General features: G+C 72.0%; 40 protein-coding genes (1 of these 40 cut by a window edge). 18 read left to right on the plus strand and 22 right to left on the minus strand.

The window, feature by feature from the left end; translation table 11 throughout:
* Positions 1–120: the end of a lysylphosphatidylglycerol synthase transmembrane domain-containing protein gene (locus ACZ6TI_RS16105; RefSeq protein WP_465345811.1), read on the plus strand. Its footprint begins 948 nt before the window's first position; the window shows 120 of its 1068 coding nt (coding positions 949–1068); its start codon lies beyond the left edge, outside the window; the stop codon is at positions 118–120.
* Position 121: 1 nt separating this feature from the next.
* Here ACZ6TI_RS16105 and ACZ6TI_RS16110 read toward each other — a convergent pair whose 3' ends face one another.
* Positions 122–811, minus strand: coding sequence for a RibD family protein (locus ACZ6TI_RS16110; RefSeq protein ID WP_465345812.1), 690 nt, complete (start codon positions 809–811; stop codon positions 122–124).
* A gap of 176 nt (positions 812–987) precedes the next feature.
* Here ACZ6TI_RS16110 and ACZ6TI_RS16115 point away from each other — a divergent pair, with 176 nt between their 5' ends.
* From ACZ6TI_RS16115 to recQ, 4 genes are read left to right on the plus strand one after another with little or no spacing between them, the layout of a single operon-like run.
* Complete coding sequence (locus ACZ6TI_RS16115) at positions 988–1638, plus strand: GTP cyclohydrolase II (protein WP_465345813.1); 651 nt, start codon at positions 988–990, stop codon at positions 1636–1638.
* Positions 1639–1671: 33 nt separating this feature from the next.
* Positions 1672–3585 (plus strand): SpoIIE family protein phosphatase, encoded by a 1914-nt coding sequence (locus tag ACZ6TI_RS16120; RefSeq protein WP_465345814.1) that lies wholly within the window; start codon positions 1672–1674, stop codon positions 3583–3585.
* A 24-nt stretch (positions 3586–3609) separates the two neighbouring features.
* A complete protein-coding gene (gene pip / locus ACZ6TI_RS16125; RefSeq protein WP_465345815.1) occupies positions 3610–4596 on the plus strand; it encodes a prolyl aminopeptidase in 987 nt (328 codons plus the stop codon).
* Positions 4593–6413, plus strand: a complete 1821-nt coding sequence (gene recQ / locus ACZ6TI_RS16130; RefSeq protein WP_465345816.1) for a DNA helicase RecQ — start codon at positions 4593–4595, stop codon at positions 6411–6413. Before pip ends, recQ begins: the two co-directional genes overlap by 4 nt.
* Here the strand turns inward: recQ and ACZ6TI_RS16135 are convergent.
* The gene (locus ACZ6TI_RS16135) at positions 6403–7128 is read right to left on the minus strand and encodes a phytanoyl-CoA dioxygenase family protein (protein WP_465345817.1); all 726 of its coding nucleotides are present in this window, start codon (positions 7126–7128) and stop codon (positions 6403–6405) included. The genes recQ and ACZ6TI_RS16135 overlap by 11 nt on opposite strands.
* 270 nt (positions 7129–7398) lie before the next feature.
* Complete coding sequence (locus tag ACZ6TI_RS16140) at positions 7399–8250, minus strand: hypothetical protein (protein ID WP_465345818.1); 852 nt, start codon at positions 8248–8250, stop codon at positions 7399–7401.
* 101 nt (positions 8251–8351) lie between these two features.
* Here ACZ6TI_RS16140 and ACZ6TI_RS16145 point away from each other — a divergent pair, with 101 nt between their 5' ends.
* Positions 8352–8597 carry a hypothetical protein gene (locus ACZ6TI_RS16145; RefSeq protein ID WP_465345819.1) on the plus strand — a complete coding sequence of 82 codons (246 nt, stop codon included), beginning with the start codon at positions 8352–8354 and terminating at the stop codon, positions 8595–8597.
* On the opposite strand, the gene ACZ6TI_RS16150 is transcribed toward ACZ6TI_RS16145, so the two are convergent.
* On the minus strand, positions 8560–8853 hold the full coding sequence (locus ACZ6TI_RS16150) for a winged helix-turn-helix transcriptional regulator (protein ID WP_465345820.1): 294 nt from the start codon (positions 8851–8853) through the stop codon (positions 8560–8562). The genes ACZ6TI_RS16145 and ACZ6TI_RS16150 overlap by 38 nt on opposite strands.
* Before the next feature lie 48 nt (positions 8854–8901).
* Here ACZ6TI_RS16150 and ACZ6TI_RS16155 point away from each other — a divergent pair, with 48 nt between their 5' ends.
* Positions 8902–9468, plus strand: a complete 567-nt coding sequence (locus ACZ6TI_RS16155) for a carboxymuconolactone decarboxylase family protein (RefSeq protein WP_465345821.1) — start codon at positions 8902–8904, stop codon at positions 9466–9468.
* Between the two features lie 46 nt (positions 9469–9514).
* Here ACZ6TI_RS16155 and ACZ6TI_RS16160 read toward each other — a convergent pair whose 3' ends face one another.
* The 3 genes from ACZ6TI_RS16160 to ACZ6TI_RS16170 are packed head-to-tail and all read right to left on the minus strand — an operon-like array spanning position 9515 to position 11440.
* Positions 9515–9934, minus strand: coding sequence for a VOC family protein (locus tag ACZ6TI_RS16160; RefSeq protein ID WP_465345822.1), 420 nt, complete (start codon positions 9932–9934; stop codon positions 9515–9517).
* Between the two features lie 28 nt (positions 9935–9962).
* Entirely contained in the window at positions 9963–10055 is a 93-nt protein-coding gene (locus tag ACZ6TI_RS16165; protein WP_465345823.1) for an MFS transporter small subunit, read from the minus strand.
* Entirely contained in the window at positions 10052–11440 is a 1389-nt protein-coding gene (locus tag ACZ6TI_RS16170; RefSeq protein ID WP_465345916.1) for an OFA family MFS transporter, read from the minus strand. Before ACZ6TI_RS16170 ends, ACZ6TI_RS16165 begins: the two co-directional genes overlap by 4 nt.
* Positions 11441–11589: 149 nt before the next feature.
* Between ACZ6TI_RS16170 and ACZ6TI_RS16175 the strand changes: the two genes are divergently transcribed.
* Both ACZ6TI_RS16175 and ACZ6TI_RS16180 read left to right on the plus strand, forming a co-directional pair.
* Complete coding sequence (locus ACZ6TI_RS16175) at positions 11590–13194, plus strand: diguanylate cyclase domain-containing protein (protein WP_465345824.1); 1605 nt, start codon at positions 11590–11592, stop codon at positions 13192–13194.
* 70 nt (positions 13195–13264) lie between these two features.
* Positions 13265–14137, plus strand: coding sequence for a hypothetical protein (locus ACZ6TI_RS16180; RefSeq protein ID WP_465345825.1), 873 nt, complete (start codon positions 13265–13267; stop codon positions 14135–14137).
* A gap of 84 nt (positions 14138–14221) precedes the next feature.
* Here ACZ6TI_RS16180 and ppdK read toward each other — a convergent pair whose 3' ends face one another.
* Positions 14222–16921 (minus strand): pyruvate, phosphate dikinase, encoded by a 2700-nt coding sequence (ppdK, locus tag ACZ6TI_RS16185; RefSeq protein ID WP_465345826.1) that lies wholly within the window; start codon positions 16919–16921, stop codon positions 14222–14224.
* Positions 16922–17110: 189 nt separating this feature from the next.
* Here ppdK and ACZ6TI_RS16190 point away from each other — a divergent pair, with 189 nt between their 5' ends.
* Positions 17111–18319: a cytochrome P450 gene (locus tag ACZ6TI_RS16190; RefSeq protein WP_465345827.1), complete on the plus strand. Its 1209-nt coding sequence runs from the start codon at positions 17111–17113 to the stop codon at positions 18317–18319.
* A 127-nt stretch (positions 18320–18446) separates the two neighbouring features.
* On the opposite strand, the gene ACZ6TI_RS16195 is transcribed toward ACZ6TI_RS16190, so the two are convergent.
* Positions 18447–19142, minus strand: coding sequence for a sensor domain-containing protein (locus ACZ6TI_RS16195; RefSeq protein ID WP_465345828.1), 696 nt, complete (start codon positions 19140–19142; stop codon positions 18447–18449).
* 8 nt (positions 19143–19150) lie between these two features.
* Complete coding sequence (pdxR, locus tag ACZ6TI_RS16200; RefSeq protein ID WP_465345829.1) at positions 19151–20530, minus strand: MocR-like pyridoxine biosynthesis transcription factor PdxR; 1380 nt, start codon at positions 20528–20530, stop codon at positions 19151–19153.
* A gap of 66 nt (positions 20531–20596) precedes the next feature.
* On the opposite strand from pdxR, the gene ACZ6TI_RS16205 reads away from it, so the two are divergent.
* Together ACZ6TI_RS16205 and ACZ6TI_RS16210 are read left to right on the plus strand one after the other, a co-directional pair.
* On the plus strand, positions 20597–21724 hold the full coding sequence (locus ACZ6TI_RS16205) for an MFS transporter (RefSeq protein WP_465345830.1): 1128 nt from the start codon (positions 20597–20599) through the stop codon (positions 21722–21724).
* Between the two features lie 14 nt (positions 21725–21738).
* On the plus strand, positions 21739–22473 hold the full coding sequence (locus ACZ6TI_RS16210; RefSeq protein ID WP_465345831.1) for an alpha/beta fold hydrolase: 735 nt from the start codon (positions 21739–21741) through the stop codon (positions 22471–22473).
* Here ACZ6TI_RS16210 and ACZ6TI_RS16215 read toward each other — a convergent pair.
* Genes ACZ6TI_RS16215 through ACZ6TI_RS16225 form a run of 3 tightly spaced genes read right to left on the minus strand, consistent with a single transcriptional unit; the run spans position 22439 to position 25469 of the window.
* The gene (locus tag ACZ6TI_RS16215; protein ID WP_465345832.1) at positions 22439–23362 is read right to left on the minus strand and encodes a sulfotransferase family protein; all 924 of its coding nucleotides are present in this window, start codon (positions 23360–23362) and stop codon (positions 22439–22441) included. The two genes, ACZ6TI_RS16210 and ACZ6TI_RS16215, sit on opposite strands and share 35 nt — an antisense overlap.
* Positions 23359–24249 (minus strand): sulfotransferase, encoded by an 891-nt coding sequence (locus ACZ6TI_RS16220; protein WP_465345833.1) that lies wholly within the window; start codon positions 24247–24249, stop codon positions 23359–23361. Before ACZ6TI_RS16220 ends, ACZ6TI_RS16215 begins: the two co-directional genes overlap by 4 nt.
* Entirely contained in the window at positions 24246–25469 is a 1224-nt protein-coding gene (locus ACZ6TI_RS16225) for a glycosyltransferase family 4 protein (protein ID WP_465345834.1), read from the minus strand. Before ACZ6TI_RS16225 ends, ACZ6TI_RS16220 begins: the two co-directional genes overlap by 4 nt.
* Before the next feature lie 99 nt (positions 25470–25568).
* On the opposite strand from ACZ6TI_RS16225, the gene ACZ6TI_RS16230 reads away from it, so the two are divergent.
* From ACZ6TI_RS16230 to ACZ6TI_RS16250, 5 genes are all read left to right on the plus strand, one after another.
* Positions 25569–26543, plus strand: a complete 975-nt coding sequence (locus ACZ6TI_RS16230) for a sulfotransferase family protein (protein ID WP_465345835.1) — start codon at positions 25569–25571, stop codon at positions 26541–26543.
* A complete protein-coding gene (locus ACZ6TI_RS16235) occupies positions 26536–27303 on the plus strand; it encodes a sulfotransferase family protein (RefSeq protein WP_465345836.1) in 768 nt (255 codons plus the stop codon). Before ACZ6TI_RS16230 ends, ACZ6TI_RS16235 begins: the two co-directional genes overlap by 8 nt.
* Positions 27300–28715 carry a hypothetical protein gene (locus ACZ6TI_RS16240; RefSeq protein WP_465345837.1) on the plus strand — a complete coding sequence of 472 codons (1416 nt, stop codon included), beginning with the start codon at positions 27300–27302 and terminating at the stop codon, positions 28713–28715. Before ACZ6TI_RS16235 ends, ACZ6TI_RS16240 begins: the two co-directional genes overlap by 4 nt.
* Positions 28716–28766: 51 nt before the next feature.
* Positions 28767–30632 carry a CocE/NonD family hydrolase gene (locus tag ACZ6TI_RS16245; RefSeq protein WP_465345838.1) on the plus strand — a complete coding sequence of 622 codons (1866 nt, stop codon included), beginning with the start codon at positions 28767–28769 and terminating at the stop codon, positions 30630–30632.
* Positions 30633–30696: 64 nt separating this feature from the next.
* The gene (locus ACZ6TI_RS16250; protein ID WP_465345839.1) at positions 30697–31503 is read left to right on the plus strand and encodes a hypothetical protein; all 807 of its coding nucleotides are present in this window, start codon (positions 30697–30699) and stop codon (positions 31501–31503) included.
* Between the two features lies 1 nt (position 31504).
* Here the strand turns inward: ACZ6TI_RS16250 and ACZ6TI_RS16255 are convergent, their stop codons facing one another.
* On the minus strand, positions 31505–33529 hold the full coding sequence (locus ACZ6TI_RS16255; RefSeq protein ID WP_465345840.1) for a M6 family metalloprotease domain-containing protein: 2025 nt from the start codon (positions 33527–33529) through the stop codon (positions 31505–31507).
* 143 nt (positions 33530–33672) lie between these two features.
* Here ACZ6TI_RS16255 and ACZ6TI_RS16260 point away from each other — a divergent pair, with 143 nt between their 5' ends.
* Complete coding sequence (locus tag ACZ6TI_RS16260; protein WP_465345841.1) at positions 33673–34878, plus strand: PucR family transcriptional regulator; 1206 nt, start codon at positions 33673–33675, stop codon at positions 34876–34878.
* Here ACZ6TI_RS16260 and ACZ6TI_RS16265 read toward each other — a convergent pair.
* The 8 genes from ACZ6TI_RS16265 to ACZ6TI_RS16300 form a co-directional block, all read right to left on the minus strand.
* Positions 34875–35837: an ABC transporter substrate-binding protein gene (locus ACZ6TI_RS16265; protein WP_465345842.1), complete on the minus strand. Its 963-nt coding sequence runs from the start codon at positions 35835–35837 to the stop codon at positions 34875–34877. The genes ACZ6TI_RS16260 and ACZ6TI_RS16265 overlap by 4 nt on opposite strands.
* 104 nt (positions 35838–35941) lie before the next feature.
* Positions 35942–36712 carry a sulfotransferase family protein gene (locus tag ACZ6TI_RS16270; protein ID WP_465345843.1) on the minus strand — a complete coding sequence of 257 codons (771 nt, stop codon included), beginning with the start codon at positions 36710–36712 and terminating at the stop codon, positions 35942–35944.
* The gene (locus ACZ6TI_RS16275; protein ID WP_465345844.1) at positions 36709–38205 is read right to left on the minus strand and encodes an oligosaccharide flippase family protein; all 1497 of its coding nucleotides are present in this window, start codon (positions 38203–38205) and stop codon (positions 36709–36711) included. Before ACZ6TI_RS16275 ends, ACZ6TI_RS16270 begins: the two co-directional genes overlap by 4 nt.
* Positions 38202–39182, minus strand: a complete 981-nt coding sequence (locus ACZ6TI_RS16280; protein WP_465345845.1) for a Wzz/FepE/Etk N-terminal domain-containing protein — start codon at positions 39180–39182, stop codon at positions 38202–38204. Before ACZ6TI_RS16280 ends, ACZ6TI_RS16275 begins: the two co-directional genes overlap by 4 nt.
* 13 nt (positions 39183–39195) lie before the next feature.
* Positions 39196–40608 carry an O-antigen ligase family protein gene (locus ACZ6TI_RS16285; RefSeq protein WP_465345846.1) on the minus strand — a complete coding sequence of 471 codons (1413 nt, stop codon included), beginning with the start codon at positions 40606–40608 and terminating at the stop codon, positions 39196–39198.
* A complete protein-coding gene (locus ACZ6TI_RS16290; RefSeq protein WP_465345847.1) occupies positions 40605–41840 on the minus strand; it encodes a glycosyltransferase family 4 protein in 1236 nt (411 codons plus the stop codon). Before ACZ6TI_RS16290 ends, ACZ6TI_RS16285 begins: the two co-directional genes overlap by 4 nt.
* 25 nt (positions 41841–41865) lie before the next feature.
* Positions 41866–42933 (minus strand): polyprenyl synthetase family protein, encoded by a 1068-nt coding sequence (locus ACZ6TI_RS16295; RefSeq protein ID WP_465345848.1) that lies wholly within the window; start codon positions 42931–42933, stop codon positions 41866–41868.
* Positions 42930–44300, minus strand: coding sequence for a nucleotide pyrophosphatase/phosphodiesterase family protein (locus ACZ6TI_RS16300; RefSeq protein ID WP_465345849.1), 1371 nt, complete (start codon positions 44298–44300; stop codon positions 42930–42932). Before ACZ6TI_RS16300 ends, ACZ6TI_RS16295 begins: the two co-directional genes overlap by 4 nt.
* Between the last annotated feature and the right edge of the window lie 133 nt (positions 44301–44433).

Genomic DNA, 44433 nt, shown 5'->3' on the forward strand with positions numbered 1-44433 from the left:
CTGGCGCCGATCTCACCGGCCGTGCCCGCCCTGGTCCCCGCCTCCGAGCCGGTCGCCGGCCAGCCCGCACTCGTCTCGTCGCAGCGCTCGGTGCGGGTGCTGGCCCACAGCGGTGCCTGACCTAGGGGGCGAAGCGGTCCGAGAGCGCGTAGCGCAGCAGGACCACGTCGCCGATCTGCCGCACCTCGGCCAGCCGTGCCCGGCGGCCCGGGCCCCACGGGAAGTCGCCGTCGTGCACGAACCGGGGCGCCCGCGAGTCGCCGACGAAGAACGGCGCCACCACCAGCTGCAACTCGTCGGCCAGGCCGGCCGTGAGGAACTGGGTGTGCATGGTGCCGCCGCCTTCGACCATCAGCCGGCCGATGCCGCGTTCATGCAGGTCGACGACGATCCGGCGGACGTCGACCGGCTCGCCGCCGTCGATCACGGTGGCCGCGTCGCCGAGCAGCTTGCGGGCCGCGTCGCAGGTGCCGGTGGCGCAGTAGACCAGCTTGGTGGCGTCGCCCGTGGTGAAGAACTTCGCCTCCGGATCGAGGTCGCAGCTGGCCGTCACGGTGACCTTGACCGGCGTCGGCCGCTCGCCCCGCGCGGACCGGTCGGCCCGGCGCGCGTCCGAGCGAACCAGCAGGCGGGGGTTGTCCTGGCGCACGGTCGCGGCGCCGACCAGGATCGCGTCGCAGCCCGCGCGCACCGCGTCGACCCGGTCGAAATCCTCGTCATTGGACAGCAGCAGCCGCTCCTCGGCGGTGTCGTCGACGTAACCGTCGATGGACATGCCACAGCTGAGCAGCACGTACGGTCGCTCAATCACCGATGACCGTCTCTCCCTCGCCGAAACCTAGCGACGATCGTCACCATGTCCGACCGCGATGCGTCCAAGATAATCGGGAGTCGGATTACCGGCACGTTTACCAAGTGTTACGGCATGGTGGCGCTGATCTAGGGGCACACAGGCCCGCAGCGGGGAACGCAGTTCGAGGAGGGCCCATGACAGACGTACCAGAGGCCGGCGTACGCACGCAGGTGACCGTTCCGCTGCGTTTCGGCGACGGCTACACGACCAGCGCGCGGGTGTTCACCTTCGACGGGCTCGCGGACGGCAAGGAGCACCTGGCGCTGGGCCTGGGCGACTGGCGGCGGGCGATCGCCCGGTCCGCGGTCGGCGGGCGCGCCCCCCTGGTGCGGCCGCACAGCGAGTGCCTGACCGGCGACGTGTTCGGCAGTCAGCGCTGCGACTGCGGGCCGCAGTTGCGCGAGGCGGTGGAACGGATCACCGACACCGGCGGGCTGTTGCTCTACCTGCGGCAGGAGGGGCGCGGCATCGGGCTCTACGCGAAGCTGGACGCCTATGCGCTGCAGGACGCGGGGCTGGACACGTACGAGGCGAATCTGGCTCTCGGGCATGACGAGGACGAGCGGGACTACACCGCGGCCGCGCAGATGCTCGTGGCGCTGGGAGCCGAGCGGATCCGGTTGCTGAGCAACAATCCGGACAAGGCCGCCCAGCTCATCGCCCACGGCGTCAAGGTCGAGGAGCAGATCCCGACCGGGGTGCACGTCTCGGCGGCGAATGTCCGGTACCTGGCGACCAAGGCCACGCACACCGCCCATACGATCGACCTTCCACTCGCGGAGTGAGCCGGATCGGATCCGGTACGGCACCATGGGACGGTGACACCGGACTCGGCCATCGAGCAGCTGCCGTTCATCCTGGCCGTCTGCGAGGGGCCGGAGCTGCGCATCGTCGCGATGAGCGGCGCCCTGCGGGCCACCCTGGCGGGCCGTGACCTGCTCGGACGTCCGATCCGCGAGGTGATCGACGACCTCGGCGGGCAGCAGATCCGGGACGCCTATTACCAGGTCTACGACAGCGGCGTGCCGATCACCGGCCAGGAGTGGCGGGTGCACCTGGACATGCCGGACGGGTCCGTGCACGAGATGTGGGCGAACTTCACGATCGTGCCGTGGTGCCACGACGACGGCAGCCTGCGCGGGGTGATCGGCGCCGGCTTCGACGTGACCGAGAGCGTACGGGCACGGCTGGCCGCCGTCGCCCAGGCGGACGACCTGCGGGAGCGCTGGGAGCAGTCCCGCACGGTGATTCAGGAGCTGCAGCGCGAACTGCTGCCGGCCGGTCTGCCGGTGCTGCCCGGGGCACAGATCGCGGCGAGCTACCTGCTGGCGGACGCGGACACCGCGGCGGGCGGCGACTGGTTCGACGCGATCACCCGCACCGACGGCACGGTGGCGCTGGTGGTCGGCGACGTGGTCGGGCACGGGGTGACCGCGTCGGGCGTGATGGGCCAGCTCCGGGCGGTGCTGCGGGATCGGCTGGACACCGGCGCGGACGTGGCCGAGGCGCTGACCGCGGCGGATCGGTTCGCGCGGCGGCTACCCGCGGCGCACGCCACCACGGTGGGCCTCGTGGTGCTCGACCCGAAGGACGGCAGCCTCGCGTACTGCACGGCCGGGCACCCGCCGCCGCTGGTGGTCACGGCGGGCGGTGAGACCCGGTTTCTGGCCGGCACGGGCGGCATGCCGCTCGGCACCGGCGGGATGTTCCCGGTGCGCACCGACCGGCTCGAGCGCGGCGACCTGGTGCTGCTCTACACCGACGGCATCCTGGAGCGGCCCGGCCGCACCATCCCGGTCAGCACCGGCGAGCTCGCGCACGTGGCCGCCGACAGCGCGGCCGGCCGGGCACTGCGCGACCCGGACGCGACGCCGGCCGAACGAGTCTGCACGCAGACCGTCGAGCTGCTGGTGCGCACCACCGGGCACAGCGACGACATCACCCTGCTGGCCGCGCAGCGGACCGACCCGCCGCCGCCGCTCGACCTGGAGCTGCCCGGCTCGCCGCAGTCGCTGCGGCCGTCCCGCACCGCGCTGAGCGACTGGCTGACCCGGGTCGGCGCCACCGAGCGGGACACGTTCCTGCTGCAGCACGCGCTGGGCGAGCTGATGACGAACGCGATCGAGCACGCGTTCGACACCGTGGCGCAGCCGCCGGCGGACCCGGTGGTGCGGCTGCGCGCCGAGCTGAGCGCCGAGGGCTGCCTGGAGGCCACGGTCACCGACCAGGGCCGCTGGCGCGAGCCGGCCCGCCAGTCGCTGCGCGGGCGCGGGCTGGCGCTGACCTCGCAGCTGGTGGAGAGCATGCGCGTGGAGCCGACCGCGGCGGGCACGGTGGCGACCATCCGGCACCCGCTGACCCGGCCCGCGCGGATGCTGTCCGGCGAGCTGGCGGCGGTGCGACCGGCGCTGCCCGCGGCCGTGTTCGCCGTCTCGGACCTGCCGGGCGCCGAGGACGGCGGCGCGCGGGTGGCAGGGCCGGTGGACGCGGTCACCGCGGAGCGCCTGCAGCAGGGGTTGTTGCAGCGCAGCCGGGGCGGCACGCTGGACCTGACCGTCGACCTGACCGCGGTGACCCACCTGGCCAGCGCCGGGGTGTCCGCGCTGCACCAGGTGGCGGCCCGGCACATCCAGCAGGGCGGCAAGCTCACCGTGCTGGCGGCGCCCGGCAGCCCGGCGCGGGACGTTCTCGCCCTGGTCGCGCTGCCGGACGTCACCGTCGGCCCGGCCTGAACCATCACCAGGGAGCATGCTGAATTGACTGATCACCTGATCGACAGTGGACATCTCGACGTCGGCGACGGCCACTCCCTCTATTGGGAGGACTGGGGCAATCCGCAGGGCGTACCGGTCGTCTGCCTGCACGGTGGACCCGGCGCCGGATTCAACGACACGCACAAGGCGCTCTTCGACCCGGCGGTGCATCGCGTGCTCTTCCACGACCAGCGCGGATGTGGGCGCAGCACCCCGTTCGCCAGTGTCGAGCACAACGCCACCGCCGACCTGGTGGCCGACATCGACCGGCTGATGCGGCACCGCGGCTGGGAGACGGCGCACGTGGCCGGCGGTTCGTGGGGCTCGACGCTGAGCCTGTTCTTCGCGCTGGCGCATCCCGGCCGGGTGCGCAGCATCCTGCTCTGGTCGGTCTATCTGATGCGCCGGGCGGAGAACGACTGGGTGGCGCACGGCGGTCCGCGGCGGACGTTCCCGCTGGAGTGGGCGCGGTTCGTCGATCTGGTGCCGGCCGAGCGGCGCGGCAACGGTCTGGAGATCACCGAGTACTACGCGGAGATGATGCGCGATCCCGATCCCGCCACGGCACTGCGGCACGCCCGCGAGTGGACGCTGTGGGAGATGACGTTGTGCTCGCTGAACTACCAGCCCGGCTCGCTGGAGAAGCAGGTCTGGGACGACCCGAACACGCTGGCCGTGGGGATGGTCGAGGCACATTTTCTGCGGCATGGCGGGTGGGTGCCGGAGAATCACATCCTGGACAGCATCGCGACGATCCGGCACCTGCCGTGCACGGTGCTGCAGGGGCGGTTCGACATGTGCACGCCTCCGGTGACGGCGTTCGACCTGGCCGCGGCGTACGGGGAGAAGTTGAGCCTGACCGTCGTCAATGCCGGGCACCTGCGCACCGAGCCCGAGCTCGCGGCCGGTCTGAAGGCCGCCGCCCTGGCTCTGGAGTTATCCACAGGGCCCGCCGGGCCGGCCGGCGGCGTCACTACTATCGCGGAGTGACTTCCTCCCCCCACGGCACCGCCAAGGACGTGCTCAACCAGATCTTCGGCTACCCCGACTTCCGCGGACAGCAGCAGGAGATCATCGAGCACGTGGTGGAGGGCGGCGACGCCCTGGTGCTGATGCCGACCGGCGCCGGCAAGTCGTTGTGTTACCAGATCCCGGCGCTGGTCAGGGACGGCGTCGGAGTGGTGATCTCGCCGCTCATCGCGCTCATGCAGGACCAGGTCGACGCGCTGCGCACGCTGGGGGTGAAGGCCGGGTTCCTCAACTCGTCGCAGGACTTCTCGTCGCGGCAGCTGGTCGAGCAGGAGTTCCTGGCCGGCGAGCTCGACCTGCTCTATGTGGCGCCCGAGGGGCTGAGCGTGCCGTCCACCCAGCGGCTCCTCGATCGGGGGAAGATCGCCGTCTTCGCGATCGACGAGGCGCACTGCGTGTCGCAGTGGGGGCACGACTTCCGGCCGGACTATCTCGGCCTGTCGATGTTGCACGAGCGGTGGCCCGACGTGCCACGCATCGCGCTCACCGCCACCGCGACCACCGCCACCAAGGACGAGATCGCCCGGCGCCTGCAGCTGGAGACCGCCCGGCACTTCACCGCCAGCTTCGACCGGCCCAACATCCAATACCGCATCGTGCCCAAGAGCGAGCCGCGGCGGCAGCTGCTCGAGCTGCTGCGCACAGAGCACGCCGGGGACGCGGGCATCGTCTACTGCCTGTCGCGCGCCTCGGTGGACAAGACGGCCGAGTTCCTGAGCGCCAACGGGGTGCCCGCGCTGCCCTACCACGCCGGTCTCGGGTCGGCGGAGCGGGCCGCCAACCAGTCCCGGTTCCTCCGCGAGGAGGGGCTGGTCATGGTGGCGACGATCGCCTTCGGGATGGGCATCGACAAACCCGACGTCCGGTTCGTCGCGCATCTGGACCTGCCGAAGTCGGTGGAGGGTTACTACCAGGAGACCGGGCGCGCCGGGCGCGACGGTCTGCCGTCCACCGCCTGGCTGGCGTACGGGCTGGCGGACGTCGTGCAGCAGCGCAAGATGATCGAGTCGTCGGACGGTGACCTGACGTTCCGGCGAAACGCCTCGGCGCATCTGGACGCGATGCTGGCGCTGTGCGAGACGGTCACCTGCCGCCGGGCCCGGGTGCTGGCATATTTCGGGCAGGCGGCGGAGGCCGGCTGCGAGAACTGCGACACCTGCCTCAATCCGCCGGAGGCCTGGGACGGCACCGTGCCCGCGCAGAAATTCTTGTCCACGGTGCTGCGGCTGCAACGCGAGCGGGGGCAGAAGTTCGGGGCCGGGCAGTCGATCGACATCCTGCTGGGCAAGGAGACCGAAAAGATTCTGCAGCACCGACATCAGGAGTTGTCGGTGTTCGGGGTCGGCGCCGACCTGCGGGAAGCCGAGTGGCGCGGGGTCGTGCGGCAGCTGCTGGCGGCCGGGTTGCTGGCCGTGGAGGGTGACTACGGCACGCTGGTGCTGACCGACGAGAGCGCTTCGGTGCTGCGCGGTGAGCGGCAGGTGATGATGCGGCGCGAGCCCGAGCGGGTGCGGGCGCCGCGGGCGTCGAAGTCGGCGGCGCCGGCCGTCGAGCTCACCGCCGAGGAGGAGCCGGTGTTCGAGCGGCTGCGAGCCTGGCGCGCGACCGTGGCCAAGGAGCAGAAGCTGCCGGCCTATGTGATCTTCCACGACGCGACGCTGCGGGCGATCGCCGCGCGCCGGCCCACGACGCTGGACGAGTTGTCCACGATCAGCGGCGTGGGCCAGAGCAAGCTGGCGAAATTCGGCGAGCAGGTGCTGGGGGCGCTCAGCTCCTGAGCTCCAGCAGTGGATCCGTGACCACGTCGCGCCAGCGGTCGCGGTGGCCCTCGGCCCGCAGGCGGTAATAGAGGGTCTCGCGCCGCTCGGCGCCGTCGTGGTGGCCGATGTTGTGGGCGAGCAGATAGTGGGCGAAGAGCAGGCTGCCGGCCGTGCCGGTCACCTGGATCGGATCGCCGAGCTCGATCTTCGGATAGGGGCCGGGGTTCATCTCGCCGGTCCGCAGGATCGCCTCGGCGCCGCGGTCCGCCAGATAACGGCCGAAGCGCAGGTGGGTGCCGGGCCAGACCCACAGGTTGCCGCGGCCGGTCTCGGTGTGGTCGGTGAGCCAGACGCCGGCCAGCAGCGAGAACGTGCCGGGGCGGCCGTCCGGCTCGGGCGGGGTGAGGCCGTCCACATGCGGGCCGCCGGGCCGGTGCGGCCACGGCGGGATGGTGGTCGCCACCTGCGCGAAGTCCGGCTCGGCCGGCGGCGTCTCCGGTCGCAGCAGGCGCGCGGCGACCGCACCCACGCCGGTCTTCCGATAGAAGTCGAGCAGCGGGTGTCCCGCGGACCCGAACCGCGGCCACAGCGAATAGGGGCCGGCGTGGTCGTCCGGCGCGGGAGCCTCGGCCAGCAGCTCGGCGACGAGCTTGCGGCCCTCGGCGATCTGCGCGCCGGTGAGCACGTCCGGGATCACCACGAATCCCTGTTCCCGCAAGGCGTCGTTGTCCATCGGCCCAGTGGACACGCACCCTGCCGACGGCAGCAACGGCTTTGTTCCGCGCGGTGGTCTAGATGCGGGTGACGGGCCGAGCGGCCGAACTGGACCACGATCTACGTCGGCGATGTGGCGGCGCTCTATGCGCTGGTGGTGGTCCAGGGGTCCTGGTCCGGGCGGGTGGTCGCGGTCTCGGGCGACAATCCGTCGGTGCGGGAGATCGCGTCGGCCGGGGGCGCCGAGGTGGTGGCGGAGACCGTCGACGAGACGCGGGGGCGGCTTGGGTCACGTGTGGGGTGGCGTCGTGATGGCTGGGGCGGCCTCGCGGAGGGCGGACCAGGTCAGCAGGGCCGGCGGGGCCAGGATCGCGGCCATCAGGACCGCGGCCAGCAGGTCCGGGCCGTCCCTGGTGTAGAGCAGGGCCACCGCGGTCATGACGCCGTCGGGGTGTTCCGCGTCCCAGACCCGGAACCAGGCCTCGGTGGTGCCGGCGAAGGCGGCGGCCGCGATGGCGGACATGGTCAGGGCGGCGGCCGGCAGCCAGAACGAGCGGGCCGCACGCTGGACCGCCAGGAACAGCAGCGCCGCGCCGGCCAGGCCGGTCAGTAGGGCCGGGGAGGTCGCGCCGATCAGCGGGAGGATCTGCGCCGGGGTGGTCACCTCGCCGGCCGTCGCCGCGAGAGCCAGCAGGATGGGGATCGCGGCCACGATGGCCGCGGCGGGAGTCCGGCCGGGACGGCGCGGGAGAAACCATACGGCGACCGCGAAGGCCACCAGGGACGGGAGCAGCGACGCCGCATTGGCGCGGTCGGTCGCCAGCATCGTGCGCCAGGTCGCGGCCAGGTCGGCGTCGACCTCGGTGGCCCGGTCGAGCGGTGGGAAAGGCGGGACGGCGGGGTCCGGGGGCGGGGCCGCGTACCCGGTGGTGGTGAAGACCGTGGCGAATGCCAGCAGGACCAAGCCGATGGCCAGTGACCAGCGCAGACCTGGCCGGGATCGATCGGTGGCCACGGCGCAGCCGGCCAGGCCGAGGAAGGCGATGGCCGCGCACCAACCGGCGGCGGCCTCGGCGCCCGCGGCCGCGATGACCACGGCCAGGGCGGCCGCGCTCACGGCGATCAGCAACGGCACACGCATCGGTGACGACTCCATCGCCAGGCACCGTGCCAGAACTCCCGGCGGTTGCCAAGTCAGCACAGTGGACCGCGGTCGCGACCGGCGAGTGGAAGGATCGCGGGATGCAAGAGTGGCTCGAGCACGGTGGGCGGCGGTTTCATCTGATGGCCTACGACGACGCTATTCACGACGACGCCTGGGCGGTCGAGCTCGCCGAGTTCGTCGACTTCGAGCTCGGGCCCGCGCTGGTGACCCTTCTGCACTATCCCGATCGGGAGACCCAGGTGCTGGTCGGGGACGGTCTGCTGCCGCTCGCCGTGGTGACCGCCTTCATGGCCGAGGTGGCCCGGGATCAGGGGCGGCCGTGAGTTCGGCCCACTGCTCCGACCAGGCGTTCAGCGGGGCGAGGGCCGCCGCCAGGGAGGCGCCCTGGCGAGTCAGGGCGTAGTGGCCGTTTCTGGTCAGCAGGCCCGCTTCGGTCAGGTCGCGGAGGCGTTCGTAGAGGACGCTCGACGACAAGCCCTCGCAGCGCATCAGCAGATCGCGGGCGCCGGCCGGGCCGGATCGCAGCTCCCACAGGATGCGCAGGGCCCAGCGGCGGCCCAGCAGGTCCAGGGCCGCCATCAAGGGGCGGCCGGTGGTGGAGCCGCGGACCGAGCCCGGGAGGTCGTCGTGAGCCGGATCGAGCCGCTGGAACCGCCGTTCGCCCCGGAGGTCGCCGCGCAGCTCGCGGCGATGATGCCGCCGGGGGTGGCGCCGATCGCGCTGTTCCGGACGTTCGCGCGGCACCTGCCGATGGCTGCCGCGATGGAGCCCTGGGGCCGCCACCAGCTCGGCCGCGGCCTCGCGCTGAGCCGGCGCGAGCGGGAGATCGTGATCGACCGGACCTGTGCGCGGTGCGGCTGCGAGTACGAGTGGGGCGTGCACGTCCAGATGTTCGCCGGCAAGGCACAGCTCACCCGGGCACAGATCACCTCCCTGACCAGCGGTGGCCCGGACGACGACTGCTGGCCGGACCCGCGCGAGCGGCTGCTGATCCGGGCCGCCGACGAACTGCAGGAGCTCGGCGATCTCGGTGATCCGCTGTGGGCGGAGTTGCGCGCGGCGCTGGACGAGCCCGAGCTGCTCGACCAGCTGATGCTCTCCGGCTGGTATCGGGCGATCAGCGCCACCGCCCGCGCCGCGCGGGTGCCGCTCGAGGAGGGAGCGCCACGGTTCGCGGACTACACGCCGGGATGACCGGGATCCGCGCGGTCCCGCACCGGGGACCCCGCGGCCGATCCGATCAGGCGGCCTCGCTCGGCTGGGTGATGTTGACCATCCAGGGCACGCCGTACTTGTCGGTGAGCTGGCCGAACTCGTCGCCCCACACCTGCTTCTCCAGGGCGACCGTGACCGTGCCATCCTCGGCGAGCTTGTCCCAATATCCCCGTAGCCCGTCCGACGGTTCACCACTGAGGCTCACGGTGAATGTGGTGCCGGGAGTGAAGGGCATGCCGGGCATGCGGTCCGAGCCCATCAGCGTGTAGCCCGCGTCCGTCTCCAGCTGCGCGTGCATGACCTTGTCGGCCACGGCGGGATCCGGGTTGCCGAAGTCGCCGAACGAGTTCACCACCAGTTCGCCGCCGAAGACGCTCCGGTAGAACTCCATCGCCGCGCGGGCGTCACCGTCGAAACTCAGGTACGGGTTCAGTCGAGAAGTCATGCCCCGCACGCTAGACCTGCGACGACGCCTACTGGAACAACTTCGCCGCGGTGATGACCGTCTGGATGATGCCGTACCCCAGCAGTACCGCGACCAGCGCCCACGAGATCACCAGCCTCATGCCGCCACCTCCTTCTCAGCGGCCCGGGCGGGCTCGTGGAATCGCTCCGGCACCGGGCGGACCAGCAGGTTGGCCACGAACCCGACGGCCAGCACGCCGACCATCGTGAAGAGCGCCGGACGATATGCCTCGGCGGTGAGCGTCCCCGGCTTGCCCTGCGCGTCCAGGAAACCGTTGATGATCAGCGGACCGGCCACCCCGGCGGCGGACCAGGCGGTCAGCAGGCGGCCGTGGATGGCGCCGACCTGGAACGTGCCGAACAGGTCCCGCAGATAGGCCGGCACGGTCGCGAAGCCGCCGCCGTAGAACGACAGGATCACGCCGGCCAGCAGCACGAACAGCGCCGTCGCGGTGTGCCCGAAGGCGGCCAGCAGGGCGTACAGGATCATGCCGACGCCCAGATAGACCATGTAGATGGGCCGGCGGCCGATCAGGTCGGAGGTCGACGACCAGATGAACCGGCCGGCCATGTTGAACAGCGAGAGCAGGCCGACGAACCCGGCCGCCGCGGTCACCGCGACCGTGGAGGTGGTGCCCTCCCGGAAGAAGTCCTGGATCATCGGGCTGGCCTGCTCGAGGATGCCGATGCCGGCCGTCACGTTGCAGAACAGCACGATCCAGAGCAGCCAGAACGAGCGCGTCTTGATCGCGTTCGCCGCGGACACGCTGGCCGTGGTGACCAGGGGCTTCGCGGCGACGGTGGCCGGATCCCAGCCGGCCGGCTTCCAGCCCTCGGCGGGCACCCGGATGTTCGCGACGCCGAACATCATGATCACGAAGTAGCCGATGCCCAGGGTCAGGAAGAGCAGGACCAGGGCCCGGCCGCCGGCCACCGAGGTGGCCACCGCGGGGTCGTAGCCCGCGTCGTACAGGTTCATCAGCTGGCGGGACAGCGGGCCGGCCACCAGCGCGCCGCCGCCGAAGCCCATGATGGCCAGGCCGGTGGCCAGGCCCGGGCGGTCCGGGAACCACTTGATCAGGGTGCTGACCGGCGAGATGTAGCCGATGCCGAGCCCGATGCCGCCGAGGAAGCCATATCCCAGGTAGAGCAGCCAGAGCTGGGAGGTGGCGATGCCGAGCGCGCCGACCAGGAAGCCTGTGGCCCAGAACGAGGCGGACACGAACATCGCCTTGCGCGGGCCGTTCGCCTCCACCCAGGTGCCGCCGACCGCCGCGGACAGGCCGAGCATGACGATCGCGATGGAGAAGATGATGCCGATCTCGGTCTGGCTGGCGTCGAAGTGCGCGACGAGCGAGTTCTTGTAGACGCTGGTGGCATAGACCTGACCGATGCAGAGGTGCACCGAGAGGGCGGCGGGCGGGATCAGCCACCGGCTGAAACCGGGGGGCGCGACGGACCGCTCCCGATCGAACGCGGACAGCACTGACACGGTCGGCCCCCTCATCGGAGTTGCTCGATCCGAAGATCGTAAGACCGTTTACGCGCGCGCGCCACGCGTGCGCGATCACTGTCACTTTGTCCGAATCGGTGGTGTCTTCTCATGTCCGGATCGTGCGTGCCGATCAGGTAGCTGTGGGCCGGGCAACGCACGAGCGCGCCGGGCGGCGCCTGATCGGCTCCGCGCTGGTGCTGATCGTGCTGACCGCCGGTGGGGCCGCCACCACGCTCGCCACGATGGCCGTGAACCGTGGCCACAAGCAGCTCACCACGCAGGCCATGGACCGCGCGATCGAGGACTTCACCGAAGTCACCGTCGACGAGGTCAACCACTACGCCTTCGCGATGGACGACGTGGCCATCGCGCTGGGCACCGAGGAGGAGCTGACCGCGGCCAAGTTCGCCGCGCTCACCCAGGGGCTGAACGAGAGCCGGCTGCCGGGCATCGGCGGTGTCTCGTTCGTCGTGCCGGCCTACGACGAACAGGTGGCCGCGACGCAGGCCAGGTGGCGGGCCCGGGGCGCGCTCGGGCTCTCGCTCTATCGCACCGGCGCCGACATCGAGCACAAGTTCATCGTCTTCGGGCGCAGCTTCACCGGCTCGCCGCCCCCGCCCGGCCGCGACCTCAGCACCACGCCCGGCACCGAGGACGCCCTGCAGACGGCACGGGCGTCGCGGCGCTTCGCGATGAGCGCCGCGCACATCTCGATGCGCGACCGCCAGCTGCCGGTGGAGGAGCAGAAGATCTCGGTGTCCATGGCCCAGCCGGTGTACGCGCCGGGCGGCACCTTCCGCGGGTGGGTCACGATCAGCCTGCGCGGTGCGGACTTCCTGCTGCCGGCGCTCGAAGACCGGGCCCGCGGCACCGTCCGGCTGCAGCTCACCGACACGGGGCCGGACGCCGGGAAGACCATCGCCGGTCTGGGCGGCGGCACCCTGCTCGACGAGCCGGCCCTGCACCGCAGCGGGGACATCACCGTCGGCCAGCGCACCTGGCATCTGGCCCTGCAACCGACCACGAGAATCATCAGCGCCGCCGACCAGCGGCTGCTCTGGCTCACCCCGGCCACCGGCGTCGCTCTCACCCTGATGCTGGCCGCGCTGGTCGGCTCGCTGGCCGGCAGCCGGGCCCGGGCGGTGGCCCGGGTCGAGGCGAAGACCGCCGAGCTGGTCCAGGACATCGCCCGGCGGATGGAGGTCGAGGAGCAGCTCCGGCGCAGCCAGGACGAGCTGCACAAGCTGGCCTTCCAGGACCAGCTGACCGGGCTGGCCAACCGCAGTCTGTGCTACGAGCGGGTCGGGCACGCGTTGCGCACACACGCCCGCGATGGCCGGGCGTTCGCGGTGTTCTTCATCGACCTGGACGGCTTCAAGGAGGTGAACGACGCCTTCGGGCACGGCGCCGGGGACCTGGTGCTGCAGGAGACCGCCGTCCGGCTGAAGGCCTGCCTGCGCGAGAGCGACACGGTCGCGCGCTTCGGTGGCGACGAGTTCGCGGTGCTGGCCGAGCGGCTGGCCGACCCGGCGGACGTGCACATCACCGCCGACCGGATCGTGCAGGCGATGCGCCGGCCGATCCCGATCGGGCCGCGCTCGGTCACCGTCACGGCCAGCGTCGGCATCGCGATCAACCAGCCGGGCGACACCGCGGATGACATTTTGCGGGCGGCCGACCTCGCCATGTATGCGGCCAAAACCGGCGGCAAGTCGCAACATGTTCTGTCGGGATCCGGACCCTGACCAATCCGTTATCCACATCGACCGGAAATAGGACAGCGCGGCGGATCGGCGGTGCTCCATAATCTCCGCCGTGGGAACAGACGGGGTGGCCCGCAAGCCGGGCAAGAAGCTGTATATCGGTGCCGCCGTGGCGGGGCTGCTGTTGATCGTGGGATGTGGACTCGGCGGCAAGGATGACGACGGCGGCGGCGGCGACGTGCCCGCGGCCGACACCGCCAAGGTGCTGACCGAGGTGGACACCTCGCTCAAGGCGCCGATCGCGGCGATGGCCAAGGGTGACAAGGCGGCGTTCCCGCCGGCCGCCGACGCGCTGCGCGCGGGCGCCGACAAGCTCAAGGGCGACCAGGTCAGCGAGCTCGCGGTGGCGTTGCGCGACCTCGCCGACGAGACCACCGACGCCGGCACCGCCAAGCAGCCGTGCCCGGCCGCCTCGCCGGCCGCGACCGTGCTGCGGTCCGACGCCGCCGAGCGGGTGCGCAGCCAGGCGAAGTCGCTGGCCGCCGCCGACGCCTCGTTCAAGTTCGGCACGTTCCTGCCCGGCCCGCCCAAGGAGGAGAACCGGCGGCTGGCCAACGGCACGTTCATCCGCAAGGGCTCGAAGAGCGGCTCCGGCGAGCTGGTGATCGAGAACGGCGCGGACGACACCACGGTGAGCGCGGTGGCGGCCGGGTCCAAGAAGCCGGCCTTCGTGGTCTATGTGCGCGGCGGCAGCAAGCACACGGTGAAGAACATCAAGTCGGGGACCTACGACATCTTCACCGCGGGCGGCAAGGACTGGGACGCGGGCAAGAAGGGCTTCACCCGGGACTGCGGGTTCACCAAGTTCGACGACGACTTCAAGTTCGACTCGGCGGGCACCCGGTGGACCATCACGCTCGAGCCCGCGGTGGGCGGCAACGCCAGCACCAGCGACGTCGACCCGGGCACCTTCCCGACCACCTGAGCAAGGCAACCTGAGCAGCCCGAATAGTGCCGGCCCGGACGTCATTGTCCGGGCCGGCGTCTCGGGCTGATCCCGTCTGAGGGATCAGCGGTGGTCGGAGCCGGCCGACTCCACGGCGGCCCGCCCGGCCTCCAGGCGCGCGATCGGCACCCGGAAGGGCGAGCAGGACACGTAATCCAGGCCGACCTCGTGGAAGAAGTGCACCGACTCGGGGTCGCCGCCGTGCTCACCGCAGACGCCGAGCTTGAGGTCCGGGCGGGCGGCCCGGCCCTCCTCGGAGGCGATCCGCACCAGCCGGCCGACACCGTCGCGGTCGATCGACTCGAACGGCGAGATGCCGAAGATGCCCAGCTCGAGGTAACGCCAGAAGAACGCGCCCTCGACGTCGTCGCGGGAGAAGCCCCAGCCCATCTGGGTCAGGTCGTTGGTGCCGAAGGAGAAGAACTGCGCGGCCTCGGCGATCTGGCCGGCGGTGAGGGCGGCCCGGGGCACCTCGATCATCGTGCCGATCAGGATCTCCACCCCGGAGTCGCCGACCACCTCGGCGATGATCTTCTCGGCCTCGGCGCGGACCGTCTCCAGCTCCTGCACGGCGCCGACCAGCGGCACCATGATCTCGGGACGCGGCCGGCCACCCTCGCCGGCCAGCGCGACCGCGGCCTCGGCGATCGCCCGCACCTGCATCGCGAAGAGGCCGGGAACGACCAGGCCGAGCCGCACGCCGCGCATGCCGAGCATCGGGTTCGACTCGTGCATGCGACGCACCGCGGTGAGCATCTCCTGCTGCCGCCCGGCGTTCTCGCCACGCTCCTTGGCGACCGCGACGTGCACGGCCAGATCCTCCAGCGACGGCAGGAACTCGTGCAGCGGCGGGTCGATCAGCCGGACCGTGACCGGCAGGCCGTTCATCTCGCGGAACAGCTCGAGGAAGTCCGCCTTCTGCAACGGCTGCAGGGCATTGAGCGCCTCGGTGCGCTCGGTCGCGGTCTCCGCCAGGATCAGCCGCTCGACCAGCTCACGCCGGTCGCCGAGGAACATGTGCTCGGTGCGGCACAGGCCGACGCCCTGGGCGCCGAACCGGCGGGCCCGCGCCGCGTCCACGCCCGTGTCGGCGTTGGTGCGCACCGCGAGCCGGCGCCGCTCGTCGGCGTGCGTCATGATCCGGTGCACGGCGGACACCAGCGGCTCGTTCGCCAGCTGCGGGTCCAGGTCGCCCTCGAAGTAACGCACCACTTCGGACGGTTGCACCGGCACCTCGCCCAGATAGACCCGGCCGGTGGTGCCGTCGATCGAGATCGTGTCGCCCTCGTTGACCGTGGTGTCGCCCACCGTGAACGACGCCTTGGAGACGGTCAGCTCGTCGGCGCCGCAGACACAGGTCTTGCCCATGCCGCGGGCCACCACGGCGGCGTGACTGGTCTTGCCACCGCGGGACGTGAGGATGCCCTGGGCGGCGATCATGCCGGGCAGGTCGTCGGGGTTGGTCTCCCGGCGTACCAGAATGACGTTTTTGCCCTGCGCGGCCAGCTCGGCCGCGTGCTCTGAGGTGAAGACCACCTCGCCGACCGCCGCGCCCGGGGACGCGCCGACCGCCTTGGTCAGCACCTTCGGGTCGTCGGCGAGGTCGAAGCGCGGGAACATCAGCTGGCCGAGCTGGCTGCCGGTGACCCGGTGCATGGCCTCGTCGAGGTCGATGACCCCCTCGTCGACGAGCGTCGCGGCGATCGTGAAGGCGGCCGCCGCGGTGCGCTTGCCGACCCGGGTCTGCAGCATCCAGAGCTTGCCGCGCTCGATGGTGAACTCGATGTCGCAGAGGTCGTGGTAGTGACCCTCCAGAGTGGCCATGATGCCGAGCAGCTCGTCGTAGGACTTCTTGTCGATGCCCTCGAGATCCTGCAGCGGCACCGTGTTGCGGATGCCGGCGACCACGTCCTCGCCCTGCGCGTTCTGCAGGTAGTCGCCGTAGACGCCGCTCTCCCCCGTCGACGGATCGCGGGTGAAGGCCACGCCGGTGCCGGAGTCGGGGCCGAGGTTGCCGAAGACCATCGACACCACGCTGACCGCCGTGCCGAGGTCGCCCGGGATGCGCTCCTGACGGCGGTAGAGCACCGCGCGGTCCGCGTTCCACGAGCGGAAGACGGCGGCCACGGCCAGGTCCATCTGCTCGCGCGGGTCCTGCGGGAACTCGTGCCCGGTGTGCTTGACGAACACGTCCTTGTACGCGCCGACCAGCGCCTTGAGATCCTCCGCCTCGAGCTGCAGGTCGTCCGTGACGCCCTTGGCCGTCTTCGCGTCGTGCAGAGCGTCCTCGAACTCGCTGCCCGGCACGTCGCAGACGGTCTTGCCGAACATCTGGATGAGCCGGCGATAGGAATCCCAGGCGAAGCGGTCGTTGCCGCCGGCCTGGCGGCTGAGCCCGGCCACCGACTCGTCGTTGAGGCCGACGTTCAGGACGGTCTCCATCATGCCGGGCATGGAGAACTTGGCGCCGGAGCGGACCGAGACGAGCAGCGGGTCGGCCGGGTCGCCGAGCCGGCGGCCCATGGTCTGCTCGAGGGCGGCGAGGTGCTCGGAGATCTCCTCGTCGAGCCCGTCGACGTGCGCGCCGGAAGCGAGGTACAGCTTGCAGGCTTCGGTGGTGATGGTGAAGCCGGCGGGCACCGGCAGCCCCAGGTTCGTCATCTCCGCGAGGTTGGCGCCCTTGCCACCGAGCAGGTCCTTCAGATCCCTATTGCCCTCGGCGAAGTCGTAGACGAATTTGTCGACCGGTCCGTTGCCCTCCATGTTCAAGCACCTCCGGGTTACGAATACCCCGGCAAGGCCAGATCTACGCGGGGGTATTCGAAACCTAGGCGAGGCGACGGCCGACGAAAACATGTCGGTGCGGTATTCCACAGCTGTGAGATGTTCGGTGCTCGGAACGCGCTCTCTGCGCGCAACATCGAGCATGCGCGGGCACGTTATCGTCATCCGATGCCCGCCATTGTGGAGAATGCCGAGACCACCGCGCTGCTCGGGGAACTGACGACGATGGTCGGCCGGGAGGACCCGTACTCCCGGTACGACCGGCTCCGGGAGATCGCGCCGCTGATCCGGGCGGACGACGGCGCGCTGGTGGTGACCCGTTACGCGGACTGTGCCACGGTAGTGCGCGACGGGCGGCTGGCGCACATGTCGCCGGACATGCTGGCCTTCATCGGGCTGCCGGACTGGGCCGACCATCCCGCGCTGCATCTGCTGTTCACCAGTATTCTCAACCTGAACCCGCCGGATCACACCCGGTTGCGCCGGCTGGTCAGCTCGGCCTTCACCGCCCGCCGCGTGCAGGCGCTGCGGCCGGCCATCGAGCGGATGGTGGACGACCTGGTCGAGGAGATGCCGGGCGAGGCCGACTTCATCAGCACGTTCGCCTTCCCGCTGCCGGTGAACGTGATCGGCGAGCTGCTCGGCGTGCCGGCCCCGGACCGGGCGCAGTTCCAGTCGCTGATCCACGACTGGTCGCAGGTGCTGGACTCGATCGACCCGGCCGGGCTGGCGGCCGCCGACGCGGCGGCGGCGACCGTGCGGGCGTACCTGGCGGAGCTGGCCGGCGAACGGCGCCGGCGGCCCGCGGACGACCTGATCAGCGCGATGGTCGCGGCCGAGGCCGAGGGTGACCGGCTGTCCGCGGACGAGTTGCTGACGATGGCCGGGCTGTTGTTCGCGGCGGGCTTCGAGACGACCACCAACCTGCTGGCCAACGGCCTGATGGCGCTGTTGCGGCACCCGGAGCTGCCGCTGGGCGATCCGGCGCTCGCGGTGGAGGAACTGCTGCGCTACGACAGCCCGGTGCAGATCGTGTCCCGCCTCGCCTTCGAGGACGTGGAGCTGGGCGGCACGGTGGTGGAGGCGGGCGAGCGGGTGGTCGCCTATCTGGGCGCGGGGAACCGGGATCCGCGGCGTTTCGCCGAGCCCGGGACGCTGGATCTGGCGCGGGCCGACAACGCGCCGCTGTCCTTCGGCGGGGGCATCCATTACTGCCTCGGCGCACCTCTGGCGCGGCTGGAGGCGCAGATCGCCTTCCCCGCTCTGCGGGACCGTCTGGAGCAGGCCGGCGACCCGGTGCGACGGGACTCGCTGACGCTGCGGGGCTACACGAAAATGCCCGTCAGGACGAAAATGCCCGTCAGGCGCGTAGTTTGATCGGCCGCGAGGCCCGAAGCAGGCACAGTAACCGGAAGCAGGCACAGTAAGGCGCCGCTGCGAATTCCACGGGGGAAGAACTCGCAACGGCGTTGACGTCACGGTAGTGCACACCGGTTGAGCCTGTCTATCCCACTCGGTTGAGGACTGTGCCGACCAGTTTCTTCCAGTCGTTGTCGAACGTGGGCACGGCGCTGGCGTTGCCGATGCGATAGACCGCATAGGCGTCGAAGACCACCACGTTTGCCCTGGTCACCACTGCGATCGCGGTGTCCGCCGTGCCGGGGTGCTTCGGTTCGTAGGCCTTGTGCCGGGTGACCACGAAGCCGGTCCAGCCGCCCTCGTTCATGTCGACCGTCTTGGCCGTCTCGGTGTATGCCGGCTCCGACCGGTCGGCGGTCACCGTGACCGGCTGGTTCACCGTGGCCGGGCAGCCGTCGGCGACCGCCCGCAGGGACGCCAGCCCGGCCCGGGCGGCGGAGTCGTCGGGGTAGATCAGCGCCACCTGGGTGAGCGTCTGCGCGCCGCCGGTGCCCTCGTCCACCAGGGGCGTCGCGACCACTTCGGCGCCCGGCGGCAGCGGCGGCGCCGTGGCCGGGCCGCCGCACAGCGGGAGCAGCCTGTTCGGGTCGGTGGACTCGGCCGGCGCCCGCCAGGTCGGGCCGACCTCGGCGGGCTGCAGCAACGCGCCGCGCATGGTGGTGACGGTGAAGCCGCCGTCCGGCGGGTCGGGCGCCTCGTCGTCGCCGGAGCAGCCCGCCGCGAGCACCGTGGCGCACGCGGCGACCGCGAGCGTCCGGGCGATCTTGCCGTGGTCGAACATCGGGCAATCTAAGCACGCCCGGCCTGGCGCACCACGGCGGCCAGTTCCGCGATGCCCGCGCGGATCCTGGCCTCGGACATCTGCGAGTAGCCGAGGATCAGGGTCGCGCCTTCGTGGCTGGCCGAGCCGTATTCAGCGAGGGTGTTGAACCCGATGCCCACCCGGGCGGCCGCACGCGCGATCTTGCCTTCATCACCGGGGAGCTCTGCCGTGACGTGCAGACCGGCCGCGATCCCCCGCACCCGGGCTTCCGGCAACTCCGCCGACAATGCCGCGACCATCGCGTCCCGCCGTTCCCGATAACGCAGCCGCATCTTGCGCAGGTGCCGGTCGAGGTCGCCGCGGGTCAGGAAGCCGGCGAAGGCGAGCTGTTCGATGCGGGCCGCCGAGCCGAGGTCGCTGAGAATCCGCTCGTGCCGCAGCGGGCCGGTCAGCGCGGGCGGCACCACCATCCAGCCCAGCCGCAGCGCCGGAGCGAGCACCTTGCTGGTGGTGCCGCAATAGATGACGTGCTCCGGGTCGAGGCCCTGCAGCGCGCCGACCGGCGGCCGGTCGTAGCGGTATTCCGCGTCGTAGTCGTCCTCGATCGCCATCGCGTGCCGGGCGCGCAGCCAGGTGACCAGCTCGGATCGGCGGGACGGCGCGAGCACCACGCCGGTGGGGTGCTGATGCGCCGGGGTGAGCACCACCGCGTCCACGTCGGCGGCGGCCAGCAGGTCGACCCGCAGGCCGAGGTCGTCGACCGGGATCCGGACCGGCTCGAGCCCGGCCCGCGCGACGATGTGGTCCTCCTCCCGGCTGCTCGGATCCTCCAGGGCGATCCGGCGGGCGCCGCGGGCGGCCAGGGCCCGGGCGATCAGGCCCAGCCCCTGCAGATAGCCGCTGGTGATCACGATGGTTTCCGGGGTGGTCACCACCCCGCGCACCCGGCCCAGGTAGTCGGCGAGGGCCGCGCGCAGGGCGTCCACCCCGAACGGGTCGCCGTAGCCCAGGTCGGCGGTGCTGATCGCGGTGACCGCGTCGCGCAGGCAGCGGGCCCAGGCCTCGCGCGGGAACGACGACACGTCCGGCCGGGACGGGCGGAAGTCGTAGCGCAGCTCGGGTGGCGGCGGCTCGGGGCGGGCGCCGTCCGCGGTGTGGAACGGGCCGTCGGCGACGCGCGGGCGGGCGCCCTGCCGGATCGACAGGTAGCCCTCGGCGGCGAGCTGCGCATAGGCATCCACGGTGATCTTGCGGGACACGTCCAGCTGGCCGGCCAGGTCACGGGTGGACGGCAGCGGGGTGCCCGGCCGCAGGCTGCCGTCCCGGATCGCGGCGCGCAGGCGGCCCTCGATCTGGGCCCGCAGCGTCTCCGGGTGGTCCCTCGAGACGGTCAGCAACAGCTCCAACTGGTCCCCTCCACAGCGACGCCACTGGACCTGTCTTTCGTACCAGTCCGGCGGGACGGTGACTACATGCTCTTCACGACATCGGTCATCGCCCGCCTCCCGCTCGCCACCTTCAGCCTCGGCCTGCTCGTGCACGCCGAGCGGCTGACCGGCTCGTACGCCGTCGCCGGCCTGGTCGCCGGCACTCTCGCCGTGGCGCAGGGCGCGGGCGGCCCGCTGCTCGGCCGGCTGGTCGACCGGCGCGGGCAGACCGTGGTGCTGCTCGGCTCGGCGCTGCTCGCCGCGCTGGCCCTGTGCCTGGTCGCCACGCTGCCGGTCGGTGCGGCGCTGCCGTGGCTGCTGCTGCCGGCCGCGGCGATCGGGCTGTGCACGCCGCCGGTCGGGGCCTGCATGCGCACGCTGATCCCGCTGCGCACGCCGGGGGTCGAGCGGCAGCGCCGGGCGTACGCGGTGGACGCGGCGGCGACCGAGCTCACCTGGGTGGCCGGCCCGCCGCTCGCCCTGGGTCTCGGCGCGGTGGCCGGATCCGGCGCCGCCCTGACCGCCGCCGGGCTGGTCCTGATGCTCTCCACCACCGCGTTTGCGCTCTCCCCCGCCTCCCGCGGCTGGCGTCCGGCGCCGCCCGCCGAGAAGCGGCACGGCACCGCCCTCGCCTCGCCGGCGATGCGCACCCTGGTCGGCGTGCTCGCCGGGGTCGGCGTGGTGTTCGGCGCGACCGAGGTCGGGGTGACCGCCGCCGCGGGCCCGGCCGCCGGGCTGCTGCTCGGTCTCTGGGGTGTCGGCTCGCTGGCCGGCGGCGTGGTGGCCGCCCGGCTGGGCGGCGGCGCGAGCGCCGGGCGGGGCTTCACGCTGCTGCTCGCCGCGCTCGGGCTGGGCCACCTCGGTCTGGCCGCGATGACCGCGATGCCGCTGGTCATCGTCGTGGCGGGCGCGATGATCGCCCCGATCCTGGCAAGCTCCTACGCGATGGTGGACTCCGCGGCCCCGGCCGGCACGGTCACCGAGGCGTTCGCGTGGCTGGCCACCGCCACCGCGATCGGCACCTCGGTGGGCGCGGCCGCGGGTGGTGCGCTGATCGACGCGACCGGCCCGGCCGCCGCGTTCGTCCTGGCCGGCGCCGCCGGTCTGCTCGCCGCCGCGGTCGCCGCGACCCGGCTCGCTTCCCGTCCGTCCGCTGCCACCGCCCTCGCCTGAGAAAGAAGACGATCATGGCTCAGATCACCATCGGGAACGTCGACACCTGGTACGCCGAACAGGGCGAAGGCGATCCACTGCTCCTCTTCCACCCGGGCGGCGCCGACTCCCGCGCCTTCGAGATGAGCAACCTGGACGGGCTCGCCGCCCGCTACCACACCTATCGCTACGACCGCCGGGGGCACGGCCGCACCGCCGACGTCGACGGCCCGATCAGCTATCAGCAGATGGCCGACGACGGGATCGCGTTCCTGGAGACGGTGATCGGCGGCCCGGCGCACCTGCTCGGCCACAGCGACGGCGCGCCGGTCGCGCTGCTGGTCGCCCGCAAGCGCCCCGACCTGGTCCGCCGGCTGGTCTTCGCGTCCGGCGTCTATCACCACACCGGCTGGCTGCCCGGCGTGCTCGATCTGGACGAGGAGTCCGAGGAGTTCCTCAGCGGCTGGTACGGCGAGGTCTCCCCGGACGGCCCGGACCACTGGCCGGTGGTGTCGGCGAAGCTGGCCCGGATGCACGTCGAGGAGCCCACCCTTACCACGGACGACCTGGCCGGCATCGCGACGCCGACCCTGCTGATGTTCGGCGACCGGGACGAGGTCGAGCCCGGCCACCTGCACGCCATGCACCAGGCCATGCCCGATGCTCAGCTGGCGATCGTCCCGGGCACCGGCCACGGCGTGCTCGCCGACAAGCCGGACCTGTGCAACCGCATGATCATCGAGTTCCTGGAGAGTAGCCCCAGTGGCTGAGTGACTCGCCCAGCGCCCACTCGACGTCGGACACCTGGGCCGGCGTCAGCTCGTCGCGGAACGCCTCACCGCGGCCGGCGTGCAGCTCGTGCTTGGCGAAGCCGCGCTCGAAGGCCGGCGACCAGTCCAGCCCGAGGAACTCCAGGGCCCGGGTCAGCTCCTTGCGCGGCTCGGCGACCAGGTCCTCGTAGCGCAGGTCCAGCCACTGGCCGGGCGGGTGCGCGGCGCGGGCGTCCGCATAGGAGCCCATCAGCATCTTCCAGCCCAGCGCGGCCAGCACCGGGAACGAGCGCCCGGACGCCTCCCACTCGGCGTGCAGGCCGGCCGGCAGCGGGCCCAGGAACCAGTTCGAGGGGCCCTGCCAGCCGTCCCACCAGCCCATCTGCAGCCACGAGTTGACCACCGCGCGGCCGTCCCGCACCACGTTCACGACCTTGAGCCCGGGATAGGCCGCGCGCAGGAAGCCGGTGCGCGGCCAGCCGGTGACGTGCTGCAGCAGCAGGTCACAGCCCTGCGCCTCGATCCGCGCGTCGAAGAAGGCCCGGGCCCGCCGCTCGATGAACGGCGTCATGTCGCCGGCCAGCAGGTCCCGGCAGGGCCGGCTGAACCCGGCGGTGACGTGCCGATCGAGCAGTTCGTAGGCCTCGCTCGGCGCGATCCGCAGCCGGCCTCTCTCGAGCAGCTTACGGCTGTGGCTCAGCGAGGTCATGCCGGACGGCCGCGGCGCGCCCCGGCGGTAGCGCTCGCCGTTGCGCCGGCCGGTGCGGTTGAGCTTGGGCAGCTTGTCGTCCAGCCCGGACACGAAACCGATGCCCGGGTGCCGGCAGAGCAGCTCCTGCACCAGCGTCGACCCGCACCGGCCGGTGCCGGCCACCACCGCGAGACTCATCCATCCCCCCGACCGAATCGATATCCCATGCGGGCCAGCAGCGGCGCGGTCAGCGCGGTGACGACGGCGTGCGCGCGGCGGGACATCGCGTGCCGCCACTCGTCGTCCGGCGTGACCGGCACCCCGCCGGTGCGGTGCCGCACCGGGTTGCCGGCCACCGAGTGGGTGGGCTCGAGCTGCAGCAGGCCGTCGGCGGTGAACGGGAGCGGGACGTCGCCCGGCGCCCCGGCGAACGTCGCGATCCGGCGTACCGAAGAAATCGGGTCTGCGGTCAGATCCTCGTACCGGATGCGCAGGTAGGCGGCCTTGCGGAAGCGGCCCAGGACGGCCGCGTTCCAGATCGACCAGAGCAGCGCGGCCTTCCAGACCGGGTGCCGGGTCATCAGGCGGTCGTCGCCGTCCAGCGAGCGGTGGCGGCGCCAGGAGAAGGCGGCCGCGCGGGGATCGCGGACCACGTGCAGGATGCGCAGCTCGATGCCGGGCAGACCGCGCAGCAGCTCGGCGTAGGGCGGCAGCTTGGACGAGTCGACGATGATCGCGCCGCCGGTGTGCTCCGCGATCGACCGGTAGAGGCCTTCGATCACCCGGTCGTCCGGGTGCGGCCGGACCCGCATCCGGTGCCGCAGCCGCAGCCGTTCGCGCAGGCCCGCGGCGATGCCCGCCGGGTCGTGCTCGGGCACGCCATCCAGCACGGCGGTCCACATCGGGCAGTCCCGCAGCGGCAGTCCGCAGCCGCAGGGCCGGTTGTCGACCAGGCCGCGCTGCCAGAGGTAGCGCAGCTCGCCCGCCGCGAAGAAGCCGTCCAGCTGGCCCAGCACGGTGGTCACCAGAGTGCTGCCGCTGCGGCCGCTGCCGGCCAGGAACAGGACGCGGACCGGCGCGCTCATCGGGCGGCCACCGGCAGGCCCGCCGCGGCATAGGCGGCCCGCAGTCCGGCGAGATGATCGGCCGGGCTGAAGTCGCGCGAGACCTTGTCGCGCCCGGCACGGCCCATCTTCCAGGCCTTTTCAGGATCCCCGGCGGTACGCATGAGCGCCGCGGCCAGTGCCCCGGGGTCGTCGGCGGGCACCACTTCACCGTCCACGCCCGGGGTGATCAGCTCGGGCAATCCGCCCAGATCGGTGCCGACCACCGGGACTCCGCAGCCGAACGCCTCGAGCACCGCGAGGGGCTGGTTCTCGTTCCACCGGGAGGGCACCGCGACCACCGCCGCCTCGCTGATCCGCGCGTGCAGCGTGGCCCGGTCGAGCCGCCCGTGGAAGCGAACCCGGCCGTCGGCCTGGTCTTCGAGGGCCCGGCGGGACGGGCCGTCGCCATAGATGTCGACCGGCAGGTCCAGCCTCTTCGCCGCCTCGATCAGGGTGTCCACGCCCTTCTCCGGGGCGAGCCGGCCGGCGAAGACCACGCCACCGCCGGGTCTCGCCTTGACCGGCAGGTGCTCGACGTCCACCGGGTGGCGCAGCACGCGCAGCCGGTCGGGGTAGACGCCGGCCCGGGTCAGCACGCCGGCCAGGAAGCGGCTGGGCGCCAGGAACGCGCCGACCCCCGCATAGGCCCGGAAGCGCCGGTGCAGCCAGGACTCGACGGCGAGCAGCGTGCTGGCCGACCGGGAGCCGTCCTTGCAGGCGCGCCGGGCGGCCTGCAGCGGGCCGCCGGTGACGCAGGCGTCGCAGGGCCGGCCGTGGTCGAGCATCTGGTAGCTCGGGCAGGCCAGCTTGTAGTCGTGCAGAGTCATCACGCACGGCACGCCGGCGTCCCGGGCGGCGGCCACCACGGACGGTGACAGCTGGTGATACACGTTGTGCAGGTGCACCACGTCGGGCCGGAAGTCGGCCAGCACCCGGCGCAGGCCGCTGCGGGCCGACGTGGACCACAGCATGCGGCCCGCCGCGGCGGCGCGGTTGCGCAGGCCGGGCGGCGGGGGCTCGAGGTCCACCTGGGACGGGAAGTCGCTCTCATAACGCAGACCCCGGTCGTTCTCGGCGTGTGCCATGCCGAAGAAGGCCACCTCGGCGCCGTCGCGCTCCTGCAGGCGCGCGACGTCGAACAGGTATCCCTCGGCGCCTCCACGCCGGTAGAGGAACTTGTTCACGTGCAGGACGCGCATTTGTCCACAGGCCTGTCATCGGGGTCTTGGGCTCGAGCGCGGTCACGCTAGCATTCGCCTGCCAACCAGCGATGCATGGAACTGTTTCGAGGAGGGGTCGTGTCCCAGGACGAGCCGTCGGCGCTGCGCTGGACCGCGCGCCGGATCGCCCGGCACGTGCGCTGGGCGCGCCGCGAGGGGCTGCGCCGGCTGATCGCGGAGGACGGCCTGGACCCCCTGCTGCGCTTCCGGACGGCCCGGGCCAAGCGGCGCTGGCGGCGCCGGCAGGGCGGGCCGCTCGGCGCGGCACGCCCGGTTTATCTGGTGGGCCTGCAACGATCCGGCACCAACATGCTGGTCCGCGGGCTCGACGCGGCGCCCGAGGTGGAGGCGCGCAACGAGAATGACGACGCGGTGTTCCGCCGGTTCCGGCTGCGCGGTGACGACGTGCTGACCCGGGTGGTGGCCCGCAGCCGCCATCGGGTCGTGCTGGTCAAGCCGCTCTGCGACAGCCACCGGGTGGCCGGCCTGCTCGCGCTGCCCACGGCGACGCCGGGCCGGGCCCTCTGGATGTGGCGCGACGTCGACGACCGGGCCCGCTCCGAGGTGGCCAAGTTCGGCGACGCCAACCTGCGGGCGTTGCGGGCGATCGCGGCCGGCGACACACGGATCTGGCAGGCCGGCGGGCTCGACCGGGCGGCACGCGAGCTGGTCGCGTCGTTCGATCTGGCCGCGATGGATCAGCACACGGCGGCCGCGCTGTTCTGGCGCGTGCGCAACGACCTCTTCTTCACGCTCGGCCTCGACCAGCGCGACGACGTGCTGCTGGTGTCCTACGGGCAGATGGTCCAGGACCCCGCGGCGGCGGCCCGGCGGGTCTGCGGGTTCCTGGATCTGCCCTACCGCCCGGAGTTCGCGGCCGACGTGGTCGCCGGCCCGGCCCGCGAACCGCTGCCGATCGACCCCCGGGTGCGTGCGCTGTGCGACGAGCTCACCGCCCGCCTCGAACTGGCTGTGCTGCAACCGGCCGGGGTGCCTCCGGCCCTGGCGGAGAACCCGGGCCCCTCCGGGGCCGAGGCGGTCGGCCGTGGATAGCCCGATCTTCCTGGTCGGCTGCCAGCGGTCCGGCACCACGCTGCTGCGGCTGGTGCTCGACTCGCACTCGCGGATCAGCTGCGGGCCGGAGACCCGGTTCCTGCCCGACCTGCGGCGCATCGTGGACGAGAAACGCGACTGGCCGCGGCTGGCCCGGTTCGGCTTCCCGCGCGAGGAGTGGCTGCGCCGCATCGCGGACTTCTTCGGCGGGGTGCACGCGGATTATGCGCGCGGCCGCGGCAAGCAGCGCTGGGCGGACAAGACCCCGCTCTATGCACTGAGCATCGACTTCGTCACCGAGGTGTTCCCGGACGCGCAGATCGTGCACCTGATCCGCGATGGCCGTGACGTGGTGGTGTCGCACCGCAAGCGGTTCGGCTACTGGTCGGCGGTGAAGTGCGTGGTGAAGTGGCCGCGATACATCAGGACGGCACGCGCCTTCGGGGCGGCGCTGCCCGCGGGGCAATACCACGAGCTGCGCTATGAGGACGCGGTCGGTGACCCGGACAAGTCGCTGCGCGCGCTGTTCGAGTTCCTCGGCGAGGAGTGGGAGGAGTCGGTGCTGGATTATGCGGACCGGTCCCACGACGTCGCCGACAAATACACGGTCGAGGCGGACAAGCGGCGGGCGGCGGCCGGCACCGACGCGGCGATCTACGCTTCCCGGGTGGGCACCTACCGGCGCGAACTGGACCCGTTCCTGCGGCTGCTGGTCGCGGTCTTCTCCGGCCGCATGCTGAAGGAGCTGGGTTACCGGTGAAGCGGCTCCTGACCGCGGCGCTCGTGCTGGCCCTCGCGGGCTGCACCTCGGCGCCCTCCCCCACCCCGTCACCTTCCAAAACGCCGTTCCAGCTGCCCACGGGTGCGCCCGCGCCGGTGGCGGCCGGTTCCACGCTGTTCGGGGCGCACTGGGACTGGAACCGCTACGAGCAGTTCGAGCCCTATCTGCGCAAGCTCCAGGGCTCGGCGACGTACTACGAGCTGAGCTGGTGCGACGTCGAGAAGACGCAGGGCAGCCCGGACTGGGCGCCGCTCGACCGCATCGCCCAGCGCAGCAGGGACCTGGGCATCCGGCTGAGCCTGAAGATCCGGATCGGGGTCTGCTGGGCCACCGGCGGCGAGGCCAAACACACCCGCGGCGAGGCGAACAAGACCGAGTCGCTGATGCCGAAGGACCTGAAGACCTACCAGGCTTTCGTGACCGCCCTGGTCAAGCGCTACCAGCCGCTCGGCGTCAAGCAATACGCGGTGGAGAACGAGGTCAACGCGCAGCAATACTGGGCCGGCACGCCGCAGCAATATGAGCAGCTGGTCCGCGCGGCCGCCGAGGCGATCAAGGCGGGTGACCCGGGCGCCGACGTGGTGGACTCCGGGATCAGCAGCGTGGCGATGGGCTTCGGGATCGCCGACCGGCTGCTGAAGGACGGGCACGGCGCGCAGGCGGTCACGGCGTATAAGGCGTATTTCGCCCGCCGGATCGGCACCCGCGGCAAGCAGATCCCGCAGGTCTCCGACGAGTCCGGGCTGCGCGCCGCGCTGGCCAACCCGGTCAACCAGCGCAACCTGCAATACCTGGCGGCCACCGAGCGGCTGCTGAACGACAAGGTCGTCTCGGTGCGGCAGCTGCACTTCTACGAGCACCCGGACGGCGTGCCGGAGCTGCTCGACTACCTGGGCGCCACCACCCCGGCCGGGGTGCCGGTGGCGGCCTGGGAGGTGGGCCGGTTCGAGAAATCGGCGGACGCGGACCCGGCCGTGGTGGCCGACGAGATGACCAAGGTGACCGGCGAGCTGGCCGGCGGCGGTGTCACCGACATCGTCTGGCTGCCACTGGCGTTCAACCCGGGCAACCGGGCCGGCGCCGAGGTGCGCGCCGGGCTGCTCGACCCGGACGGCGCCGAGCGGCCGGCCGGGGTGATGCTCGCCGGGCTGGCCGGCGCCGCACGCGGGGCGGCCGCCTCGGCGGTCGAGCAGGACGGGCTCTCCGGCGTCGCGTTCAGCGACAAGCAGGGCACCCGGATGGTGGTGTGGTCGGACGCCGCACCGGTCAAGGTCAAGCTGCCGGCGAAGGAACTCGGCGGCGCCGCGGCCGGCTCCGACGTCGGGGCCGACCCGGTGCTGGTGGAGACCAATGAGCCGCTCGACAAAGCGTTGGACGGGCTGCGCGGCTGATCCGACTTCTGCCTCTGGTCACCGTCCACGGTGGGCTCCTAGCCTGCACGCATGAAACGACTGCCCCTGCTTACCGCCGTCGTCGCGGTGGCCACGCTGATGGTCACCGCGTCGCCGGCCCTGGCCGCCGACCCACCCCCACAGATCGTGGTGTCCGACGGCGTCACCCAGCCGGTGTTCGGCTACTCCGACGCGATCCGGGAACGACTCTTCATCGACTCCACCTTCGACAGTGACCACGACGGGCTGCGCGACATCATCGCCTTCGACGTGATCCGCCCGCGGGCCACCGAGGACGGGCTCAAGGTGCCGGTCGTCATGGACGCCAGCCCCTATTATTCGACGCTCTGCCGCGGCAACGAGTCGGAGTGCAAGCAGGACCTCGACGGCGACGGCCTGCTGGAGAAGTGGCCGCTCTTCTACGACAACTACTTCGTGCCGCGCGGCTACGCGATGATCCTGCTGGACATGGTCGGCACGAGTAACTCGACCGGCTGCCCGACCACCAACGCGAACGAGGACAACCTCAGCGCGAAGCAGGCGATCAACTGGCTGAACGGCCGGGCCACCGCCCGCGACGCGGCCGGCAACGTGGTCGAGGCGGACTGGGACAACGGCAGGTCGGCGATGATCGGCAAGTCCTATGACGGCTCGCTGGCCCTGGCCACCGCCGTCACCGGCGTGAAGGGCCTGACCACGGTGGTGCCGATCAGCCCGCCGTCGGAATACTACGACTACGTGCGCTCGAACGGCGTCGTCACCCGCGGCGGCGACTACGTGTCCTACCTGGCCAACGTGGTCACCAACCCGAGCCGGCGGGATTACTGCGCCCCGGTGCGGGCCGAGATCGGCGCGGCGGACGGTGACGAGACCGGTGACTACACCGCCTTCTGGAACGAGCGCAGCTATGTCAAGAAGGTGCCGAACCAGACCGCGAGCGTGCTGTTCTATCACGGCCTGAACGACGACAACGTGCGCCCGGACCACTTCAGCAAGTACTGGGCGGCGCTGGCCGAGAACAACATCCCGCGCAAGGCGTGGCTGTCCCAGGAGGGCCACGTCGACCCCTTCGACGTGCGTCGCACGGTCTGGGTGAACACGCTGCACAAGTGGTTCGACTTCTGGCTGCACGGGGTGCAGAACGGCATCATGGACGAGCCGCGGGTGGACATCGAGCGGTCCGCGGACGTCTGGGAGACCTACGCCGACTGGCCGGTCCCGGGCACCACCCCGACCGAGGTCTACTTCCAGCCCGGCGGTGACCTCGGCCTGGTGCCGGCCGCCGCGAGCGCCTCGGAGTCGCTGCAGGACAGCACGACGCAGAGCCAGAACACGATGGTGCAGAACCCGGACGCGGTGCAGCCCAACCGGCTGGCGTACGTGTCGGATCCGCTGACCGCGCCGCTGCACCTGAGCGGCACAGCCCGGCTGCAGGTGCGGGCCGCGGCCGACCGGACCGACACCAACCTGGGCGTGATCCTGGTCGATTACGGCAGCGCCGAGCGGGTCGCGCACCGGCAGTCCGGCGAGGGCATCGTCACGCTCGCCACGCAGGACTGCTGGGGTGAGTCCAGCCCGACCGACGACGGCTGCTACCGGCAGACCGCCAAGCGGGTGGCCACCGCCGATCTCGAGGTGGTGACCAAGGGCATCCACGACGCCGCGAACCGGCAGTCGATCCGGGTGGCCGTGCCGCTGAACCCGGGGACGGCGTACAACTACGACTTCCCGCTGCTGCCCGAGGACTACGTCTTCCCGGCCGGGCACCGGATCGGCGTGATCGTGGTGGGCAGCTACCCGCAGTACTCGAGCCAGGCCGATCCGAGCGGCGCCCGGATCACCTACTCGCTGCGCAACAGCAAGATCCTGCTGCCGATCGTCGGCGGCACGGCCGCCGCACACGCGGCCGGTCTCTGATCCGCCGGGCGGCACCGGATCGTCGAAGCCGGTGCCGCCCTCCGGCGTGGAATGATCGCGACCTATGATCCGGGGAGTCTTTCGGCAGGCGTGGCCGTTCGCGCTGATCAGTGGCGGCATCGTGCTGGGCGCGTTCCTCGCGCTGCCGCCGCAGAGCCTGCCCGGGAAGTATGCGGCCGGCGACGCCGGGCTGCTGTTCCCCTTCGCCCTGCTGAGCCTGCTGGCGGCCGGCCTGGGCATCGCGGCGGTGCTGTGGTGGCGGTCCCGGGGCGAGCGCAGTGCGTCGCCGTGGCAGCACCTGGTGGTCCCGCCACTGCTGGCCGTGCTCATCCCGCTGGTGCTGGTGGTCTGTGGCGGCGCCCGGAGCAGGTGGGAGACCGGCCTGCTGTGCGCGGCGGTCGCGGCCGGCGCCCATCTGGCCGTCGCGCTGCCGCGGGCCCGCTGGCGGATCCTGCTGTGCGGTGTGCTGGCGGCGGGGGCGCTGACCGTGGTCGCGACCAGTCAGACGCGGTGGCGGGCCGAGGACTTCCGGGCCACCCGCCTTCCGTTCGTGGTGGCCGACGTGCCGGGCTACGAGCTGACCTCGACCTACGCCGACGTCGGCGTGATCATCCTGACCTACCGCCACGCCGGTGGCGCGACGCTGAGCGTGGACGTGCAGATCGCCGGGCTGAGCTGCACGGCCGCACGGCCGGCCCCGGCGGTCGAGTGCCTCGACCTGGACGGCGGGCACCACCTCGCGGTGAGCCCGCCGTACCCGGCGATCGGCGACGGGCCGCCGGACCCGGCGCCGGAGGGGGTCACCTTCCGACCCTCCTCCGCCGCCGAGCTGGCGTCCTATCCGGTGAGCCGCAGCTCGCTGCCGGATTGACTCACTTCTCCACGCGGCACTGCTTGGTGACCGTCTTCGACGGGTCGCTCTCCGAGGTGGCGGTGAGCTTGACGAAGCCGGTGGCCACCGCGTCGGCGGTGGCGGCGACCGCCACCTTGACCGTGGTGGAGGAGCCGAACTTGGCGGTGGCGAGTTCGTTCGGCAGGGCCACCCGCCAGCCACGCCCGGCCACGTCGGCGGAGAGCCGGTAGACGTCCGACGTCAGGTATGCCGACGCGTCCTCCGGGTGCTGCTGCCCACCGTCCGAGTAGACGCCGGTGTTGGTCAGCGGGAACGAGCAGGTGACGCCGCGGTTGGTCGGCTTGCCGCCGGAGGTGACCTCACCCTTGCCGAGCGCCACGTCGTGCGTGCTGGGCCCGCCGGAGCCGTCCAGCGACTTCACCGCGACCGTGTACGAGAGGATCCCGGTGTTGTCCCGCTTCACGTCGAGCACGTAGAAGTGCAGCCGGTTGGCCTCGTCGGTGTACTCGTACTCGCTGCCGGAGCGGGTGCCGGCGTGGAACAGGGCGTCGGACAGCTGCCGGTAGTCGCCCATCGTGATCTTCGCCGGGGTGCCGTCCGGCCGGATGAAGTCGACCATGTCGATGTCCTGCGGGTTGGCGTCGATGGTCCACTGGAACGGCGCCTGGTCCTGGTTCTTGGTCTTGCTGATCATCACGCCGGAGTCCGGGGTGAACGAGTCGGCGCCCATCCGGTCGACCACCTCGACCGTGTAGTTGTTGAAGCCGCGACCGTCGCAGAGCACGTCCGTGGTGACGTTGCAGGCCGGGGCGCGGTCGCCGTTCATGGCGACGTTGATGCCGATCAGGTCCTTCGGGCCGGGCACCACACCGCGGGCGGTCACCTTGGCCACCACCATGCCGGACGAGGCCAGCGCCTCCCGGGAGACCCGCAGCAGGCTCTCCTCGCCGAGCAGGCCGATCTTCGCCTTGTCCCGCACGGTGTGCAGGGAGCCGAGCGAGCCGCCCTGCACGGCCGGGATCTGCCAGCGGCTGTGCGGGCCGCCCGGACCGTTGAAGGAGCCACGGGACATCATCGACCACGGGCCGGTGTACGCCCGCCGCAACGGAACGCCGTACGGGTTGTTGTAGTTGTCGCCGATGGACAGCAGGTGGCTCAGCTCGTGCGCGTACACGCCCATGCCGGAGCTCTCCGCCTGGGTCGACGAACCGCCGCCGGCGTTGGGCCAGATGGTCGCGGCGGATGCCCAGGAGGTCCACTCGACATAACGCGTGCGCGCGTAGTTCGGCTGCGGCTCGACCGGCGGGCCGAACGGGTCGGTGACGGCCTCCTTGGTCTGGAACCGCATCTCGCCGAACTCCTGCCAGGTGGACGACTCGTCCTGGCCGGCGGAGAGGATGAAGACCAGCTCGAACGAGTTGGCCACCTCCTCACCCACGGCGGCGCGCCAGGCGCCCAGCCCGTCGGTGCGGATGTTGCGGTTGCAGGTCTCGCCGACCGGGCACATCCCCGGGTTCATGTCGTTGGTGATGCCGTACTGATAGGACTTGGCCGGCATCTGGTAGGCGCCGAAGGCGGTCAGGTCGACGCCGTAGCGGCCGCCGGAGTCCTGCATCCAGTACTCGTGCAGGGTGTGCCCGCCGTTCAGCGCGTTCGGCGTGTTCAGCAGATCTTTGTAATATCCCGGCACCGCGTCGCGGGCCAGGTTCGACACCGCCGGCTGCGGGTTGCCGAAGATGGTCGACCGGGCCGGCCGGGTGACCACGAACGGCTGGTCCGTGTAGTCCAGCGTGACCAGCGCGATGTTGAAGTTGCGGACGGAACCGCGGCGGGACGGGTCGGACCAGTCGACGCCGGGCGGCGCGACGAAGTCTCCCCAGGTCATCGTGTCGGGGTTCTCCCAGTTCTGCGGGTCGATCACCGCGAAGGGGCCGGTGCCGGGGTCGACCGGCGCGGCCAGCGCGGGAGCCGCGGAAAACGTTGCGGGCAGGATCAGAGCCAGCGCGGCGGCGAGCATGGCGGGCCGCTTCCCTAAGAGCTGCATGCTTCCGCAACCTAAAGGCCGGATCGACGTACTTATACATGCAGATGTCGGCAGGTCCGGGCGCTCCTTGCGACAACTGATGAAGATCACGCCTTGAACCGTGACCGATGCATCGACAATCATCACCTTCAGGAGGGGGACCGATGCTCGGGGAGTTACAACGCATCGTGGACGGCGTGGCGCAGCGCGTGCAGCGTGCCGCGCTGATCGAGGACAGCCATCAGCAGGTCGTCGTCTACAGCTCGCACGCCGAACCGATGGACGAGGTGCGGCGGGCGTCGATCCTCAGCCGGCACACCACGCCCGAGGTGATCGCCTGGTTCCGGGCGGCCGGCGTGCACCGGCTGCGCGCGCCGATGCGCACCCCGGCCGCACCCGAGCTGGGGCTGCTCCCCCGGGTCTGCGTGCCGATCCTGCACCGCGACCTGATGCTCGGGTTCCTCTGGTTCATCGACGCCGACGGCACCATGTCCGATCAGGACATCCGCGCGGCCACCGAGGCGGCCGCGGACGCCTCCCGGGTGCTGCACCGCGCCGGGCTGCTCGGCGACCTGGCCTCGCAGCGGGAGGCGGAGGCGGCCCGCGCGCTGCTCGGCGACGCGCTGGAGGGCCGCGAGCGGGCGGCCAAGGAGTTGCTGGAGGACGGGCTGCTGGCGGACGACGGGCCGGTGGTCGCGCTGGCCGCCCAGCCGATCGGCGACGACGCGGCGAACGAGTCGGCCCGCGCCGCCCTCGAGCACGCGCTGGTGCTGACCCGCCGGTGGTACGGCGCCCGCGCCGCGCTGCACCTGGTGCGCCGCGACCACGGGCTGCTGCTGATCTGCGGGCGCCCGTCCGGGCAGCGGTCCGCGGGGGCGGTCGCCCGGCACCTGCAGGACAGCCTGCACACGGCCACCCGCCGGCTGTCCGGCGTCACCCGCGCCGTGGTGGGGCTGGGCAGCGAGTACCCGAGGCTGGCGGACGCCGCCGGTTCCTATCAGGAGGCCGTGCGCACGGCCCGGGTGGCCGCCCGGCTGCCCGCCCTGGGTGCGGTGGCCGCCTGGTCGTCGCTGGGCGTCTATCGAGCGCTGAGCCTGCTGGACGAGCGTGGCCTGGATGCCCGCGCGGTGCACCCGGGCCTGCTGCGGCTGCTGCACACCGACGGCGGCCAGGTGCTGGTGGAGACCCTGGAGACCTATCTGGACCTGGCCGGCAACGCGCACGCCACGGCGGAGCGGCTGCAGCTGCACCGGACCACGCTCTATTACCGCCTGCAGCGCGTCGAGCAACTGGCCGGGACCAACCTGAAGGACGGCACCGAGCGGCTGTGCCTGCACCTGGCCCTCAAGCTGGCCCGCCTGGCCACCTAGGCGGGCGGCAGCAGGTCGTCCAGCACCGGAGGGGCCTTGAAGATGCCGTCCTGGCTGCCCAGGGTGGCGATCCGGTCCAGCGAGGCGCGGTTGATGTCGGCCGGCCAGTTCGGCAGGATCATCATCAGGCGCACGGTCTCGCTGATCGGGGTGTAGGTGCCGACGATCTGCCGGACCTCGTCGCCGTGCTCGTCGGCGTACCGCATGGACTCGTTGATCGCCTCGGTGAAGCGCGCGACCAGCGCGGGGTCCTTGCCGCCCAGCTCGGTGTCGGTGAAATAGCAGGCCACCGTCAGGTTCGGCGCGGTCTCCACAAAGTTCGACGCGATCACCTGCCCGCCCAGCGTGATCGCCTCGGACAGGAACGGCTCGACCAGCCAGGCCGCGTCCAGCGTCTTGGACTGCAGCATGCCCGGCATCTGCGGCAGCGGCATGGCCAGGAAGTCGATGTCGGCCGGGTCGCCGCCGTCCTTGCGGACGGCCTGCCGGATGGAGATCTCGCCGATGCTCTTGACCGCGTTCACGCCGATCTTCTTGCCGGCCAGTTCCCGGGAGGAGCGGACCGGGCTGCCCGGCGGCACGACGATGCCGGAGAAGTCGCGGCCGGGTTTGCCGGTGGACGCCACCCCGGCGGCGACCACCCGCAGCGGCGCGCCGTCGCCCCGCGCCGCCATCAGCGAGGTCACGTTGCTGAAACCGAACTCGTACTTGCCGGCGAGCACGCCCTTGACGATCGCCGGGCCGGCCTGCTCCGGCACCAGGGTGAGGTCGATGCCGCGGCTGGCGAAGAAGCCCTTCTGCCTGCCCAGGTAGATCGGCGCCACGTCGACGATCGGGATCACGCCGACGCTGAGCTTCACGGTGGCCGGCGGCGCCGGGGTCTTCTCGTCCGACCCGCAGGCGGCGACCCCGGAGAAAAGGGTGACCACGGCGGCGATGGCGACGAGTTTCCGGCGCATTTGTGTCTCCTGGGATCTTGCGGATTGTGCAGGCGAGGTAACTTAACCTGATCTCCGCCCGGATGGTCCGGGCGTTCGGTCAGTAGTGCGGCCCGATCCGGATCTCAGAGCAACGAGGTCAGCGCCTTCTGATCTGCGGCGAACTCGGCGTCGAGGCGGGCTCGCAGCGCCGGATCGAGCGGCGGCGCGCCCTCCGCGCGACGGGTGTGCCGCTCCCCCGGCACGGGCGCGTCCGGCAGCCCGAGAAACGCGAGGATGTCGCCGTATCGCGAGGTCAGGTCCTCGGTGCGGACCGTGAGCACCCGGTCCCGCCCGACCGCCGCGTGCCAGCGGGCGAGCTGTTCCGCAAAGCGTCCCCGGGCGACGTAGCTGAACTGCCGCCGGGCGGTGTGGCCACCCGCGCGCAGCCGCTCCGGCTCGGCGTCGAGGGCATCCTCGAAGGACAGTCGCTCCACTCCGTAAGCGACCGAGTGCAGGTAGTGCGAATAGGCGCGTTCCGCCGGGTCTCGCACCAACGCGACGAACCGGGCATCGGGCAGCATCCCGGCGACCCGGGCCGGCACCTCCGGGTCGAACAGGTAGTAGGGCGAGGCCTCGAAGCTGCGGATCGCCGGCGGCCGCACCGGGAAGTGCGCGCGGTACCAGCGCTCGCCCCGGCGGTGGTGCAGGCTGAAGAACTGCAGTTCCTTGCCGGTCGCCGGGCGCACCGACGGATGCGCCGCCAGGTAGCGGTAGAGCGACGTGGTGCCACAGCGCTGGCCGCCGATCACCAGGAACTCCGGCAGCCTCCCCAAGGTCAACGGCAGGACACTTCTCCCGTACGCGCGCCCGGCGCGCACCGCCCGGCGCACCGGATCGGCCAGCCGCCGACTCACGACGCGGCCGCCCGCCGCCGCAGCACGGCCCGCAGCACCATCCGGTCCTGGCGGCTCAGGCCCATCGCCAGCACCGCCCCGGCATAGGCCACCACGATGATCGCCAGCCCGGCGGCCAGGCCGATCAGCCCGGACGGCAGCACCGCGTTCGCGGCCAGCCCGGCGCCCAGCGCCAGCACGCCCGCGACGAGTCCGGTCGCCATCCCCCGCGACCCCGGCAGCGCCCCGATCAGCCGGCGCACCTGCACCACCCGGGCCACGTTCACCACCGCCAGCGACACCGCCCACGCGACGGCCGCGCCCACGATGCCGTACGCCGGGATGAGGAGCAGGTTGAGCAGCACGTTGAGGACCAGCGTGACCACGTTGTCGGCCATGTTCAGCGCGACCCGGCCGGACATGTTGAGCACCGTCCCGCACGGCCCGGTGGCGGCGTTGACCAGCTGCCCGACCGCCAGGATCACCGTGACCGCCGCCCCGGCCGCGAACTCGCCGCCGAACAGCCGCAGCAACTCGTGCGGGAAGGCCAGCAGCGCGGCGAACGCGGGCAGCGACAGCCGCACCACCCAGCCGGTCACCGCGGCATAGCTGCGCCGCACCTCGTCCATCTCGTTGCGGTGGTAGAGGTGCGCCAGATAGGGGCCGAACGCGGCATTGAGCGGGGCGAGCACGAACACCGCCACGGTGACCAGCCGGGTGGCCACGTTGTAGACGCCGATGTCCGGATTGGCGAAGAAGCCGAGCAGCAGCACGTCCAGCCAGATCAGCCCGGTGGACGCGAGTGAGGACACCCAGCTGACCGTGGAGAAGGAGAACAGCCGACGAGCCTCGTAGCGGTGGCCGGGGCCGTCGAGTGCCCGCAGCCGGCGCCGCAACGCCAGCAGCGCCAGGATCGCGGCGGACCAGCCGGCCACCACGATCGCCCAGAACGCGCCGGCCAGCCCGGCTCCCAGCAGCAGCAGGACGGCGGTCAGCACCAGCCGGCAGACCGGCTCGTAGATCTGGCCGATCAGCGTGAAGGCCTTCTGGCTGCGCCAGCCGCGGGTGGCGGCCAGGGCGGCCTCGGCGACCGTGGTGGCGGGCAGGGCGAGCGCCATCAGCCGCAGGCCGAGGGTCAGCGACGGATCGTGCAGCCGGTCGGCCAGCCACGGCGCGGCCAGCGCCAGCGCGACGCCGAGCAGGGCGGCCGACCCGCCGGACACGAGCATCGCGAGCCGCACGGTGCCGCGCACCGCGGCCGGGTCGTCGTCGGCCAGGTGCACCGCGACGAACCGGGTGACGCCGGCCCGGAAGCCGGAGAGCGCGAGCAGGCCGAGCAGGGTGAGCACGGCGTAGCCCTGGGCGTACCGGCCGACCTGGCTCTGGTCCAGCACGCGGGCGAGCAGCAGCACGACGCCGAACACGGCGAGCTGCCCGAGGACCGCGCCGGCCAGGTTGAGTCCGCCGCCGCGCGCGATGCCCCGGATCGGCCGGTCGGCGTCGACCGTCGTCATACCTTGGCCGGGGCCCGTTCCGCGAACGACTCGGGGACGGTCAGCTCACGACGCGGGCGGACGATCTCCAACAGCACCACGAGCAGCACCGCGATCAGCAGGCCGGCGCCGGCCACCGGCGGCACGGTCTGCACCAGCGCGCTCAGCCGGGACGGCGTGACCACGTCGCCGACGCTGGACACCTCGGCCGGGTCGGCCGCGCCGACCTGCGCGCGGGCGGCCTGCCGGCCCTGCTGCGCCTCGGCCAGGGCGCTGGTCGCCGCGTCCCGCTGGGCCAGCAGCGCCTGATAGCCGGGCAGTTTCGGGCCCAGCTCGTCGAGCCGTTTCTGGCCGTCCTCGAGCGCGTCCTTGGCCGCCTCGGCGCCGGTGGTGTTGCCGACCGCGGCCATGCTCATCTGCTGCTGCCGCAGGTTGCCCTGCTCGCTCAGGGTGGCCTGGAACAGCTTGTCCGGCTGGGAGACCTTGTTCTCCTTCTCCCAGTCGGTGATCTGGTCGGTCGCCGTCTCCACGTCCGCCTCGGCGGCGGCGACCTGCTGGGTGGCGACGACCACCTGCGACGCGAAGAGGAAGGTCAGCGCGTGCCGGGTCATCGAGGTGGCCACCGAAGCGGCCTTGTCCCTCTCCGGGCCGGTGTAGGTGAGCGTGAGCTGGCTGCTGGCGCCGACCTGGCGCACGTCGACGCCGTCGCGCAGGTCGTCCTTGGCCACCCCGGTGTCCGCGGCCACCTGGTCGATCACCTTGGGCGAGGTGGCGGCGGCGGCGAACGCGGCGACGAACTGGTTGGCCGCCTGGGTGCCGGAGAACTGCTGCGCGGCGACGCCACCGATCAGGGCGGGGGCGGCCACATAGGCCGTCACCGAGTAGCGCGGCGGGGTGAGCAGCACGACCAGCGCCGCCACCACGGCGGCCAGCACCGGGATGCCGATCAGGATGCGCAGCCGCTTGCGGGCCGCCTGCAGGTAATCCACTGTTTCCATCTCTCCGACCAGGTCAGTGCGTCGTCAGCGTCAATGCGTCGCGCTCGGGCGCTCGTTCGGTGAGCGGCGCCGACGCGACGGCCGCGAATGCCACCAGGTACCACATCGTCGCCACACTGCTCAGCACGTTGGAGGCGGCGCTCACCGCCACGAACGCCACCACGCAGCCGAGATTGCCGGCCGCGATGCCGCGCGCGAGCGTACCGGGCGGGGCCCGGCGCAGCGCCCGCAGCCCGGCGTGCAGCAGCAGCACGACCATCGCCAGATAGGCCAGCAGCCCGACCAGCCCGGTCTCCACATATGCCCGGAGGAAGTCGTTGTGCGGCTTCTTGGCCTCCTCGGTGTGGAACTGCGTCATGTTCGGGCCGATGCCGGTCACCGGGTTGCGGTTGGCCAGCGAGACGATGTCGCCCCAGTAGCCGAGTCGCCACGCCAGGGTGTTGCCGGTGGGTGCGCCGCCGACCGCGCGGGCGTCGGCGAGCTGGGCGAACCGGTCGCCGACCGCGGGCAGGAACGCGATCCCGAGCACCGCGATCAGCCCGAGCGCGACCAGCATCCGGGCGCTGCGCTCGACCAGCGCCACCACGAGCAGGCCGATGGCCACGCCGAGGATGGCGCTGCGGGTGTTGGTGAGCATCAGGAAGAGGAAGGACAGCCCGAGCAGCACGCCCATCGTGAGCCGCAGGCGGCCGCTCAGGTAGCGGATCACGGCGACGCCGAAGACCAGCAGGAACATCAGGTAGCGGCCGAACGTGGTGGACTGCGCGAACGGTCCGGAGATCCGGACGAAGCTGCCCTTGACCTCGGCCGGCGGGTGGCCGCTCAGCGAGGCCAGCACCGTGTACGCGAGCACGACCGCGAGCGCCACGTACACCGCGATCAGCACCCGCCGCGCATACCGCTGGTCGGGCACGAGCTGTTCGAGCACCACGAACATGACCACGACGGTGAGGATGCGCAGGGCTTCGAGCAGGCTGTTCGACGGCCTGTCGGCGCCCAGCGCGCTGATCAGCCCGGTGGCGCCGACCAGCAGCAGCGCGATGCCCAGCGGCGAACTGCGCAACCGGCCGTCCTGCCGGGCGCGGGCCGCCAGCCAGAGCCCGGCGGCGATCAGGAACAGCACGGCGAGCAGCGTGGACGGGTCGAGTGTGCGGCTGATGCCACCCTCGCCGTCCGAGACACCGGCCTCGCCCGCGGTCGGCCCGCTGAGCTTGACCAGGTCGACCATCGGGCGCACGGCGAGCATCAGCAGCACGTACCCGGAGAAGCGGGTGACCGCCAGGGCCGCGACCACGACGCCGAGCAGGAGCGCCACCGGCAGGACCGCGACCAGCTCGTGCCCGGCGCCGAGCGACCAGGCGCTGACCGCGGCGGCGGCGCCCGCGGCGACCGCCGTGAGTCCGGTCAGGACTGAACGGCGGGTCATGCCTTCTGGACCAGTCCCAGATATACCTGCTCCATCTTTCTCGCCGCCTCGTCCCAGCTGTATGCCGCGCGCAGCCGCCCGCCGTGCAGGTGCGCGCCCAGCCCCTCGGTGCGTGGCTGGTCGAGCAGGTGGTTGAGCGCGCGGACCAGGTCGTCCTCGTCGCCGTCGCGGAACAGCCGGTGCCCCGGCCCGTCGCCCTCGAGCAGCTCGACGTGCGGCGGGATGTCACTGGCGACCACGGGCAGACCGTACGCGGCGGCTTCCAGCAGGGTCAACGGCAGCCCTTCGAGCCGGGACGGCTGCACGAATCCGGCCGCGTTCGTGTAGAGCTCGGCGAGCAGGTCACCATAGGCGAAGCCGGTGAACACGATCCGCGGGTCGTTCCCGGCCGCCTCGCGCAGCACCGTCACGTAGTCGTCGCTGAACGACGAGCCGCCGACGATCGCCAGGCGCAGCGTGGTGTCCAGCCGCCGGAACGCGCGGATCAGCAGGTCCGCCGCCTTCTCCGGGACCAGCCGGCCGACCAGCAGCAGGTAGCCGCCCTCGGTCAGCCCGAACCGGGTGGTGATCTGGCTGGCCGGCACCCGGCGCAGGTCGGCGACGCCGTTCGGCACGTAGCGCGTGTCGCGGCCGAACCGCTCCTGGTAGTGCGCCGCGAGCGTCCTGGAGACGGCGATCCGCACGTCCGGCACCCGGCCGCTGCACCAGTGCGCGGCGCCGAGCACGATGCGGGCCAGCCGGTTCCACTTCGCCCGCTGGTTGTCCAGGCCGTGGATGGTCTGCACCACCCGCACCCGGGAGAGGTAGCGCGGCAGCGGCGCGACCAGGGCCGGCCCGATGCCGTGGTAGTGCAGCACGTCCGGCCGGTCCTTGAGCGCGGCCAGCGTGGCGGTGCCGGCGTGCACGATGGCGTCCAGGTGCTTGGTGGCCAGCGTCGGCGTGCGCTTGAGCCGCACCCCGCGGTATTGGTCCATCGGCATCGCGTCGTAACTGTCGCGGCAGTAGACGGTCACCTCGTGGCCGAGCGCGACGAGCCGGCTGCTCATCTCCTCGACGTGCCGCTCGATGCCGCCGTAGGTCGCGGGCATGCCCTTCTGCCCGACCATGGCGATGCGCAACGGGCGCCAGCCGGTCGCCCGCCCGTCGTTCTCCACCGACTGCCGAGGCCGGATGATCGCGGGCATCCGCATCCGGGTATCAGTGTCCTCGGCGTCCAACTCGTTCAGTGTCACGCGGTCCCCTGCTGGTTCGGAGGGCCTATCGGTGGCGGTCCACGACGCTCCCGGCAAGGGTGACCAGGGCGGCGCGGGCCTCGTCGGTGATCGGTACGTCGGTCAGTGCCGCGACCGCCGACTCGGCCCGCACTGTGATCATGTCCTCGACGCGGTCCAGCGCGCCGGTGGCGGCGATGATCGTACGCAGTTCTTCTGCACCCGCGGGGTCCAGATCCGATCGACCGAAGAGAATCTTCATCTTTTCGCCCTGGATGGTGTCCGCGCGGTCTCTCGTCAATGCGATGAGGACGGTCGGTTTGCCCTCTCTGAGGTCATCCAGCACAGGTTTGCCGGTCACCGAGGGGTCCCCGAAGACGCCGAGCACATCGTCACGCAATTGAAATGCATCACCGAGCGGGTCGCCGAACCGGAGCAGCGCGGCCAGCGTTTCCGGGCCCGCGCCGGCCAGGCTCGCGCCGATCTGCAACGGTCTGGTCACTGTGTACCGTGCGGCTTTCATCCTGATAACCGTCAATGCCCCGGCGACCGTGCCGTCGCCGACGCCGGAGACCAGATCGAGGTACTGCCCGGCGATCACCTCGGTGCGCATCAGCGTGAACAGCCGGTGACCGCGCTGGATCCAGTCGGCCGGCAGCCCCGAGCCGGTGAACATGTGGTCCGCCCAGGCGGCGCAGAGGTCGCCGCAGAGCAGGGCGGCGCTGTGGCCGTAGCGGGTGGCGTCGCCGCGCCAGCGGTGCCGGGAGTGCAGGTCGCTGAAGTGCCGGTGCATCGAGGGCCGGCCGCGGCGGCGGTCGCTGCGGTCCATGATGTCGTCGTGGATCAGGGCGAACGCGTGGAACAGCTCGAGCGCGGCCGCCGCGGTGATGATCTCGGGACCGTCCGGGCGGCCGGCCCCGCGCCAGCCCCAGTAGGCGAACATCGGCCGCAGCCGCTTGCCGCCGGCCAGCACGAACCGGCGGCAGGCGTCCAGCACGCCGTGCGGGGTGCCGTCCGGCCACAGTGGGCCCTGCTGGTCCAGGAACGCGGTCAGCGCCTCGTCGCACCGCCGGGTGAGCGAGTCGGCGGTCACCCCCGGCGGCGCCACGGTCACGGTAGGGCTCCCGCCAAGCCCAGGAGCAGGTCCTTGACCTCGGTCGCCGCGAACGTCCCGCGCGCCGGGCCGGGATCCGAGCAGATCAGCACCGGCGCGTCGCGGGGGTCGGCGGGCAGCCGGCCGTGCGAGCCGCGGACCGCCCGGGCGCCGGCGTCCAGGCCGACCACGCTCATCGTGTAGCGCATGCCGAGCTTCTTGCGCAGCAGCGCCAGTCCGGCCCGGCCCTTCGCGGCGCCCGGTCCGGCCGGGTCGAAGAACAGCTCGGCCGGGTCGTAGCCGGGTTTGCGGTGGATCTCGACCAGGCGGGCGAAGTCCGGCTTGCGGTCGTCGTCGAGCCAGTAGTAATAGGTGAACCAGGAGTCCGGCTCGGCGACCAGCACCAGGTCGCCGGAGCGCTCGTGGTCGAGGCCGTTGGCGGCCTTGCCGGCCGCGTCCAGCACCTCGGCCACGCCGGGCAGCTCGGCGCAGCGCTTGGCGACGTCGGCGACGTCGGCCGGGTCGCGCACGTAGACGTGGGCGATCTGGTGGTCGGCCACCGCGAAGGCCCGGCTGGTCCACGGGTCGAGGTATTCCATGCCGGCCTGGGTGTAGACCTCGAGCAGCCCCTCGGAGCGCAGCATCCGGTTGATGTCGACCGGGCGGGACACGTCGGTGATGCCGTACTCCGACAGCACCACGATGGTGGCGTCGGTGTCGAGCAGCGGCGCGATGGTCTCGTCCAGCTCGGCGGCGGCGGCCGCGGCCCGCGGGTCGGACGGGCCGAAGCGCTGCAGGTCGTAGTCGAGATGCGGCAGGTAGACCAGGGTCATGTCCGGGGTGTGCCGGGCCATGATGCGCTCGGCCGCCTTGGCGATCCAGGCGGACGAGGCGATCCCGGCGTTCGCTCCCCAATAGGAGAAGAGCGGGAACGTGCCCAGGGCGGTGGTCAGCTCGTCACGCAGGGCGGGCGGCCTGGTGTAGCAGTCCGGGTCCTTGCGGCCGTCGGCGTGATAGATCGGCCGCGGTGTCACGGTCCAGTTCACGTCGGCGCCCATCGCGTACCACCAGCAGACGTTCGCGACGGTCAGCTCCGGGCGTACCCGTCTCGCGGTCTGCCAGATCTTCTCCCCGCCGACCAGGCCGTTGTGCTGGCGCCACAGGAAGACCTCGCCGAGGTCGCGGAAGTACCAGCCGTTGCCGACCACGCCGTGCCCGCTCGGCAGCTCGCCGGTCAGGAAGGTGGACTGCACCGAGCAGGTGACGGCCGGCAGCACGGTGCCCAGCTCGGCCTGGAAGCCGCGGTCGGCGACGGCCCGCAGGCGCGGCATGTGCTCCAGCAGGCGCGGGGTCAGACCGACCACGTCGAGCACCAGCAGTGGCTTCACAGCTTGACCTCCAGCTCGTCCAGCAGTTCACGGGCGTGGGGGGGGGGGGGGGGGGGGGGGGGGGGGGGGGGGGGGGGGGGGGGGGGGGGGGGGGGGGCCTTGTCAGGCAACACAAGGGAGGTGGTGTAGATGT

This window comes from Actinoplanes sp. NPDC051388, from assembly GCF_055586225.1.

What these genes read in the sequence shown, in the direction of transcription:
- ACZ6TI_RS16275 (WP_465345844.1), bottom strand. Translation starts at nt 38,205, where the DNA reads ATGACGACGGTCGACGCCGACCGGCCGATCCGGGGCATCGCGCGCGGC.
- ACZ6TI_RS16220 (WP_465345833.1), bottom strand. Translation starts at nt 24,249, where the DNA reads ATGAGCGCGCCGGTCCGCGTCCTGTTCCTGGCCGGCAGCGGCCGCAGC.
- ACZ6TI_RS16140 (WP_465345818.1), bottom strand. Translation starts at nt 8,250, where the DNA reads ATGCGTGTGCCGTTGCTGATCGCCGTGAGCGCGGCCGCCCTGGCCGTG.
- ACZ6TI_RS16280 (WP_465345845.1), bottom strand. Translation starts at nt 39,182, where the DNA reads ATGGAAACAGTGGATTACCTGCAGGCGGCCCGCAAGCGGCTGCGCATC.
- ACZ6TI_RS16285 (WP_465345846.1), bottom strand. Translation starts at nt 40,608, where the DNA reads ATGACCCGCCGTTCAGTCCTGACCGGACTCACGGCGGTCGCCGCGGGC.
- ppdK (WP_465345826.1), bottom strand. Translation starts at nt 16,921, where the DNA reads ATGGAGGGCAACGGACCGGTCGACAAATTCGTCTACGACTTCGCCGAG.
- ACZ6TI_RS16145 (WP_465345819.1), top strand. Translation starts at nt 8,352, where the DNA reads ATGCAAGAGTGGCTCGAGCACGGTGGGCGGCGGTTTCATCTGATGGCC.
- ACZ6TI_RS16260 (WP_465345841.1), top strand. Translation starts at nt 33,673, where the DNA reads ATGCTCGGGGAGTTACAACGCATCGTGGACGGCGTGGCGCAGCGCGTG.
- ACZ6TI_RS16250 (WP_465345839.1), top strand. Translation starts at nt 30,697, where the DNA reads ATGATCCGGGGAGTCTTTCGGCAGGCGTGGCCGTTCGCGCTGATCAGT.
- ACZ6TI_RS16195 (WP_465345828.1), bottom strand. Translation starts at nt 19,142, where the DNA reads ATGTTCGACCACGGCAAGATCGCCCGGACGCTCGCGGTCGCCGCGTGC.
- ACZ6TI_RS16225 (WP_465345834.1), bottom strand. Translation starts at nt 25,469, where the DNA reads ATGCGCGTCCTGCACGTGAACAAGTTCCTCTACCGGCGTGGAGGCGCC.
- ACZ6TI_RS16215 (WP_465345832.1), bottom strand. Translation starts at nt 23,362, where the DNA reads ATGAGTCTCGCGGTGGTGGCCGGCACCGGCCGGTGCGGGTCGACGCTG.
- ACZ6TI_RS16190 (WP_465345827.1), top strand. Translation starts at nt 17,111, where the DNA reads ATGCCCGCCATTGTGGAGAATGCCGAGACCACCGCGCTGCTCGGGGAA.
- ACZ6TI_RS16245 (WP_465345838.1), top strand. Translation starts at nt 28,767, where the DNA reads ATGAAACGACTGCCCCTGCTTACCGCCGTCGTCGCGGTGGCCACGCTG.
- ACZ6TI_RS16160 (WP_465345822.1), bottom strand. Translation starts at nt 9,934, where the DNA reads ATGACTTCTCGACTGAACCCGTACCTGAGTTTCGACGGTGACGCCCGC.
- ACZ6TI_RS16135 (WP_465345817.1), bottom strand. Translation starts at nt 7,128, where the DNA reads ATGGACAACGACGCCTTGCGGGAACAGGGATTCGTGGTGATCCCGGAC.
- ACZ6TI_RS16165 (WP_465345823.1), bottom strand. Translation starts at nt 10,055, where the DNA reads ATGAGGCTGGTGATCTCGTGGGCGCTGGTCGCGGTACTGCTGGGGTAC.
- ACZ6TI_RS16150 (WP_465345820.1), bottom strand. Translation starts at nt 8,853, where the DNA reads ATGGCGGCCCTGGACCTGCTGGGCCGCCGCTGGGCCCTGCGCATCCTG.
- ACZ6TI_RS16205 (WP_465345830.1), top strand. Translation starts at nt 20,597, where the DNA reads ATGCTCTTCACGACATCGGTCATCGCCCGCCTCCCGCTCGCCACCTTC.
- ACZ6TI_RS16255 (WP_465345840.1), bottom strand. Translation starts at nt 33,529, where the DNA reads ATGCAGCTCTTAGGGAAGCGGCCCGCCATGCTCGCCGCCGCGCTGGCT.
- ACZ6TI_RS16265 (WP_465345842.1), bottom strand. Translation starts at nt 35,837, where the DNA reads ATGCGCCGGAAACTCGTCGCCATCGCCGCCGTGGTCACCCTTTTCTCC.
- ACZ6TI_RS16115 (WP_465345813.1), top strand. Translation starts at nt 988, where the DNA reads ATGACAGACGTACCAGAGGCCGGCGTACGCACGCAGGTGACCGTTCCG.
- ACZ6TI_RS16210 (WP_465345831.1), top strand. Translation starts at nt 21,739, where the DNA reads ATGGCTCAGATCACCATCGGGAACGTCGACACCTGGTACGCCGAACAG.